This window comes from Microbacterium sp. VKM Ac-2870, assembly GCF_015350795.1.
Lineage (GTDB): Bacteria > Actinomycetota > Actinomycetes > Actinomycetales > Microbacteriaceae > Microbacterium.
Map to the genome: position 1 here is coordinate 285,271 of NZ_JADKSH010000003.1, position 55,967 is coordinate 341,237.

The 55,967-nt window shown below is 69.3% G+C and carries 51 protein-coding genes (2 of these 51 only partly in view); 23 read left to right on the forward strand and 28 right to left on the reverse strand.

Annotated elements, in window-relative coordinates; genetic code table 11:
- Positions 1 to 307: the 3' end of an ABC transporter permease gene (locus ITJ43_RS08695; protein WP_194583445.1), read on the forward strand. 995 nt of this gene lie to the left of the window's left edge; only the last 307 of its 1,302 coding nucleotides appear in the window; its start codon lies beyond the left edge, outside the window; it ends in the stop codon at positions 305 to 307.
- 14 nt (positions 308 to 321) lie between these two features.
- Here ITJ43_RS08695 and ITJ43_RS08700 read toward each other — a convergent pair whose 3' ends face one another.
- From ITJ43_RS08700 to ITJ43_RS08710, 3 genes are read right to left on the reverse strand one after another with little or no spacing between them, the layout of a single operon-like run.
- Positions 322 to 1,167: a transglutaminase family protein gene (locus ITJ43_RS08700; protein ID WP_194583446.1), complete on the reverse strand. Its 846-nt coding sequence runs from the start codon at positions 1,165 to 1,167 to the stop codon at positions 322 to 324.
- Positions 1,164 to 2,096 (reverse strand): alpha-E domain-containing protein, encoded by a 933-nt coding sequence (locus tag ITJ43_RS08705; protein WP_194583447.1) that lies wholly within the window; start codon positions 2,094 to 2,096, stop codon positions 1,164 to 1,166. Before ITJ43_RS08705 ends, ITJ43_RS08700 begins: the two co-directional genes overlap by 4 nt.
- Positions 2,090 to 3,787, reverse strand: coding sequence for a circularly permuted type 2 ATP-grasp protein (locus ITJ43_RS08710; RefSeq protein ID WP_194583448.1), 1,698 nt, complete (start codon positions 3,785 to 3,787; stop codon positions 2,090 to 2,092). Before ITJ43_RS08710 ends, ITJ43_RS08705 begins: the two co-directional genes overlap by 7 nt.
- A 243-nt stretch (positions 3,788 to 4,030) precedes the next feature.
- Between ITJ43_RS08710 and ITJ43_RS08715 the strand changes: the two genes are divergently transcribed.
- The gene (locus ITJ43_RS08715; RefSeq protein ID WP_194583449.1) at positions 4,031 to 5,578 is read left to right on the forward strand and encodes a molybdopterin-dependent oxidoreductase; all 1,548 of its coding nucleotides are present in this window, start codon (positions 4,031 to 4,033) and stop codon (positions 5,576 to 5,578) included.
- Between the two features lie 15 nt (positions 5,579 to 5,593).
- On the opposite strand, the gene rocD is transcribed toward ITJ43_RS08715, so the two are convergent.
- Both rocD and ddaH read right to left on the reverse strand, forming a co-directional pair.
- Entirely contained in the window at positions 5,594 to 6,814 is a 1,221-nt protein-coding gene (rocD, locus tag ITJ43_RS08720) for an ornithine--oxo-acid transaminase (protein ID WP_194583450.1), read from the reverse strand.
- Positions 6,811 to 7,653, reverse strand: a complete 843-nt coding sequence (gene ddaH, locus ITJ43_RS08725) for a dimethylargininase (protein WP_194583451.1) — start codon at positions 7,651 to 7,653, stop codon at positions 6,811 to 6,813. The genes rocD and ddaH overlap by 4 nt, the downstream gene beginning before the upstream one ends.
- A 169-nt stretch (positions 7,654 to 7,822) precedes the next feature.
- Between ddaH and ITJ43_RS08730 the strand changes: the two genes are divergently transcribed.
- On the forward strand, positions 7,823 to 8,554 hold the full coding sequence (locus ITJ43_RS08730) for a hypothetical protein (protein WP_194583452.1): 732 nt from the start codon (positions 7,823 to 7,825) through the stop codon (positions 8,552 to 8,554).
- A 219-nt stretch (positions 8,555 to 8,773) separates the two neighbouring features.
- Here the strand turns inward: ITJ43_RS08730 and bioB are convergent, their stop codons facing one another.
- Both bioB and ITJ43_RS08740 read right to left on the reverse strand, forming a co-directional pair.
- Positions 8,774 to 9,832 carry a biotin synthase BioB gene (gene bioB, locus ITJ43_RS08735; RefSeq protein WP_194583453.1) on the reverse strand — a complete coding sequence of 353 codons (1,059 nt, stop codon included), beginning with the start codon at positions 9,830 to 9,832 and terminating at the stop codon, positions 8,774 to 8,776.
- The gene (locus ITJ43_RS08740) at positions 9,829 to 10,434 is read right to left on the reverse strand and encodes a biotin transporter BioY (protein ID WP_194583454.1); all 606 of its coding nucleotides are present in this window, start codon (positions 10,432 to 10,434) and stop codon (positions 9,829 to 9,831) included. Before ITJ43_RS08740 ends, bioB begins: the two co-directional genes overlap by 4 nt.
- Positions 10,435 to 10,526: 92 nt before the next feature.
- On the opposite strand from ITJ43_RS08740, the gene ITJ43_RS08745 reads away from it, so the two are divergent.
- Positions 10,527 to 11,162 carry a TetR/AcrR family transcriptional regulator C-terminal domain-containing protein gene (locus ITJ43_RS08745; RefSeq protein ID WP_194583455.1) on the forward strand — a complete coding sequence of 212 codons (636 nt, stop codon included), beginning with the start codon at positions 10,527 to 10,529 and terminating at the stop codon, positions 11,160 to 11,162.
- 57 nt (positions 11,163 to 11,219) lie between these two features.
- Here the strand turns inward: ITJ43_RS08745 and ITJ43_RS08750 are convergent, their stop codons facing one another.
- On the reverse strand, positions 11,220 to 14,936 hold the full coding sequence (locus tag ITJ43_RS08750) for a proline dehydrogenase family protein (RefSeq protein WP_194583456.1): 3,717 nt from the start codon (positions 14,934 to 14,936) through the stop codon (positions 11,220 to 11,222).
- Positions 14,937 to 15,049: 113 nt separating this feature from the next.
- Here ITJ43_RS08750 and ITJ43_RS08755 point away from each other — a divergent pair, with 113 nt between their 5' ends.
- Positions 15,050 to 15,931, forward strand: coding sequence for a LysR family transcriptional regulator (locus ITJ43_RS08755; protein ID WP_194583457.1), 882 nt, complete (start codon positions 15,050 to 15,052; stop codon positions 15,929 to 15,931).
- A gap of 33 nt (positions 15,932 to 15,964) precedes the next feature.
- Here the strand turns inward: ITJ43_RS08755 and ITJ43_RS08760 are convergent, their stop codons facing one another.
- On the reverse strand, positions 15,965 to 16,525 hold the full coding sequence (locus ITJ43_RS08760; protein WP_194583458.1) for a thioesterase family protein: 561 nt from the start codon (positions 16,523 to 16,525) through the stop codon (positions 15,965 to 15,967).
- Between the two features lie 143 nt (positions 16,526 to 16,668).
- On the opposite strand from ITJ43_RS08760, the gene ITJ43_RS08765 reads away from it, so the two are divergent.
- Complete coding sequence (locus ITJ43_RS08765; protein ID WP_194583459.1) at positions 16,669 to 17,187, forward strand: GNAT family N-acetyltransferase; 519 nt, start codon at positions 16,669 to 16,671, stop codon at positions 17,185 to 17,187.
- Between the two features lie 21 nt (positions 17,188 to 17,208).
- Here ITJ43_RS08765 and ITJ43_RS08770 read toward each other — a convergent pair whose 3' ends face one another.
- The 3 genes from ITJ43_RS08770 to ITJ43_RS08780 are packed head-to-tail and all read right to left on the reverse strand — an operon-like array spanning position 17,209 to position 20,508.
- Positions 17,209 to 18,717: a cytochrome b/b6 domain-containing protein gene (locus ITJ43_RS08770; protein WP_194583460.1), complete on the reverse strand. Its 1,509-nt coding sequence runs from the start codon at positions 18,715 to 18,717 to the stop codon at positions 17,209 to 17,211.
- Positions 18,717 to 19,721: an electron transfer flavoprotein subunit alpha/FixB family protein gene (locus ITJ43_RS08775; RefSeq protein ID WP_194583461.1), complete on the reverse strand. Its 1,005-nt coding sequence runs from the start codon at positions 19,719 to 19,721 to the stop codon at positions 18,717 to 18,719. The genes ITJ43_RS08770 and ITJ43_RS08775 overlap by 1 nt, the downstream gene beginning before the upstream one ends.
- Before the next feature lie 10 nt (positions 19,722 to 19,731).
- Entirely contained in the window at positions 19,732 to 20,508 is a 777-nt protein-coding gene (locus ITJ43_RS08780) for an electron transfer flavoprotein subunit beta/FixA family protein (protein WP_194583462.1), read from the reverse strand.
- Between the two features lie 128 nt (positions 20,509 to 20,636).
- Here ITJ43_RS08780 and ITJ43_RS08785 point away from each other — a divergent pair, with 128 nt between their 5' ends.
- On the forward strand, positions 20,637 to 21,155 hold the full coding sequence (locus ITJ43_RS08785) for a MarR family transcriptional regulator (RefSeq protein WP_323741175.1): 519 nt from the start codon (positions 20,637 to 20,639) through the stop codon (positions 21,153 to 21,155).
- Here ITJ43_RS08785 and ITJ43_RS08790 read toward each other — a convergent pair.
- Positions 21,142 to 21,918, reverse strand: coding sequence for an enoyl-CoA hydratase-related protein (locus ITJ43_RS08790; protein ID WP_194583463.1), 777 nt, complete (start codon positions 21,916 to 21,918; stop codon positions 21,142 to 21,144). The two genes, ITJ43_RS08785 and ITJ43_RS08790, sit on opposite strands and share 14 nt — an antisense overlap.
- A gap of 4 nt (positions 21,919 to 21,922) precedes the next feature.
- Entirely contained in the window at positions 21,923 to 23,077 is a 1,155-nt protein-coding gene (locus ITJ43_RS08795) for an acyl-CoA dehydrogenase family protein (RefSeq protein WP_194583464.1), read from the reverse strand.
- A 176-nt stretch (positions 23,078 to 23,253) separates the two neighbouring features.
- Here ITJ43_RS08795 and ITJ43_RS08800 point away from each other — a divergent pair, with 176 nt between their 5' ends.
- The 5 genes from ITJ43_RS08800 to ITJ43_RS08820 all read left to right on the forward strand — a co-directional run bounded on the left by ITJ43_RS08800 (position 23,254) and on the right by ITJ43_RS08820 (position 30,811).
- Positions 23,254 to 24,468 (forward strand): ROK family transcriptional regulator, encoded by a 1,215-nt coding sequence (locus tag ITJ43_RS08800; protein ID WP_194583465.1) that lies wholly within the window; start codon positions 23,254 to 23,256, stop codon positions 24,466 to 24,468.
- Between the two features lie 128 nt (positions 24,469 to 24,596).
- Positions 24,597 to 25,961, forward strand: coding sequence for an extracellular solute-binding protein (locus ITJ43_RS08805; protein WP_194583466.1), 1,365 nt, complete (start codon positions 24,597 to 24,599; stop codon positions 25,959 to 25,961).
- A gap of 5 nt (positions 25,962 to 25,966) precedes the next feature.
- Positions 25,967 to 26,902, forward strand: coding sequence for a carbohydrate ABC transporter permease (locus ITJ43_RS08810; RefSeq protein ID WP_194583467.1), 936 nt, complete (start codon positions 25,967 to 25,969; stop codon positions 26,900 to 26,902).
- Complete coding sequence (locus ITJ43_RS08815; RefSeq protein ID WP_194583468.1) at positions 26,899 to 27,744, forward strand: carbohydrate ABC transporter permease; 846 nt, start codon at positions 26,899 to 26,901, stop codon at positions 27,742 to 27,744. Before ITJ43_RS08810 ends, ITJ43_RS08815 begins: the two co-directional genes overlap by 4 nt.
- 43 nt (positions 27,745 to 27,787) lie before the next feature.
- The gene (locus ITJ43_RS08820; protein WP_194583469.1) at positions 27,788 to 30,811 is read left to right on the forward strand and encodes an alpha-mannosidase; all 3,024 of its coding nucleotides are present in this window, start codon (positions 27,788 to 27,790) and stop codon (positions 30,809 to 30,811) included.
- 8 nt (positions 30,812 to 30,819) lie between these two features.
- Here ITJ43_RS08820 and ITJ43_RS08825 read toward each other — a convergent pair whose 3' ends face one another.
- Genes ITJ43_RS08825 through ITJ43_RS08845 form a run of 5 tightly spaced genes read right to left on the reverse strand, consistent with a single transcriptional unit; the run spans position 30,820 to position 36,287 of the window.
- Positions 30,820 to 31,989: a thiolase family protein gene (locus ITJ43_RS08825; protein WP_194583470.1), complete on the reverse strand. Its 1,170-nt coding sequence runs from the start codon at positions 31,987 to 31,989 to the stop codon at positions 30,820 to 30,822.
- Between the two features lie 8 nt (positions 31,990 to 31,997).
- On the reverse strand, positions 31,998 to 33,185 hold the full coding sequence (locus tag ITJ43_RS08830) for a bifunctional 2-methylcitrate synthase/citrate synthase (protein WP_194583471.1): 1,188 nt from the start codon (positions 33,183 to 33,185) through the stop codon (positions 31,998 to 32,000).
- Positions 33,186 to 33,232: 47 nt separating this feature from the next.
- Positions 33,233 to 34,135 (reverse strand): methylisocitrate lyase, encoded by a 903-nt coding sequence (gene prpB / locus ITJ43_RS08835; protein WP_194583472.1) that lies wholly within the window; start codon positions 34,133 to 34,135, stop codon positions 33,233 to 33,235.
- Positions 34,135 to 35,661, reverse strand: coding sequence for an MmgE/PrpD family protein (locus ITJ43_RS08840; RefSeq protein ID WP_194583473.1), 1,527 nt, complete (start codon positions 35,659 to 35,661; stop codon positions 34,135 to 34,137). Before ITJ43_RS08840 ends, prpB begins: the two co-directional genes overlap by 1 nt.
- Entirely contained in the window at positions 35,658 to 36,287 is a 630-nt protein-coding gene (locus ITJ43_RS08845; protein ID WP_194583474.1) for a GntR family transcriptional regulator, read from the reverse strand. The genes ITJ43_RS08840 and ITJ43_RS08845 overlap by 4 nt, the downstream gene beginning before the upstream one ends.
- A gap of 184 nt (positions 36,288 to 36,471) precedes the next feature.
- Between ITJ43_RS08845 and ITJ43_RS08850 the strand changes: the two genes are divergently transcribed.
- The 4 genes from ITJ43_RS08850 (at position 36,472) to ITJ43_RS08865 (ending at position 41,268) form a co-directional block, all read left to right on the forward strand.
- Positions 36,472 to 37,851: an aspartate aminotransferase family protein gene (locus tag ITJ43_RS08850; RefSeq protein ID WP_194583475.1), complete on the forward strand. Its 1,380-nt coding sequence runs from the start codon at positions 36,472 to 36,474 to the stop codon at positions 37,849 to 37,851.
- A complete protein-coding gene (locus tag ITJ43_RS08855) occupies positions 37,848 to 39,224 on the forward strand; it encodes a pyridoxal phosphate-dependent decarboxylase family protein (protein ID WP_194583476.1) in 1,377 nt (458 codons plus the stop codon). Before ITJ43_RS08850 ends, ITJ43_RS08855 begins: the two co-directional genes overlap by 4 nt.
- 182 nt (positions 39,225 to 39,406) lie before the next feature.
- The gene (locus ITJ43_RS08860; protein ID WP_194583477.1) at positions 39,407 to 39,889 is read left to right on the forward strand and encodes an Lrp/AsnC family transcriptional regulator; all 483 of its coding nucleotides are present in this window, start codon (positions 39,407 to 39,409) and stop codon (positions 39,887 to 39,889) included.
- Positions 39,886 to 41,268 carry an aspartate aminotransferase family protein gene (locus ITJ43_RS08865; protein ID WP_194583478.1) on the forward strand — a complete coding sequence of 461 codons (1,383 nt, stop codon included), beginning with the start codon at positions 39,886 to 39,888 and terminating at the stop codon, positions 41,266 to 41,268. The genes ITJ43_RS08860 and ITJ43_RS08865 overlap by 4 nt, the downstream gene beginning before the upstream one ends.
- Positions 41,269 to 41,355: 87 nt before the next feature.
- On the opposite strand, the gene ald is transcribed toward ITJ43_RS08865, so the two are convergent.
- Positions 41,356 to 42,429, reverse strand: a complete 1,074-nt coding sequence (ald, locus tag ITJ43_RS08870) for an alanine dehydrogenase (RefSeq protein WP_194583479.1) — start codon at positions 42,427 to 42,429, stop codon at positions 41,356 to 41,358.
- A gap of 140 nt (positions 42,430 to 42,569) precedes the next feature.
- On the opposite strand from ald, the gene ITJ43_RS08875 reads away from it, so the two are divergent.
- The 6 genes from ITJ43_RS08875 (at position 42,570) to ppsA (ending at position 50,598) form a co-directional block, all read left to right on the forward strand.
- Complete coding sequence (locus tag ITJ43_RS08875) at positions 42,570 to 43,043, forward strand: Lrp/AsnC family transcriptional regulator (protein ID WP_228495623.1); 474 nt, start codon at positions 42,570 to 42,572, stop codon at positions 43,041 to 43,043.
- A gap of 161 nt (positions 43,044 to 43,204) precedes the next feature.
- Positions 43,205 to 44,563: an APC family permease gene (locus tag ITJ43_RS08880; protein WP_194583480.1), complete on the forward strand. Its 1,359-nt coding sequence runs from the start codon at positions 43,205 to 43,207 to the stop codon at positions 44,561 to 44,563.
- Between the two features lie 79 nt (positions 44,564 to 44,642).
- Entirely contained in the window at positions 44,643 to 45,560 is a 918-nt protein-coding gene (locus ITJ43_RS08885) for an ABC transporter ATP-binding protein (protein ID WP_194583481.1), read from the forward strand.
- The gene (locus ITJ43_RS08890) at positions 45,557 to 47,173 is read left to right on the forward strand and encodes an ABC transporter permease (protein ID WP_194583482.1); all 1,617 of its coding nucleotides are present in this window, start codon (positions 45,557 to 45,559) and stop codon (positions 47,171 to 47,173) included. Before ITJ43_RS08885 ends, ITJ43_RS08890 begins: the two co-directional genes overlap by 4 nt.
- 148 nt (positions 47,174 to 47,321) lie before the next feature.
- Complete coding sequence (locus ITJ43_RS08895) at positions 47,322 to 48,140, forward strand: pyruvate, water dikinase regulatory protein (protein WP_194583483.1); 819 nt, start codon at positions 47,322 to 47,324, stop codon at positions 48,138 to 48,140.
- A gap of 31 nt (positions 48,141 to 48,171) precedes the next feature.
- Positions 48,172 to 50,598, forward strand: a complete 2,427-nt coding sequence (gene ppsA / locus ITJ43_RS08900) for a phosphoenolpyruvate synthase (protein ID WP_194583484.1) — start codon at positions 48,172 to 48,174, stop codon at positions 50,596 to 50,598.
- On the opposite strand, the gene ITJ43_RS08905 is transcribed toward ppsA, so the two are convergent.
- From ITJ43_RS08905 to ITJ43_RS08920, 4 genes are all read right to left on the reverse strand, one after another.
- The gene (locus tag ITJ43_RS08905; protein WP_194583485.1) at positions 50,538 to 51,296 is read right to left on the reverse strand and encodes an MBL fold metallo-hydrolase; all 759 of its coding nucleotides are present in this window, start codon (positions 51,294 to 51,296) and stop codon (positions 50,538 to 50,540) included. The two genes, ppsA and ITJ43_RS08905, sit on opposite strands and share 61 nt — an antisense overlap.
- 158 nt (positions 51,297 to 51,454) lie before the next feature.
- Entirely contained in the window at positions 51,455 to 51,865 is a 411-nt protein-coding gene (locus tag ITJ43_RS08910) for a GNAT family N-acetyltransferase (RefSeq protein ID WP_194583486.1), read from the reverse strand.
- Positions 51,862 to 52,398, reverse strand: coding sequence for a GNAT family N-acetyltransferase (locus ITJ43_RS08915; RefSeq protein WP_194583487.1), 537 nt, complete (start codon positions 52,396 to 52,398; stop codon positions 51,862 to 51,864). The genes ITJ43_RS08910 and ITJ43_RS08915 overlap by 4 nt, the downstream gene beginning before the upstream one ends.
- Before the next feature lie 61 nt (positions 52,399 to 52,459).
- Complete coding sequence (locus ITJ43_RS08920) at positions 52,460 to 52,717, reverse strand: hypothetical protein (RefSeq protein WP_194583488.1); 258 nt, start codon at positions 52,715 to 52,717, stop codon at positions 52,460 to 52,462.
- 56 nt (positions 52,718 to 52,773) lie between these two features.
- On the opposite strand from ITJ43_RS08920, the gene ITJ43_RS08925 reads away from it, so the two are divergent.
- Positions 52,774 to 53,328 (forward strand): ribonuclease H, encoded by a 555-nt coding sequence (locus ITJ43_RS08925; RefSeq protein WP_323741176.1) that lies wholly within the window; start codon positions 52,774 to 52,776, stop codon positions 53,326 to 53,328.
- Here ITJ43_RS08925 and ITJ43_RS08930 read toward each other — a convergent pair.
- The 4 genes from ITJ43_RS08930 to rlmN all read right to left on the reverse strand — a co-directional run.
- Positions 53,325 to 53,687 (reverse strand): VOC family protein, encoded by a 363-nt coding sequence (locus ITJ43_RS08930; protein ID WP_194583489.1) that lies wholly within the window; start codon positions 53,685 to 53,687, stop codon positions 53,325 to 53,327. The genes ITJ43_RS08925 and ITJ43_RS08930 overlap by 4 nt on opposite strands.
- A gap of 58 nt (positions 53,688 to 53,745) precedes the next feature.
- Positions 53,746 to 54,234 carry an NUDIX domain-containing protein gene (locus ITJ43_RS08935; RefSeq protein WP_194583490.1) on the reverse strand — a complete coding sequence of 163 codons (489 nt, stop codon included), beginning with the start codon at positions 54,232 to 54,234 and terminating at the stop codon, positions 53,746 to 53,748.
- Positions 54,235 to 54,267: 33 nt separating this feature from the next.
- Entirely contained in the window at positions 54,268 to 55,281 is a 1,014-nt protein-coding gene (locus ITJ43_RS08940) for an aldo/keto reductase family protein (RefSeq protein WP_194583491.1), read from the reverse strand.
- 217 nt (positions 55,282 to 55,498) lie between these two features.
- Positions 55,499 to 55,967, reverse strand: partial view of a 23S rRNA (adenine(2503)-C(2))-methyltransferase RlmN gene (gene rlmN, locus ITJ43_RS08945; protein ID WP_194583492.1) — the end only. Its footprint extends 764 nt past the window's final position; the window shows 469 of its 1,233 coding nt (coding positions 765–1,233); its start codon lies off the right edge, out of view — the gene reads right to left on this strand; its stop codon occupies positions 55,499 to 55,501.

The window sequence follows — 55,967 nt, forward strand, 5'->3', positions numbered from 1 at the left end:
CCTCATGAAGGCGATGGGCATGGGCAGCGGGCGTGTGTTCACGCTGTTCAGCCTCGAAGCGGTCTTCATCGGCTTCCTGGGCAGTGCGATCGGCGCTCTTGCGGCTATCGGGGTGGGCACCGTGGTCAGCGCACGCCTGGCCACCAGCCTGTTCGCCGATTTGCCGGGACTCGATCTGATCGCTTTCGATCCCGTATCGATCCTCGTGACGACGCTCGTCGTCATGGGTATCGCGTTCCTCGCGGGGACGCTCCCGGCAGCGCGCGCGGCGGGCGCCGACCCGGTGGAGTCGCTGAGATACGAGTGACACGCAGCGCGGCGTCAGGCCTCGCGGGTGACGGTGACCTTCACGTGCAGGATGCTCGTGAACGGGCCGGCGTACACACCGCGCAGCGGCGGGATGTCGTTGTAGTCGCGGCCGCGGCCGACGAGCACGTGCCGGTCACCGATCTCGACATTGTTGGTCGGATCGAAACCCTGCCACCCACCGGTGAACCACTCCACCCACGCGTGCGATTCGCCTGTCGTCGGCACGCCGACCTCGGCATCGCGGACGGGGTGCAGGTAACCCGACACATAGCGCGCAGGGATGCCGACGTGACGCAGCGCCCCGAGGGTGATGTGGGTGATGTCCTGGCAGACGCCCTTGCGCTCCGTCCAGGCCTCGGCGGCCGTGGAGTGCACCCCGGTGACGCCGTGCATGTATTCCATCGCGTCGCCGAGGGCCGTCGCGATCGCGAGCGCCGCGCGCGCCGGTTCGGAGTGCGCAGCCGCGATCGAACGCGCGAGCTCGGCGACCTCCGGATGCGGCGCAGTGCGCGCCGACTGCCCGAGCATCTCGACCGTGGCGATCGCCCGCGTGCTCTCGATGGCCAGACGCTCCCAGCTCATCTCGGGAAACTCGAGCGGGCGCGGGCGCACCTCCACGAGCGATCGCGCCGTGATCTCGAGCTGACTGTGGCCGGCCAGCACGTCGAACGCCGCCACCCGGGTGCCGAAGTAGTCGAGGTAGTAGTTGACGCTCGTCGACGGGTCGATGTCGAGCTGCGAACTCAGCACGAACTGACTGTCGGTCGATATCGGCAGCATCCGTGCTTCGTTGTATGAGGCTCCGACGTCGCCCTGGTAGGCGAAGCCGGTGGTGTGCTCGATCCGCAGCCGCATCATGAGGTCTCTCCGATCCAGCTGGGCTCGGCGTGTGTCGGGAAGAACCGGCCGCGGATCGCCTCGGAGGCCTCGCGGGTGACCTTCTGCACGCGCTCCATGTGGTCGGGAAGTTCGCTGAGGATCTCGCCGATGGGACGGTACTCGAGGTCGTTGCGGATGCGGCCGAGGGCGCGCAGCACGGTGTTCGAATGGCCGACACGGTCGGCGACGGGATCGATCTCGCGCATGCAGGCCTCGGCCTGGGCGATCGAGTAGATGATCGAGCGGGGGAAGAGACGGTCCAGCAGCAGGAACTCGGCGGCGTTGGACGCGCTCGGCATCCCCCGGTAGGTGCGCAGGTATGCCTCGTAGGCGCCGCACGAGCGCAGGATGGTCGTCCACGACGGGCCGGAGGCCTCGGTCAAAGCCCGTGTCGCGAGCAGGCGCGCGGTCATGTCGGTGCGTTCGATCGCCCGGCCGAGGGTGAGGAACTGCCAGGCCTCGTCGCGGCTGGTCGAGGAGTCGGTGATGCCCACGGCGAGCGCGGACCGCTCGCGCACCCACTGGAAGAACTCGTGCACCTTCTCGTTGTGCAGGCGCCGCGGCATCCGCGAATTGGTGGTGTTCAGCGTCTCCCAGAGTTCGGTCGAGACGATCTCGCGTGCCCGGCGGGCGTTCTCGCGCGACGCCTGCACGGCGTACGCGATGCTCGACGGGTTGGCCCGGTCGACAGCGAGGCTCGTCAGCACGTCGGAACGGGTCACCTCGACCGATTCCGGTGGCGGCACCGAGCCCATCACGCCCATGAGCGAGCGGCAGGCGGTGTCCTCGTCGATCCAGGGGTCTTCCAGCAGCAGCTGCAGGTGCACGTCGAGGATGCGCGCGGTACCGTCGCTGCGTTCGATGTAGCGCCCGATCCAGAACAGCGATTCCGCGATGCGACTCAGCATCCGGGCACCTCCTCGTCACGAGGGGCGGATGCCTGCTGCTGTTGCTGTTCCTGCTGTTCTTGGATGCTCAGCGGGCGATCCTGCGGGGAGTGCGACTGCTCGCCCTGAGTGTCGTAGATGATCGGGATCGCCTCTGTCACCGACGCCTGATCGGCGACGAGCCCCGCAAGTCCGCCGGAGGTGCGGACGGCGTAGTCGCCGCGACGCGGAGCCTCGCCGCCGACGATCCAGGTGTCCTTCGACCCGCCGCCCTGCGACGAGTTGACGACCAGTTGCCCCTCGGGCAGGGCGACGCGGGTGAGACCGCCCGGCAGCACCCACACCTCGTCGCCGTTGTTGACGGCGAAGGGGCGGAGGTCGGCGTGACGAGGACGCATGCCGTCTTCGACGAGAGTCGGGATAGTCGAGAGCATGACGACGGGCTGAGCGATCCAACCGCGCGGATCGCGGATGAGCTTCTTGCGGAGCTTCTCCAGCTCGGCCGGAGACGCATCGGGGCCGACGACGAGACCCTTGCCACCCGACCCGTCGACCGGCTTCACGACGAGCTCGTCCAGCCGGTCGAGCACCTCTTCGAGAGCGTCGGGCTCTTCGAGCCGCCACGTGTCGACGTTCTTGAGGATCGGCTCCTCCGCCAGGTAGTAGCGGATGAGGTCGGGGACGTACGTGTACAGCAGCTTGTCGTCGGCGACGCCGTTGCCCACCGCGTTCGCAATCGTGACGTTGCCCAGGCGCGCGGCGAGCATGAGACCGGGAGCGCCCAGCATCGAGTCGGCCCGGAACTGCAGCGGATCGAGGAACTCGTCGTCGACGCGGCGGTAGATGACGTCGACCCGGCGCGGTCCGCGGGTCGTGCGCATGAACACCTTGCCGCCCACGCACTGCAGGTCGCGGCCCTCGACCAGTTCAACGCCCATGAGGCGCGCAAGCAGCGTGTGCTCGAAGTAGGCGGAGTTGTAGACACCGGGTGTGAGTACGACAACGTTCGGGTCATCGATCCCCGACGGGGCCGACGCACGCAGCGCCTGCAGCAGTTTGTTGGGGTAGTCGCCCACCGGCCGCACCCGCATCGAGACGAACAGCTCGGGGAGCGTTTGAGCCATCACCCGACGGTTGGAGATGACGTAGCTCACGCCCGACGGCACGCGCACGTTGTCTTCGAGCACCCGCATCTCGCCGTGCTCGTCGCGGATGAGGTCGATGCCGGCAACCTGGATGCGCACGCCGTTGGCGGAGTGGATGCCTGCGGCCTGCCGGTAGAAGTACTGGCTCGAGGCGATCAGCCCGGCCGGCAGCACGCCGTCGCGGACGCAGTGCTGGTGGCCGTACGTGTCGTCGAGGAACGCCTCGAGCGCGCGGACGCGCTGCTGCACGCCCTTCTCGATGTTCGACCACTCGTCGTACTCGATCACGCGGGGCACGGCATCCAGCGGGAAGGGACGTTCCTCGCCCGCGAAGTCGAACGTGACGCCCTGCGCCAGGTACGAACTTGCGAGTGACTCGGTGCGCCCGCGCAGCTCTTCCTGCGTGAGTTTGGCGAGCGCCTGATACAGCTCGCGGTACGCGGCACGCGACGTCGCCGGCCCGCCGGGAGAGGCGGGCGCGGCGAACATCTCGTCGAAGGCCGCGACGCCCGAGACGGTCTTGCGCGGAGCCAGCGTCGAGCCGTATCCGTCGAACAGGTCACCCATGCCATGAGCCTAGTCCGGGCCGTGTTTCCTGAATGTGACGGCTGAAGCGTCGAGGAGGACGGAGAGTGCCGAGGCGCCCACGGGCTCGCAGTCACCCCCACACAGGCACGCTCCCCGGGACAGGCCGATACGCAGGAAATCAGCCTGCGCTCGGCAGATCGCCTGTGCCCGGCCGCGCAGACGTCGACAGTGGATGCCGCGGCATCCCGCCCCCGTCGTCGCCCGACGACTTAGGATCAGCGCATGCACACGGGTTCACGAGGTCGGGCAGCATTCGCCGGCGCCGCAGCGGCGGTCTTCGGGGCGGGCGTCGCGGAGCTCGCGGGGGCGCTCGTCGGGGCGAGCCCGATCGCCGCCGTCGGCTCCGCGCTCATCGACCTCGCGCCGCCGTGGGGCAAGGACCTCGCGATCGCCCTGTTCGGCACCGGCGACAAGGCCGCTCTGATCGTGGCGGTCGCCATCGTGCTGCTCCTGCTCGGCGCGGGGGCGGGACTGATCGCGCGCCGCTCGATGGGCGGTGCGCAGACGCTTGTCGTGGTGCTCGGCCTGATCGGCGTCGGCGCCGCCGTGACCCGCGCGGATGCCCCGGCGCTCGCCATCGTGCCCCCCGCGGTGGGCGCGGGCGCCACCCTTCTCGCCCTCAGCCTGCTGGCGCCGCGCGCCGCCGCCGCGTCGACGGCGACCCGAACGGCATCCGCCGCGCCCGACGCGGCGCCGTCGGCCGGGGCGTCCCGCCGCACGTTCCTCACGTGGACGGCCGGGGCCGCGGCAGCCGGAGCTCTGGCCGCGGTCGGCGGGTGGGCACTGCAGGCCGGAGCCCGCGCCGCGACGGCCGTCCGGGCTGCCATCACGCTGCCGCGGCCGGTGAAGACCGCCACCGTTCCGGCGGGGGCCGACCTCGGCATCCCGGGTCTCACACCGGCGATCACTCCGAACGCCGACTTCTACCGCATCGACACCGCCCTGGCGGTGCCGCAGATCGACCCGGCGACATGGAAGCTGCGCATCCACGGCAAGGTCGACAACGAGGTCGAGATCAGCTGGGACGAGCTGCTCGCGCTCCCCCTCGAAGAGAGCGTCACCACCCTCACCTGCGTATCGAACGAGGTGGGCGGCGATCTCATCGGCACGGCGCTGTGGCTCGGCTATCCGATCCGGCATCTCCTCGCTCGCGCCGGCGTGCAGGCGGATGCCGACATGGTGCTCTCCACGTCGATCGACGGCTTCACCGCGGGCACCCCGCTGGAGACGCTGACCGATGACCGCAATGCGATCCTCGCCGTCGGCATGAACGGCGAGCCGCTGCCGATCGCTCACGGGTTTCCGGTGCGCATGGTCGTGCCGGGCCTGTACGGCTACGTGTCGGCGACGAAGTGGGTCACCGATCTGGAGGTGACGCGGTTCTCCGACGCGCAGGGGTACTGGACTCCTCGCGGCTGGTCGGAGCGCGGACCTATCAAGCTCGCGAGTCGCATCGACGTTCCCCGCCGCGGAGCCGCAGTATCCGCCGGCGACACCGTCATCGCCGGCGTCGCGTGGCAACAGCATGTCGGTGTGCGGGGTGTGCAGGTGCGCATCGACGACGGCGACTGGCAGGAGGCGACCCTCGCTACCGCGATCTCGGCCGACACCTGGGTGCAGTGGACGCTGCCGTGGGCGGCGACAGCCGGCCCCCACACCATCACTGCGCGGGCGATCGGCACCGACGGCCAGCCGCAGACGCAGGCCTCCGCCCCGCCGGCGCCGGACGGCGCGACCGGATGGCCGCGCGTCTCCGTCACCGTCGCCTGAGGCAGACGCGTTCGCTCAGCCGGCGAGCACCAGCCGTAGCTGCTCGACGGCCCAGTCGAGCTCGGTCGCCCGCACGACCAGCGGCGGGGCGATCCGGATCGTCTGGCCGTGGGTGTCCTTGACGAGCACGCCGCGACCCAGGAGCTTCTCGGCGAGTTCTCGACCGGTGCCGTACGCCGGGTCGATGTCGACGCCGGCCCACAGCCCCGCGACGCGCACGGCGCTCACTCCCTGACCGATCAGCGACTCGAGGGCGCCCTGGAGGTGCTCGCCGAGGGCGAGCGCACGCGTCTGGAACTCGCCAGAGGCGAGCATCTCGACCACGCGAAGTCCGATGGCATCGGCCAGCGGGTTTCCGCCGAAGGTCGATCCATGCTCGCCGGGGCGGATGACCCCGAGCACGTCACGGTCGGCGACCACGGCGGACAGCGGCACGATGCCGCCGCCGAGAGCTTTGCCGAGCAGATACACATCGGGCACGACGCTTTCGCGATCGCACGCGAAGGTCGTCCCCACCCGGGCCAGCCCCGACTGGATCTCGTCGGCGATGAACAGCACCTTCTCGCGGTCGCAGATCTCGCGGACGTCGCGGAGGTAGCCCTCCGGCGGAATGACCACGCCTGCCTCGCCCTGGATCGGCTCGACGAGCACCGCGGCGGTGTTCTCGTCGATCGCGGCGGCGATGGCCGCGGCATCCCCGTATGGAACCCGAACGAAGCCGGGGGTGAACGGTCCGAAGTCGCCGCGGGCCTGGTCGTCGTCGCTGAAGCTGACGATCGTGGTCGTGCGGCCGTGGAAATTTCCGTCGGCGACGATGATCGTCGCGGCATCCGCAGCGACGCCCTTGACGCGATAGGCCCACGCGCGCGCAACCTTGATGCCCGTTTCGACGGCCTCGGCGCCCGTGTTCATCGGAAGCACGAGGTCTTTTCCGCAGAGGTCGGCGAGTGCTGCAGCGAACGGCCCGAGCCGATCGTTGTGGAACGCCCGGCTGGTCAGCGTGATGCGCCCGAGTTGCTCGGTCGCGGCGGCGATGAGCGCGGGATGGCGGTGCCCGAAGTTGAGCGCCGAATAGGCCGACAACAGGTCGAGGTACCGCTTGCCCTCGACGTCGGTCACCCACGCTCCCTCGCCGCGAGCGATCACGACCGGCAACGGGTGGTAGTTCTGGGCGACGGAGGACTCTTCCGCGGCGATGAGCCCCGCGGTGATGTCGTCGGAGGAGATCGTGGTCATTTCTTTCCTCGCAGTTCGAGTGTGCAGCACTTGATTCCGCCGCCGCCCAGCAGCAGCTCCGACAGGTCGACCGCAACGGGGGTGTAACCCCGCTCGCGCAGCTGAGCGTCGAAACCGGTCGCGCGCGGGGAGATGAGGACGTGCCGACCGTCGGATGCCGCGTTGAGGCCGAACACGGCCCCATCGGCGTCGGAGACGAGGATCGCGTCGGGGTAGCGCTGTTCGAGCACACGCCGGGAGGGTTCGTCGAATGCGGACGGCAGGTAGGCGATGTTCGCCGCCTCCACGCCCGTGGGTCCCTGCACCGGATCGAGCACGCAGATCGCCGTGTCGAGGTGGTAGAACCGCGGATCGACAAGCTGCAGCGACACGACCTCGCGTCCGAAGACTCCCGCCACCTCGCGGTGGCTGTCACCGGCTGACCGGAAGCCGGTGCCGGCGAGGATCGTGTCGCCGGCAAGCAGGAAGTCGCCTTCGCCCTCCTGCACGTCGACGGGCGATATCACCTCGAGTCCGTTCGCGGCGAACCAGTCCATGAAGGGCTGCTCCTCGCCGCGGCGCTCGTCGACGCGGAACCGCACGCCGAGCGCACGGCCGTCGATGATGAAGCCACCGTTGGCCGTGTACACCATGTCGGGAAGGCCCGGGAGCGGGTCGATCAGCTCGACCTCGTGACCGAGGGCGAGATATGTGTCGTAGAGCGTCTGCCACTGGGCGACGGCCTTCGCCGTGTCGGTGGGGTGAGTCGGCTCCATCCACGGGTTGATCCGGTAGCTCACCGTGAAGAACTCAGGCCGGCACATGAGGTATCGACGGTGCTGGGCGATCCGGTCGGGCATTCTCGCTCCTCGTTCCCTCGACGGTCATTCGAGGGGCCGCGGCGGACGCTGTCCACAGGCCCGGATCCCGTGTCGATGACGCGGGAGGGGCACGCCGATATCCCATTCTGCCAGAACCGTTTCTGCCGAACCGGTTGCCAAGATCATGCAGGTGAGTAGATTTCTTCTCATGGCGCGCCGGACGGGGGACGAGACGCGCGCGCTGCTGTTGCGGGTGGGCATGCAGATGCTGCTCGAGCGCGGCGTCTCGGCCGGCGTGCAGCACATCCGCCTGCAAGAAGTGCTGCGCCGTGCGGGTCTGACAACCGGCGCCGCCTACCGACTGTGGGCCGACCAGAACGACTATCAGCGCGATCTCGCCGTGTCGATGGTGCGACTGCGCCTGAGCACACCGACCGAGTATGCACAGGCGGCCATCGATCAGCTCATCGCCGACGGGGCGTCGCGCGACGAGATCCTCCGCGCCGCCGCCGCCTCACACGTGGAGAGCATTTCGGTGCATACGAGCGACCGCGAGCGTGTCCGCGACACCCAGCAGTTCTTGGTGACGCTCGCGCTGCGCGCAACGGCGGAAACCTGGCCGGAGCTCAGAGAGGCCAGTCACGCGCGCCACCAGGAGTCGATCGACGCCTTCTCCGCCTTCACGCTGTCGTTGATGGATGCCTACGGGATGCGGATGAAGGCGCCGCTGGCGATCGAGGACTTCACCGCGGCCATGGCGGCGCTTTCCGATGGCTTCGCTCTGCGCGCGATCGAAGGAATCGCGCATCCCACGATCGACGCCGGTGCATCCGACGAGATCGGAGAAGGCCGATGGACGCTGTTCGCGCTGGGTTTGCGGGCCCTCGTCAACGAGTTCATGACTCCTACGGAGGACCGCGGGAGCCCTGGGGTCGAGTAGTTTCCTCGGCCCCAGAGCGACACTCCCCCCGGTGTGTCACAAGACGGTTCAGCCTGCGCCTGTGCTTCTGAAAGACAGAGACGGCCGCCGTCTGGCGCTCCCCAGATGCGCCATGAATATGCTCGCTCGCCGAACCGAGCATCACCAGAAAGATAAGTTGTTTCTCCCCGAGGGGGATTCTCGGCACGGAAGATCACCAGGATCTCGCGAGGGGCATGCTCATGCGTTCGCCTGGATCTCGGTCCCCGCGCCCCGCCGTCGGGGGCGCGGCACGGCGTCGGCGGCGCGAGACTCGAGGACCGGGGCGCTCTCGGCGACGAAGCCGTTCTCCCGGATGAGCGCATGATCCGCGGCGGCGGCCTGCCCCTCCGCGGTGAGGTAGTCGCCGAGGAACATCGAGTTGGCGATGTGGAGAGCAAGCCCCTGGAGTGTGCCGAGGTGCAGTTCTCGTCCTCCCGCGAGGCGTATCTCCGCTTCGGGACACACCAGTCGCGCCAGCGCGACGATCTTCAGGCACCTCAGCGGTGAGAGCTCCCACCTGCCCGCCATCGGCGTGCCGTCGAACGGGACGAGGAAGTTGATGGGAATCGAGTCGGCCCCCAGTTCCCGCAGGGCGAAGAGCGCTTCGACCAGCTGCTCGTCCGTCTCGCCCAGGCCGGCGATGAGACCGCTGCACGGCGAAACCCCGGCAGCCTTCGCCTGCGAGATCGTATCGATGCGGTCGGCATAGGTGTGGGTCTGCACGATCTGGTCGTGAAACGACTCGGCAGTGTTGATGTTGTGGTTGTAGGCATCCACTCCGGCTTCGGCGAGTCGCTGGGCCTGACCGTCGCGCAGGAGCCCGAGACAGGCGCAGACCTCGACATCGAAGCGACGGCCCTTGATGGCGCCGGCGATCTCCGCAACGCGCGCGATGTCCCGGTCAGACGGTCCGCGCCCGCTCGCAACGAGACAGACGCGCGTGGCACCTCCCTGAACGCCCTGTTCCGCTTGCGCGACGGCCTCTTCCGGTGACAGCCAGGAGTACTTCAGGATCGGCGCCGTCGATCCCAACGCCTGAGAGCAGTAGTTGCAGTTCTCCGGGCAGATGCCGGATCTCAGGTTCACGAGGTAATTCAGCTTCACACGGTTGCCGAAATGGGCGCGTCTGATGCGGGCGACGGCCGCGACGAGGTCCAAGACGTCCTCATCCGGTGTGGCGAGCACACCGAGGGCTTCGCTGGTGCCGATGCGACGACCCGCGAGAACCGCCTCGACGAGGCGCGCGTAGGCGCTCATTGCCGCGGCTTCGACGTCGGGGCTACCAGGAGCGCGACCGCTTTCCACGCCGTTGGAAGCAGAGCGCTGAGCACCACGATCTTGAGGGCGTCGCCGACGAGGAAAGGGACCACGCCCAGCAGAACCGCGCGCCCGAGGTCGACTCCCAGCGACACCGCCAGCCACGGCACCCCGAAGGCGTAGATCACGATCGTGCCGATCCCGCCGAGAAGAAGCGTGGTACCCACCTTGCGATCCGCTTCCCGACGAGCAAGCTGGCCGACGACGAGGGCCGCAACGACGAAGCCGACGATGTAGCCGAACGTCGGGAAGGAGACGCCCGATTGCCCTGCGGAGAACACCGGAGCGCCGAGCGCGCCGATGACGAGGTAGAGCAGCGCGCTGGATGCTCCGCGCCATGAGCCCAATACGGCGCCGTTCACCATCACGGCGAAGGTGGAAAGAGTGATCGGCACGGGTGTGAACCCCAGCGGGATGGTGATGCGGGCGGCGAGGACGATGAACGCCGCCCCCGAGAGAATCAGCGCCGCATCGAGGACGCGCGAGTGTCGGATCACATCGACGAGATAGGTGCCCCGAGAGACCGGAAGAGCGGTGGACATGACTTCCTCCTGAACAGTGTTCAATGAACGTTGTTCAGGAGGCTAGCAACGTATTTCCCGACGCTCGATCGTGACGTTCTACAATCACGGACATGCCGATTCGTGGATTGTCGCCAGACGACGTCGCCGCGACGGCGTTGCGCTTGGTCGATGAGGGAGGCTTGCCGGACTTCACCATGCGCCGTCTCGCCGCGGCGCTCGGCGTTCAACCGAGCGCGATCTACTGGCACTACCCGAACAAGCAGACGCTGCTGGCAGAACTCGCGGACCGGATCATCGGCTCGCGTCGGCAGTCGATCCCCCATGACGCGTGGTCAGCACGGCTCCGAGAAGAAGCCATCGCCCTCCGCGAGGCACTGTTGGCATACCGGGACGGCGCCGAGATCGTCTCGAGCACGATGGCTTTGGGACTGGGCTCCGATATCGCAACGTCACGGCTCGTAGACGCCCTCGCGACGGGCCCGTTCGACTCCGCAGCCACGCGCCACGCGGCAGCGACGGTGCTGCATTTCATCCTCGGGCATGTCTCACTGGAGCAGCAGCGCATGCTCTACGACAGCCTGGGGGCCCGGGAAGGCGCCCCGGTGCTGCTTTCCGACGCCAGCGGGTCGGAGGGATTCCGTTTCGGGATCGACACGATCATCGACGGCCTCGAGGTGCGCGCGTCGGAAGAGAGTTCCTCGGCCTCCGGGGTCGAGAAGACTCAGCCCATCACCTCAGAGCCTTGATCGTCCGTCGCGATGCCGCCCATCGCCGCACCTCGACGTCGCCCTCGCCGCCCGGCATCAGATGACGGCCTCGCTCCACGGGTCGGGGTTGCCGAAACGGTGGGCGGTGATCGTGACCGCCTGCTCCCGCAGGAACGGCAGCAGTTCGATGCGCCCGGCGGTGGTCACCTCGCCCGCGTAGACGGCCACGTCGGGATCGCCGGCCGTCGCCTCGACGAGGGCGGCGTGCGCTTCGGCCACGGACGCCGCGGGGCCCACCAGCCGCACCCGCGGCGCGGCGCCGTCGGCGCGGGCCGCGTCGAGCCGTGCGGTCCACTCGGCGTCGGTCTCCACGTACACCGGGATGTCGAGGTCACCGAACGCCCGTCGGACGGCGGCAGGCAGGCCTACCGGTGCGCTGAGCGTGAACGATCCACCGGCGCGGACGCCCGCGACGACGACGCGCAGAAGGGCGTGCCACGCGGCATCCTTCGTCGCCCGCACCGCCACCTCGACCGGGCGGTAGCGGAAGAGGTTCCGCTCGACCGCCACACGCGACACGTCTTTGACGCGTCCGAACTCCCGGTCCCATGCGACGGCATCCGAGAGCGCACCGCGACGCAGCCACTCGAACGCCTCGTAGTCGAGGGAGGGCTGCGCCGACTCGATGAGCGCGGTGATGCGTCCGTCGAGACCGCGCAGGTGCAGTGTCGACGACGGCGCCGCACCCGCCGAGGGCCGCCACGAGCCGAGACCGATCAGGTAGTTCGGACCGCCCGCCTTCGCGCCCGCTCCGACCGAGGAGCGCTTCCATCCGCCGAACGGCTGGCGCTGCACGATCGCGCCCGTGATGCCGCGGTTGACGTAGAGGTTTCCGGCCTCCACCTGATCGAGCCACAGCTCGAGATCGGCGGGATCCTGCGTGTACAAGCCGGCCGTCAATCCGTACGCGACGGCATTCTGCAGCTCGATCGCCTCCGACAGCGAGCTCGCGTGCATGATGCCCAGCATCGGGCCGAAGAACTCTTCCAGATGCGTGCGCGACTGCGGTCGCACCCCCACGCGGATGCCGGGACGCCACAGCCGGCCGGCATATTGGGGTCCGCCCTCGTCGAGCAGCTCGGGTGCGACGAGCCACCGCTCGCCCTCTTCCAGGGTCGTCAGCGCCCAGTCGAGCTTGCCGTGGGGCACGTCGATGACGGGCCCGACCTCGCTCAACGGATCGGACGGAGGCCCGACGCGCAACGAGCGCACCGCGTCGATCAGCTGACGGGCGAACCGCTCCGAGCGCCCGACCGGCCCCACCAGAATCGCGAGCGACGCGGCCGAGCACTTCTGGCCCGCGTGGCCGAAGGCGCTCTTGACCAGATCGGATGCCGCCAGGTCGAGATCGGCCGACGGCATGACGATCATCGCGTTCTTGCCGCTGGTCTCCGCCAGCAGCGGCAGGCTGTTGCGCCACGACCGGAAGAGCTGGGCGGTCTCCCAGGCACCGGTGAGGATCACGCGGTCGACGTCGGGGTGCGAAAGCAGGTGCTGCCCCAACTCGCCCTCATCGATGTCGACGAGCGTGACGAGCTCTCGACCGACGCCGGCGGCATCCAACGCATCCCAGATGGCCTCGGCGACAACTGCGGCGCAGCGGCGGGCCTGCGGGGCGGGCTTGAAGACGACGGCCGATCCGGCGGCGATCGCGGCCAGCACCCCGCCGGCGGGGATGGCGACCGGGAAGTTCCACGGGGGCGCGACGACCGTCAGCGCCGCGGGGACGAACACCGCCCCGCTGATGCGATCGAGCTCTCGCGCGGTGGAGGCGTAGTAGTTGGCGAAATCGATGGCTTCGCTGACTTCGACATCCGCTTCAGCGAACACCTTGCCCGTCTCGCTCGCCGCGACCTCGATGAGTTCACCGCGACGGGCCTCGAGTCGGCGCGCGACCGCCTGCAGCACCGCGGCACGCTCGTCGGCGGGCACGGCGCCCCACCGTGCACCCGCCTCGCGGGCACGGCCGATCGTCGATTCGAGCGCGTCAGCGGCGTCGATGCGGGCCGCCGCGATGGTTGCATCGCCCGCCGTCGAGGCCTCCACACGGGAGAGGATGTCGCGCGACCAGGCCCGGTTGGCGGGTAGGGCCGGGTCGGTGTCGGCGGCGTTCGCGAATCCGGACGCACCCTCCGCTCCCGCGCTCTCGCGCAGGTCGAAGACAGCGGTGTCGACGAACGAGCTGCCGTCGTCGCGGCCACTGGCGATGCCGAGCACGACCTGTGTCAGGTCGCCGTCCGTCCCGTCGGGCACCGGCCGGGTCAGGGCCGGTGCGTCCGTCGCGTCCGTGTCGGTCTCGGCGGCGCGATCCTGGCGGCGACGGGGCCCCACCGGCAGGGCCGGATCGACCGAGCGATCGAGCGACGCGAGGAATCGGTCTCGCTCCCGGGCGAACATCGCCGGCTCGTCGGCGAGATCGAACGCGGCCGAGAGGAAGTTGTCGCTCGACGCGTTCTCCTCCAACCGGCGCACCAGATAGCTGATCGCGACGTCGAACTCGTCGGGACGGACGACCGGCACGTACAGCAACACGTGACCGACCTCGCGCGAGACCGCGGCAACCTGCCCCTGCGCCATTCCGAGCAGCATCTCGAACTCGACGTCGTCGCCGGGCGCGTCCACCGCGTTCAGGCCGCGTTCGCCGGCCAGCAGCCAGGCGTAGGCGATGTCGAAGAGGTTGTGGCCGGCGACGCCGATGCGGACAGCCCGGGTGTTCTCCGGGTGCAGCACCTCGTCGAGACAGCGGAGGTAGTTCGCGTCGGAGTCGAGCTTGCTGGCGTGGGTCGCGAGCGGCCAACCGTGCATCACGGCATCCACGCGCTCCATCGCGAGGTTCGCCCCCTTCACGAGGCGCACCTTGATCCGGGCGCCCCCGGCATCCACCCGCTGCTGCGCCCATGCCGTCAGCTCCCGTAGCGCCGGCAACGCGTCGGGCAGGTAGGCCTGCAGCACGATGCCCGCTTCGAGCTGTTGCAACCGCGGGTCGTCGAGCAGGCGCGTGAAGACCGCGATGGTCAGGTCGAGGTCGCGGTACTCCTCCATGTCGAGGTTGATGAAGGTCTGCGCCGCGCCCGGACCGGGCGAGGTGGATGCCGTCAGGTACAGCGGCAGCAGACGCTCGATGACCGTGTCGACGACCTCGTCGAACGCCCACATCGAGATGTGGCTGGCGATCGCGGAGACTTTCACGGAGACGTAGTCGACGTCATCGCGACGGATGAGTTCGTGGATGCCGTCGAGACGCCGGAGCGCCTCGCTTTCGCCGAGCACCGCCTCGCCGAGCAGGTTGAGGTTGAGCCGTGCTCCCGACGCGCGGATCTTCTCGAGGGCGGGTCCGAGCTTGTCGGGGCGCGCGTCGACGATGAGGTGGCCGACCATGTCGCGCAGCACCCGTCGCGCCACCGGGACGATGGGCGAGGGCAGCAGTGGCGCCACTGCACCGCCGGCGCGCACCGCGGCGCGCAGGTACCAGGGCAGGAACTCGGGCACGAGCGGCGCCACTCGCTGCAGGTTGGCTGCGGCAGCTCCCAGCGATTCGGGTCGCATCACGCCGTCGACGAAGCCGATGGTGAAGGGCAGTCCCTGGGGATCTTTGAGCACGCCGGCCAGTCGCTGGGCGGCCGGGTCGACGTCGGCAGCGGCCGACTCGTCGACCCACCGGCGCGCGAGGGCGACAGCGCGCTCCGCGAGGTCGGAGGCGGAGGGGGGCGTTGTCTCGTCGTCCATCACGCTTCCAGAGTGCACTGAGTCCATGGGTTCAGCGTGCGGCACGCATATGATTCGGCAAAAGCGATGATCTTCGACGGATATCGTTCGATGGAGCCGTTCTTTTTCCCGGCCCGTCCGCGACTCAGGAGGTAGGCCCCGTGTTCGAGCTGCGCCGGCTGCGCCTTCTCCACGAGCTCGCTCAGCGGGGCACGATCACCGCGGTGGCCGCGGCGCTCTCCTACAGCCCCTCGACGATCTCGCAGCAGCTGGCCCAACTCGAGCGCGACGCCGGGGTGGCGCTGCTCGTCCCGGATGGCCGCCGGGTGCGGCTGACGGCTCACGGCGAAACGCTTGCCGCCTACGGCGCCCGCGCCCTCGACGCCGATGAAGAGATCCGCAGCGAACTGGAAGAGCTGCAGGCAGGTGTCGCGCCCGTGCGGGTCGCGGTGCTGCAGACGGCGGCACGCACGATCGTGCCGACGGCCCTGAGTCTGCTGGCCGACCGCGCGCCGCGGCTACGCGTCGAACTCGCCGAGATGCCGCCCGAAGAGGGACTCTTCGAACTAGGCGCGCGCGGGTTCGACCTGGCGATCGCCGAGCAGTATCCCGGCCTCACCCGCCCCCACCGCTCCGAACTCGACCGTGACGTCCTCGGCACCGACCCGATCCGACTCGCCACCGCCGACGACGCCGGCTCTCTCTCGTCATTGCGCGAGCGGGCATGGGTCATGGAACCGCGCGGTACGGCCGCCCGCGAGTGGGCCCTGCAGCAGTGCCGTGCGGCGGGATTCGAGCCGGACGTACGGTTCGAGCTCACCGATCTGAGTGGCCACATCGAGCTCATCGCGGCCGGTCACGCGGTCGGCCTCCTGCCCGATCTGCTGTGGGCAGGCACCGCGCCGCGCGTGCGGCTTCACCCTCTGCCGGGCGACCCGGTGCGCGAGATCTTCACGGCCGCGCGCCGTTCCAGTCGCAACCGTCCCGGCATCCGCGTCGTACGCGAGGCACTCGCCGAGGCGTTCGGTGCGCGATCGGTGTGACGGCCGCGGGCTCTCCGTGCGCGCTCGACGCGATCAGTCCCAGAGGCTCGGCGCCGGCGCCTTCGTGGACGGCAGCGCACTGTCGCGCGCCCAATCGGCGACCCACCGCGGCAGGGGCGGCAGATCGTCCGGGCGGTGCAGCGCTTCGAAGAGCTCGTCCGTGTTGACGACGCCGCCACTGCGACGCAGGAAGCGTGCGCGCACGATCATCTCGGCATAGACCTCTCCGTCGACGACCGCGCGATGGATCTGATAGACCGCTTTGTCGTCGTGGGCGTAGAGGCGCGACTCGACGGTGAAGCGCTGCCACAGCTGCAACGACTTGCGGAAGCTGACCGTCTCGCTGGCGACGACCGCGTACCAACCCTGCGCGTTCATGGCATCCCAGATGCCCGTGCGGATCAGCAGGTCGAACCGGCCGAGATCGAACAGCGACGCGTACCGGCCGTTGTTCATGTGTCCGAGCAGATCGATATCGGTGGGCAGAGTGTGCAGCGTCACCCGCCCGACGGTACGCGGCGGCAACGCGCCGCGGCGGCGCAGCATCGCCTTGGCGCGCCAGATGGTCAAGAGGGTCCGCCACCATACGTTCACGAAGCGCGATGCTAGCGGGTTCGACAGCGATCAGCGGAAATCGATTGTGGCCACTCCACAGTTCGCTCGGTCTGCCCAGAGCGGCGATGTGAGGGCTCCGGCGCCGATTTCGTGTTTCTGTGAGCCCGCCGTAGAGTCTGGCCATGGAAGCCCCCACCGACATTTCAGCGCAGACCGACATCGTCGTCCGTCCCGTGCGGGACGTGGATGCCGAGGCTCTCGGACGGGTCCACGCGACCTGCTGGCACGAGACCTACGACCACCTCATCAGCAAGGCCGCCCTCGAGAACGTGTCGCCCCGGCGACTCGCCGAGCTGTGGACGCACTGGGCGCAGCAGGGCCCGGAGTTCAAGATGTTCGCCGCCCTCGCGGACGGCGATATCGTCGGCTTCGTGGGATCGGGACCGGCGCGCGACCGCGACGCCCCGCGCGAGCGCGAGCTGTACTTCATCTACCTGCTCGACCGGTTCCATGGAACGGGAATCGGCCAGCAGCTCTTCGACGCGGCCATCGAACCCGGCGAAGCGGCGTACCTGTGGGTCGCGGAGGACAACCCTCGCGCCCACCGCTTCTACGCGCGCAACGGCTTCGCCCTCGACGGCGCGAGCCACACCGAGCCGTTCCTCGGCGAGACGCTCACCGAGGTCCGCTTCGTGCGCTGAGCCCGCTTCACCGGCTCCGCGTCAGCGGCCGCTGACCGTGCCGAACAGGCGCGCGATCGGAGCCAGCACCAGCGGACGCGCGGCCACCCACGCTCCGGCGATGACGGCGAGCGAAACCACGAACAGCCAGAACCCGGTCCAGTTGTCGGCGTATGCCGTCGGGTCGACAGACCCCAGGGCCGCGTACATGTGGTTGAGGTTTCGCAACGCCCCGGTCGCGAGCACGAGCACCACATGGATCACGATGAACACCACGAAGTACAGCATCACCGGGAAGTGCACCTTGCGCGCCCACTCGATGGGATAGGCCGCGCTGAGCTTCGTGTTCTTCTTCGGCCACATCCCGCTCATGCGGTAGCCGGTGATCGCGGCGAGGGGAGCCGCGATGAAGACGGTGGAGAAGTAGGCGAGCTGCTGGAGCGCGTTGTAGTTGACCCAGCCGTTCTCGGTCGGCCAGTCGAGCGAGACATACTGCAGCGCGGCGCTGAGCGCGTTGGGGAACACCTCCCAGCTCGTGGGCACGATGCGCATCCACTGGCCGGTGACGAACAGCAGCACGACGAAGACGGCTCCGTTGATCAGCCACAGCAGGTCGAGCGCCTGGTGGAACCAGATCGTCAGACTCGTCTTGCCCTTGGGGTTGTTCCTGGGAGCCCAGAACGCCGTCGGTCGCTTCTCGCGGCGGATCGTGAGACCCGAGCGGATGATCAGCACCATCAGGAAGACGTTGAAGAAGTGCTGCCAGCCCAGCCACGCGGGGATGCCGACGGGAGCACCCTCGGGCAGGTGGTACTCGCCGGGGTAGGTCGCGAGGAAGTCGCGGAGCCCGTCGAGGCTGAGCAGGAAACGAACGGCGAGCACGGCCATGCCGGCGGCGAACAGCAGCCCAAGGCCGCCCACGATGACCGCGCCGACCCACTGCACCTTCGTGAACGGACCGATCCGCTGCGGCTCGGGCTTCTGAGCGGGTCGGCTCGATGCCGCACGACCCGGCCACGCGCTCTGCGGCACGGTCAGCGGCGGGCGGGGCCCTTCTGACAGGACCGGCCCGGCGACGGGCGCCACCACCGGCCCGGCGACGGACGCCACCACCGGCTCGGCGACGGGCGCGGGTGTGGATGCCGCGGTACCCGCGGGCGGCCAGGGCTCCGCACCCGGCGCACGCGGCAAGCCGCGGCGCACGGCGGCGCCGCCAACGGCCGGCGCCCGGGTGGTCGCAGCAGCGGCGGCCTCCGCATTCGTGGCGACCGGCTCAGCGGCCGGCGCGGGCGTCGCGGTAGCCGCCGGCTCCTCGGGAACAGACGCAGCAGCGGCCGCGGCGACGGCGGAAGAAGTCCCCGCGGGCGGCCACGGCTCACCGCCAGGCGTACGAGGCAACCCACGGCGCACCGACGTCGCGGGAGCCTGTGTCGCGGAAGCGGGCGGTGCGGCAACCGCCGCGTCGGCCGGAGCCTGACCCGCCGGGGGCCACGGCTCGCCGCCGGCAACGCGCGGCAGGCCGCGGCGTATCGATGATCCGCCGGTCGCCATCAGGCCTTCCTGGCTTCGAGGGCCGCGATCAGCTGCGGGACGACCGTGAACACGTCGCCCACAATGCCGAAGTCGGCGATGTCGAAGATGGGCGCGTCGCCGTCTTTATTGATCGCGACGATGGTTTTGGCGGTCTGCATGCCGGCTTTGTGCTGGATCGCGCCCGAGATGCCGAGAGCGACATACAACTGCGGCGACACCGAGACTCCGGTCTGGCCGACCTGGTGGGAGTACGGGACGTAGCCGGCATCCACCGCCGCCCGCGACGCGCCGACCGCCGCGCCCAGCGTGTCGGCGAGCTGCTCCACCAGCGCGAATTTCTCCAACGAGCCGAGGCCGCGACCACCCGAGACGACCTTGGCGGCACCCCGCAGTTCGGGACGCGACGACGCGGCGACCTCCGCCTCGAAGCCGGTGATCCGCGCGGCGGGCGCGCCCGAGGCCGCCACGTCGAGCGCGACGGTCTGCGGCGCGGTCACGGCGTCGGCCCGCGCATCGACGGCACCCTGTCGCACCGTGACGACGAGCGCGCCGAAAGTGGGGGCGCTCGTCACGTTGTAGGCGCCGCCGTAGACCGAGTGCTGCGCGAGCACACCGTCGTCATCGCGGGAGACGCCGACGGCATCGACAGCGAGCGCCGAGCGCGTGCGCGCGGCGAACCGGCCCGCGATATCGCGTCCTTCGATCGAGTTCGACACGAGCACCGCGTCGGGCTGCACGAGCGCGGAGGCCGCAACCAGCGCGTCGACGATCGGTACCGTGAGCGCAGTGTCGGCACCGCCGGGCGCGGCGGTCAGCACCGTATGCGCACCGAGAGCTCCGGCGGCCTCCACGAGCGCGCCGTGGCGCGACTGCTCAGCGACGACCAGCGCAACCGGCGAACCGACCCCCGCCGCCGCGCCGAGCAGGCCGGCGGCCGAGCTCGCCAGCTCCCCCGACGGGGTGACGCCCAGCACGACCAGGATCGACTCCCCAGCGATCGAGTTTCCCGCGAGATCCACCATCATGCTCCCCTTAGGCCAGTCGGTTCTCGATGAGGAACGCGGCGAGCTTGTCGGCGGCATCCCCTTCGTCGACGATCTTCACGCCTGCGCCACGCGCGGGCCTTTCCGAGACGGCAGTCATGATCGACTGCGCGGCGATAGAGGGGTCGACGTCGACCCCGAGATCTGCCAGCGACACCGTCTCGAACGGTTTCTTCTTCGCCGCCATGATGCCCTTGAAGTTGGGGAAGCGCGCATCCGGCAGCGCCTCCGTGATCGAGATCACCGCGGGCAGCTCGGCGCTCACCTGGGCCGTTCCGAAGTCTGTCGCGCGCGTTCCGGTGACCTCGGTCTCGCCGATGGTGACGGCGGCGAGCGCCGTCGCCTGAGGCACCTGCAGGTGTTCGGCGAGCATGGCCGGCAGCACGCCCCCCGTGCCGTCGGTGGAGAGGTTGCCGGTGATCACGAGATCGAAGCCCGCGCGCCGCACCGCTGCGGCGAGTACCGCCGCAGTGGTGCCGAGGTCGGCACCGGCCAGTGCGGGGTCGACCACCTGAAGAGCCGCTCCGGCACCCATCGCGAGCCCCTTGCGGATGGTGGCGGCGGCGTCCTCTGATGCCATCGAGACGACCGTCACCTCGGTGCCGGGGTGTGCATCGGCATACGCGAGTGCCACTTCGAGCGCCCGCTCACCGATCTCGTCGAGCACTCGGTCGGAGGCCGCACGATCAGCGAGACCGGTCTCGAGCGTGAGCTTTCGGTCACCGTAGGTGTCAGGGACTTCTTTGACCAGCACCACGATCTTCATCGGATCTCCTTCGCGACGCACCCATTCTATGAGGTGCGACTCAGTCTCGCCATTCATGATACTCAGGCTCACGCGGGGGAAAGGCGAGAGCGCTACCGTGAGAGCACCCGCACCCCGAGGAGGGTACCGTGACTCGCACGCCGTCGACCGGCCGCGACCCCATCGCTGAGGCGCGTCGGCAGTGGGAGGTCCACGGGTGGGAGGATGCCGCCGCGGGCATGACCGCGGTGACCAGCATCATGCGCGCGCATCAGCTGCTGCTCGCACGCGTCGACGACACACTCAAGCCGTTCGCCCTCACCTTCGCGCGATACGAGTTGCTGACCCTCCTCAGCTTCAGTCGCCAGGGCCGGATGCCGCTCTCATCGGCGGCGAGCCGCCTGCAGGTGCACCCCACCAGCGTCACGAACACCGTCGACCGCCTCGAGGCGGCAGGGCTGGTCGCGCGCGAGCCACACCCTGGCGACCGCCGCGCGACCCTCGTGACGCTCACGCCGGAAGGACGCGACGTGGCGGCGCAGGCCACCGACGCCCTGAACCGTGCGGTGTTCACCCAGCCCGGGCTCGACGTCGGCGACACCGAGCACCTCATCGCGATCGTCGGCCGCCTGCGGGCGGCCGCCGGCGACGCGGTCAGCGGTTCGTGAACCTCGCCTCACGCTTCTCTCGGAAGGCAGCCATGCCCTCTTTCTGATCGTCGAGACCGAACAGCGACGTGAAGACCTGCTTCTCGAAACGCAACCCCTCGGCACCCGTGGTCTCCAGAGAAGCCCGCAGCGACTCCTTCGCGGCGTAGAGCACCGGCAACGACTTCTCGGCGATCAGCGCCGCCATCGCCTCCGCCTCGGCCAGCAGGTCGGCCGCGGGCACGATACGCGAGACCAGGCCCGCGCGTTCGGCCTCTGCGGCATCCATCATCCGTCCGGTGAGAACGAGCTCGGCGGCCTTGTAGTAGCCGATGGCCCGCGGCAGCCGCTGCGTGCCGCCGAGACCGGGGATCACGCCCAGCGTGATCTCCGGCTGGCCGAAGCGAGCGGTGTCGGCCGCCAGGATGATGTCGCACGCCATCGCCAGCTCGCAGCCACCGCCGAGAGCGTAACCGGCCACCGCGGCGATGACGGGGGTGCGCACCCGCGAGAAAGCCTCCAGCCCGACGAAGGGGCTGCGCAGCGACATGTCGACGGGGGTCTTGTCCTCCATCTCCTTGATGTCTGCTCCCGCGGCGAACGCGCGCTCCGACCCGGTGACGACGATGCAGCCGATCGCCTCATCGGCGTCGAACGCCGCGGCAGCGGCGGCCAGCTCGCCCAGCAGCGTCGAGTTGAGGGCGTTGAGCGCCTCGGGCCGGTTGAGCGTGATCCAGCCGACGTGGCCGCGGGTGGAGACGAGGATCGTGGAGTACTCGGTCATGCCCTCATGCTCCCAGAACGTCGCGACCAATGATCACCCGCATGATCTCGTTCGTGCCCTCGAGGATCTGGTGCACGCGCAGGTCACGGACCACCTTCTCGATGCCGTACTCCTGAAGGTAGCCGTACCCGCCGTGCAACTGCAGCGCCTGGTTGGCGACCTCGAATCCGGCGTCCGTCGCGAAGCGCTTGGCCATGGCGCACTGCACGGCGACGTCGTCCGCGTGCTCGTCGATCGCCCGGGCTGCGTCGCGTACGAGGGCGCGGGCCGCCTGCAGCTGCGTGGCCATGTCGGCGAGCGCGAACACGACGGTCTGCCGTTCGGCGAGGGCTTCGCCGAAGGTGAAGCGCTCGTGCACGTAGCGCACCGCCCGGTCGAGCGCCCACTGGGCTCCGCCGAGCGAGCACGCCGCGATGTTGACGCGTCCGCCGTTGAGCCCGCTCATGGCGATGCGGAATCCGTCACCTTCGGAGCCGAGCATCGCGGATGCCGAGACCCGCACCTCGTCGAGGATCACCTGGCGGGTGGGCTGCGCATTCCAGCCCATCTTGCGTTCGTGAGGGCCGAAGCTGAGGCCGGCGGCATCCGCGGGAACGAGAAAGGCGCTGATGCCCTTCGCGCCGGGCTGCCCGGTGCGCGCCATCACGACATAGACCGCGGCCTCTCCCGCTCCGGAGATGAACTGCTTGACGCCGGTGATGACGTACTCATCGCCGTCGGCGATCGCGCTCGTGGCGATGGCCGCGGCATCCGAGCCGGCACCGGGTTCGGTGAGGCAGTACGCGCCGAGGTCCTGCAGAGTGCTGAGACCCGGCAGCCACCGGTGCCGCTGAGCCTCGGTGCCGTAGGTGTCGATCATCCACGCGACCATGTTGTGGATGCTGATGTAGGCCGCGATCGTCGGGTCACCCGTCGCCAATTGCTCGAACACGAGCGCGGCATCCTGTCGGGCAAGTGCCGTGCCGCCGACGTCTTCGCGCACGTACAGGGCGCCGAGCCCCAGCTCGCCCGCCGCGGCCAGCACGTCGCGCGGGAACCGCTTGTCGCGGTCCCATTCCAGGGCGTGCGGCTCCAGACGTGTCCGCGCGAAGTCGCGCACCGCGTCGAGGATGGCTCCACGCTCGTCGGCCGAGAGGGAGGGGGTAATGGTCATGCTCATCGCGTCACGTCCTTGTGAAACAGATCGACAGCCGAGGTCGTGCCGGGTGAGGCACACCGCTGAGTTTACATGGACGTCCTAGTAATTGGTCCTGTCGAGACGGCTCGGTGATCCGCACTCGAAGCGCGCGGGCGTACTAGCGTGAAGGCGCGGTCACCAGAGGAGGAGAGGCGTCGATGCTCAGCACACGCGGCTCCAACCTGCTCGGCGTCGGCAACTACAACCAGGCCCTCATCCTCGACTTGATCCGCCGGGCACCCGAAGGGATGAGTCGCGTCGAGCTGGCCGAGAAGACCGGATTGTCGCCGCAGACGCTCACCAACGTGACTCGCAGGCTCACCGCCGAGGGCTTCATCGCCGAAGCCGGCAAGGTCAGCTCGGGCCCGGGCAAGCCCCGCACGATGCTCGCGCTGGACCCGTCGGCGCGGTACGCGCTCGGGGTGCACCTCGACCCCGCCGTGACCACCGTCGTCCTGCTGGACCTCGCCGGCCGGATCATCCACCATCGCGAGATCAGTCCCACGGGAGCCTCGAGCACGCAGCAGCTCGCGGAGATCGGCGCGGTGGCGAGCGAACTGACCGCCTCGCTGGATGACCCGACCCGCCTGCTGGGCGTCGGCATCGCCGCACCCGGACCTCTCGACATCTCCTCGGGGCAGTTACTCAACCCGCCGCTGCTGCCGGAGTGGTCGGGCACGCGCCTGCGCGATGAGCTCGCCGCCCTGACCGGGCTACCGGCGCTGCTGGAGAAGGACGTCATCGCCGCGATGGTCGGCGAGTTGTGGGTGACGCCCAGCGGCGAACTGGGCGATGCGCTGTTCTTCTACTACGGCGCCGGCGCGGGCGTCGGCCTCTCGCTCGCGAACACACCGCTGCGCGGAGCCACCTCGAACGCGGGCGACATCGCCCACCTCATCGTCGACCCCGACGGGCCGCCCTGCGAATGCGGGGCGCGAGGATGCCTGGGCGTCTCGCTCGAGCCCGCGACGCTGCTGGCCGATGCCGGATGGGATGCCGGGCCCGCCCAGGCACCGAGAGATCCGCGCGCGGCACTGGATGAACTGTGCCTGAGGGCACGGGAGGGCGAGCCTCTCCCCGTCGAGACTCTCACCCGCGCCGCGCGCCGTATCGCCCGCGCGCTCGTGCAGTTGGACAACCTGCTCGATCTGACCGATGCCGTTCTGGGCGGCCCGATCTGGGCGCGCCTGAGCCCGTTTCTGCGCCCCGCACTCGGCGAGGCGCTGGCCCAGACGGGCGGCGTGACGACCACCCAGCCCTTGACGCTGCGGGAGTCGCGTCTGGGCACGGATGTCGCCGCCGTCGGCGCGGCCTGCCTCGTCCTCGACGGCGCCTTCACCGCGCGTCCGTCGCACCTGCTCATCACCGACTGACGTTGATTCGGCACGTCGGCTCTCATGGCTGGGCGAGATGAAATCGTTACTTGACGTGATTAATCAAGTTGATAGATTAATCACGCTCAGCGCCCGAGCTGATGCCATCCCCTAGCAAAGGAGCAGGAATGCGATACAGAGTTCTGAGCACTGCCGCCGCCATCACGGTGGCCGGGCTCGCACTGACCGGCTGCAGCGGCGGCGCCCCCGCCGCCCCCGCCACCGAGTCCGGAGAGCGGACCATCACGGTCGTCTATCAGAAGACGGCTGCCTTCCATCAGCTGGACGACCTCTTCCAGAAGGTCAAGCCGGAGTTCGAGGCCGCCAACCCGGGCGCGACCGTGAAGCTCCAGCCCATCGAATCCGAGGACCAGTACTTCACGAAGCTCGCCCTCATGAACGGCTCCCCCGAGACCGCCCCGGACGTGATCTACGAAGACACCTTCCAGATCAAGTCGGACTCGGCCGCCGGGTATCTGCTCCCCATCGACGACTACGTCGCCAACTGGGCCGACTGGAGCCAGTTCTACGACGCGGCCAAGCAGGCTGGCCTCGGCGACGACGGCAAGACCTACGGCGTCTCGATGGGCACCGACACCCGTGGCATCTACTACAACAAGGACATCTTCGCCAAGGCGGGCTTGCCGTCGGACTGGCAGCCGAAGTCCTGGGACGACATCATCACGGCCGCCGAGAAGATCAAGGCCGCGGTGCCCGACGTGACTCCGCTGAACATCTACGGCGGAAAGGCGGCCGGCGAGCAGACCTCGATGCAGGGTCTCGAGATGCTCGTCTACGGCACGTCCTCCACGCTCTACGACAACGACGCGCAGAAGTGGATCACCGGGTCCAAGGGCCTGACCGACTCCCTGTCGTTCTACAAGGAGCTCTACGACAAGGGCCTCGCCACTCCCCTCGACCTCGCACTCGATCCCACCATCGGCAGCCGCGTCTCGACCGAACTGATCCCCCAGGGCAAGGTCGCCATGGCCATCGACGGCTCATGGCTGCCCGGCGGGTGGATGACCGGCGACCACGCGTGGCCGGCCTGGCAGCAGACGATCGGTCTCGCCAAGATGCCGACGCAGGATGGCGCCGACCCGGGCGCGACCTCGATGTCGGGCGGATGGACGCTCGCGGTGGGCTCGCAGACGAAGCACCCCAAGACCGCCTTCGACTTCATCGCAATGGCGCTCAACAAGGAGAACACGCTCAAGTACGACACCGAGAACAGCCAGATCGCCGTCCGCGACGACGTGGCGACCTCGCAGGACTACCTGGGCTACAACCCGACCTTCAAGTTCTTCGCCGACCTCGTGAAGGTGACCCACTTCCGTCCCGCGACGCCCGACTACTCGCAGATCTCCAGCGCGCTGCAGCAGGCGACCGAATCGGTCATCACCGGTGACGCCTCGCCGGAGCAGGCCACGAAGACCTACGACGACGCGCTCACCAAGATCGTCGGCTCCACGAAGGTGAAGCAGGGCGACTGACCCTCATGTCGACGATCGCATCGTCGCCCCTCCGCCCGGCCCCTGAGGGGGCCGGGCGGAGACGGGGCGGCACACTCCGCTCTCTGTCCCGCTCGACACCGCTGATTCCGGCGATCATCCTGCTGGTGGTCTTCCTGGTCGGCCCGATGGTGTTCGCCCTGTGGGGCTCGCTGACCAACGCCGCCCTCACCGGCTACCGCGCCGCGAAGCCGCAGTTCATCGGCTTCGACAACTACATCTCGCTGTTCTCCGACCCCGACTTCTGGAGTTCGGTCGGCCTCACGCTCACGTTCGTCTTCTTCTCCGCGATCATCGGCCAGAACGTCCTCGGGATGGCACTGGCGGTGCTCACCCGCGCCGGCTCCAAGATCCTGTCGACGACCGTCAGCACCCTCGTGGTCATCTCGTGGGTGCTCCCCGAGATCGTCGCGGCATTCGCCCTCTACGCCTTCTTCTCCTCCGACGGCACCCTGAACGCCACGCTGAACTCGCTCGGCCTCGGCAGCGTCAGCTGGCTGATCGACTATCCGATGCTCGCCGTCATCCTGGCCAACATCTGGCGCGGCACGGCCTTCTCCATGCTCGTCTACAACGCGGCGCTCGCCGAAGTGCCGCCGGAGATCAACGAGGCGGCGCAGATCGACGGGACCAACTCTGTCCAGCGGTTCTTCCTCATCACCCTGCCGATGATCCGCCGGTCGATCGCGACGAACCTCATGCTCACCACGCTGCAGACCGTCGGTACGTTCGGTCTCATCTGGGTCATGACCGGCGGCGGCCCGGGCACCCGCAGCTCGACGCTTCCGGTACTCGCCTATCAGGAGGCGTTCAAGTTCGCCCAGGTCGGCTACGGCACCGCGATCGCCGCCGTGACGATCGTGCTCGGCGCCGTCTTCGCGATCCTCTACATCAAGATTCTGAAGCCCGAGGTGGAGTCATGAGCACCCTGTCCGTGGACTCGCCCATCCGCAGCCGCGGGCGCTGGCTGGCGAACATCATCCTCGTGGTGCTCGCCATCGTGTTCGTCGTGCCGATCGCCTGGATCGTCCTGTCGTCGATCAACCCGGCCGCCACCGTGTCGATGTCGGTACCCGACGGCGTGACCTTCGACAACTTCGCCCAGGTGCTGACGTTCAACCAGTCGTTCCTGCCGCTGTGGAACTCGGCGATCATCTCGTTCGGCACCGCGGCGCTCACGGTCGTCGTCGGCATCCTCGCCGCCTACCCCCTGTCGCGCTTCAACATGCGTTTCCAGCGCGGCTTCCTCTACAGCGTGCTGTTCGGTTCGTGCCTGCCGATCACCGCACTGATGGTTCCGGTGTACGCGATGTTCGTGCAGCTGCGTCTGCTCGACTCGCTGCTGGGCGTCGTGCTCTTCATGGCGGCGACGTCGCTGCCGATGGCGATCTGGATGCTGAAGAACTTCATGGATTCCGTGCCGGTCTCGCTGGAAGAGGCTGCATGGGTCGACGGCGCTTCGCCGATGCGGGCGTTGGCCCGCATCGTGCTGCCCCTCATGCGCCCCGGCATCGGAGTGGTGTTCATCTTCGTGTTCACCCAGGCGTGGGGGAACTTCTTCGTCCCCTTCGTGCTGCTGTTCAGCGCCGAGAAGATGCCGGCATCCGTCGCGATCTTCCAGTTCTTCGGCAACCACGGCGCCGTCGCCTACGGCCAACTGGCCGCGTTCGCGATGGTCTATTCGGTGCCGATCCTCGTGCTCTACCTGCTGATGCAGCGGCTGACCGGCAGCTCGTTCGCGCTCGCCGGCGGCGTCAAGGGCTGACCGCCCACACTCGCCTCTTCTGACGTCCGGAAAGGACCCCCTCATGCACGACCGCAGCGCTCTTGCCGAGCTGCGCATCGACCGCTTCGTCCGCGAGCGGCTCACCGCCCACATCCACCGCGCCACCGTGCCCCTCGAGATCGAGCTCTGGGAGGCGCCGGGCGAACCCGTGACGTTCGCCGAAGCATCCGCCGCCCCCTTCGCACCGTTCGCGACAGGCCGCGCCTGGGGTCGGCCCTGGGGAACCAGCTGGCTGCGGGTGCGCGGCGAAGTGCCGTCGTCGTGGCGAGTGAACGGCTCACTCCCCGAGGGCACCCGCGCCGAGCTCGTCGTCGACCTGGGATTCACCAGTGGTCAGGTCGGGTTCCAGAGCGAGGCGATGGTGTGGAGCACAGACGGACGGCCGCTGCGCGGTATCGCGCCGTTCAACAACGCCGTCGTCGAGGCCATCGACGCCGACGGTCGCATCGACGTCTTCATCGAGGCGGCATCCAATCCCGATGTAGGCAGCCTCTTCACCTTCGAGCCCACTCCCCTGGGAGATCCGACCACAGCCGGCACCGAACACATCTACCGGCTCCGACAGGTCGATGTGGCGCTGCGCGATCTGGAGGTCGCCGCCCTCCGGGCCGACACGGTCGCCCTGCGCGGGCTTTCGGAGCAGCTGGATGCCGGCAGCTCCCGCCGTGCCGAGATCCTCGCGGGCCTGGAGAAGATGATCGACGCGGTCGATCCCGACGACGTCAGTGGCACCGCCGCCGCAGGCCGGGCCGTGCTCGCCCCGCTGCTCGCACGCCCCGCGCACGCCAGCGCCCACACGCTGCACGCCGTGGCGCACGCCCACATCGACTCCGCCTGGCTGTGGCCGGTGCGCGAGACAGCCCGCAAAGTGGCACGCACGTTCTCGAACGTGCTGTCGCTCATGGACGAAGACCCCGACTATGTGTTCGCGAGCTCGTCGGCGCAGCAGTTCGCCTGGGTGAAGCAGTATTACCCCGACCTGTACGCCCGCATCGTGGAGCGCGTGCGCGAGGGCCGCTTCATCCCGGTGGGAAGCATGTGGGTCGAATCCGATACCAACATGCCCGGCGGCGAAGCGCTCGCGCGACAGTTCGTGGCGGGCAAGGGCTTCTTCCAGCGCGAGTTCGGCATCGACACCCCCGAGGTGTGGCTGCCCGATTCGTTCGGCTACACCGGCGCGCTGCCGCAGATCGCCAAGGCCGCCGGGGCGCGGTGGTTCCTCACGCAGAAGATCTCGTGGAACGAGACGAACCGCATGCCGCACCACACGTTCCAGTGGGAGGGCATCGACGGCACGCGCCTGTTCACCCATTTCCCGCCGGTCGACAAGTACAACTCAGAGGTCTCCGCCGCCGACCTCGCGCACGCCGAGCGCAACTACGCCGACAAGGGGCGCGGCACGGTCTCGCTCCTGCCCTACGGCTTCGGTGACGGCGGCGGCGGACCGACGCGCGAGATGACGGCGGCGATCGCCCGTGCCGCGTCTCTGGAGGGCTCGCCGCGGACGGTGCACTCGACGCCGCAGGAGTTCTTCCGCACCGCGGAGCAGGAGTACCCGCAGCCGGAGGTGTGGGCCGGCGAGCTGTACCTCGAATTCCACCGCGGCACCTACACGAGCCAGCTGCCCACCAAGCAGGGCAATCGTCGCAGCGAACACCTGCTGCGCGAAGCCGAGCTGTGGGCGGCGACGGCATCCGTGCGCACGGGCGCCCCCTATCCGCAGGAGCGCCTGGCGCGCGTGTGGGAGACCGTGCTGCTGCAGCAGTTCCACGACATCCTCCCGGGCTCGTCGATCGCCTGGGTGCACCGCGACGCCGAGCGCAACTACGCCGCCGTCGCCCGCGAGCTGGAAGCGATCATCGCCGAGAGCCTCGCCGCACTCGGCGGTGTGGGCTCGCACCGGCTGGCCGTCAACGCCGCGCCGCACGCCCGCGCCGGAGCTCCCGCACTCGGCGCCGCACCCGCGGCCGTCCCGGCATCCGTCCCCCCGGTGATCGGCGGCGACGGATGGGTGCTCGACAACGGCATCGTCCGCGCCCGGATCGATGCCCGTGGTCTCGTGACCTCGTTGATCGACCTTGCCACCGGGCGCGATGCGGTCGCTCCCGGCGCCGTGCTCGGCCTGCCCCAGCTGCACCGCGACACCCCCACCCAGTGGGATGCCTGGGACATCGACGCACACTATCGCCACCATGTGCGCGACCTCGACGCGGTCGATTCCGTCACGATCGACGGAGCCGCGCTGGTCGTGACGCGCAGCTTCGGGTCGTCGCTGCTGGTCGAGCGCATCCATCTCGAGGAGGGGTCGCGGGTGCTCTCCTTCGACCTCGACATCGACTGGCACGAGCAGCAGAAGCTGCTGAAGTTCGCCTTCCCGCTCGATCTGCACACGCACAGCGCGGCCTCCGAGATCCAGTTCGGTCACATCGAGCGCCCCATCCACACGAACACGTCGTGGGATGCCGCGCGGTTCGAAACCGTGGCGCACCGCTGGGTGCGCGTCGCCGAGCCCGACTTCGGCGTGGCGATCGTCAATGATTCGACGTACGGGCACGACATCACCCGGCGGGCGCGCGAAGGCGGCGGCACCGAGACGGTGGCGCGCCTGTCGCTCGTGCGCGGAGCGCTGTTTCCCGACCCGACCCAGGATCAGGGACGTCACCGGGTGCACGTGGGAGTCGCGGTCGGCGCCGACGTCGAAACGGCTGTGCGCGAGGGCTATCGCGCGAACCTGCCGGTGCGCACGATCGAGGCCGCCGTCGAGACGATCGAGCCCCTCGTGACGGTGGATCACCCCGGCGTGGTCGTCGAGGCGGTGAAGCTCGCCGAGGACGGCAGCGGAGACGTCGTCGTGCGTCTGTACGAGGCGCTCGGCCGGCGGGCGGCGACGCGCGTAGGCGTCGAGTTCACCGCGGCCGGGATCACGCAGACCGATCTGCTGGAGCGGGAGGTTGCGCCGACCGCGCTCGTGTCGGCGGACGCGGCGCACGCAGACCTCGCTCTGCGGCCGTTCGAGATCGTCACCCTGCGGGTGCGGCGGGTGTAGGGCGTTGCCTAGAGCCGTTCGATGATCGTGGCGTTGGCCATGCCTCCGCCTTCGCACATCGTCTGCAGGCCGTAGCGACCGCCGGTGGCTTCGAGGTTCGCGAGCAGCGTGCCGAGCAGCCGCGTGCCGCTCGATCCGAGAGCGTGCCCCAGCGCGATCGCACCGCCCCAGGGGTTGAGCTTCGCGGCATCCGCGCCGACTTCGGCGGCCCACGCGAGCGGCACCGACGCGAACGCCTCGTTCACTTCGTAGGCATCGAGGTCGTCGATGCTCAGCCCGCTGCGTTCGAGCACGCGGCGGGTGGCCGGGATCGGACCGGTGAGCATCATCAGCGGATCGTCGCCGACGACGGCGAACGCATGGAAGCGCGCGCGGGGCGTGAGACCGAGTTCGACCGCCTTCTCCTCGCTCATGATCAGCGCCGCCGAGGCGCCATCGGTCAGGGGCGACGAGTTGCCCGGTGTGATCCGCCAGTCGATCTCGGGAAAGCGCTGCGCCGCAGCATCGGTCCGAAAGGCCGGCGCAAGACTCGCCAGCCCGGCGACCGTCGTACCCGGGCGCACCGTCTCATCGACCTCGACGCCGTCGATGGGCAGAAGCTGCGAGGCGAACCGTCCCCGAGCGTGCGCCTCGGCGGCTCTTTCGTGCGACTCAGCAGCGAAAGCGTCGAGCTCCTCGCGCGAGAACCCCCAGCGCGCCGCGATCAGCTCCGCCGACACTCCCTGGTTCACGAGTCCGTCGGGGTAACGCGCCTGCAGGCCGGGCGAGAACGGCGAGCCGGCGACCGACGCGGCGGCGCCGAGGGGCACGCGACTCATCGACTCGACGCCGCCCGCGATGACGACGTCGTACTGGCCGGCCATCACACCCTGCGCCGCGAAGTGTGCCGCCTGCTGGCTCGACCCGCACTGGCGGTCGATCGTGGTCGCGGGCACGCGCTCGTCGAAGCCCGCTGCGAGCACGCTCTGTCGCGCGATGTTCATCGTCTGCTCGCCGACCTGACTCACGCAGCCGAGCAGCACATCGTCGATCTGGGTCGACTCGAGGCCGTTGCGCTCGAGCGTCGCCCGCAGCACGTGCGCGGCGAGATCGACGGGATGGATGCCGCTGAGCGCACCGCCCGGCTTGCCCCGGCCGGACGCAGTGCGGACGACGTCGACGATGACGGCGGTGCGCATGGCGGCGCTCAACCCTCGGACTCGGCCGCGCGCAGCGCGATGGACGATGTGCCGACCTCGTCGACGAACCCGTCGATGTGGCGCTCGTCGACGCCGCTATAGGCAGACAAGGGTCGGATGAGGGCGTTGGATGCCGCCTGCTCCATGATGTGCGCCGTCCACCCGACCACCCGCGCCGCGACGAACAGCGGAGTGAAGGTGAGAGTGTCGAAACCCATCAGGTTGTAGGCGGGGCCGGAGGGGTAGTCGAGGTTGGGGTAGATGCCCTTGCGCTCGACGAACTCCCGCTCGAGCGTGGCGTACAGAGCCTCGACATCGGGCCGGTCGTAGTGGGCGATGAGGGTGTCGAGCGCCGCCTTCATCGTCGGCACCCTCGAGTCGCCGTGCTTGTAGACACGGTGGCCGAAGCCCATGATCTTGCGCTTGTCGGCGAGCGCCTGATCGAGCCAGGGGCCGACGTTGTCGGCATCCCCGATCTCGTCGAAGATGTGCAGCACGGCCTCGTTCGCGCCGCCGTGCAGCGGGCCCTTGAGGGCGCCGATCGCGCCGACGACAGCCGAGTAGAGATCGCTGAGGGTCGACGTGATGACGCGCGCCGTGAACGTCGACGCGTTGAAGGAGTGCTCCGCGTAGAGGATCATCGAGCGGTTGAACGCGTCGACCACGACCTCGTCGAACTCGTCGCCGAACGTCATCCAGAGGAAGTTCGCCGCATAGTCGAGGTCGTCGCGCGGAGGGAGCAGCTCCTGCCCGCGGCGGCGACGCTGCCCGTAGGCGACGATCGCCGGAAGGGCGGCGAACAGTCGGATGCTGCGGGCGAGGTTGTCGGCGGGCGACCCGCTGGCATCGAGCACCGAACCCGTGCCGGCGAGATCGCGGGCGCCGAGCACGCTCACCGCAGAGCGCACCTCGTCCATGGGGTGCGCGTCCAGCGGGGTGAGGTCGATGACCGCCTTCACGTCATCGGAGAGCGCGCGGTGCTGCCGCTCGGTGGCGCGCAGTGAAGCGAGCTGTTCGTCCGTGGGAAGTTCGCCGTTCCAGAGGAGGAACGCCACCGCCTCCGCTGACTGGGTGGCCGCCAACTCCTGCACCGGGTATCCGCGGTACAGCAGGGAGTTGGTGTCCGGGTTGACCTTGCTGACGGCGGTGACGTCGGCGACGACACCGGCGAGGCCCTTGTGGATCTGGTCTGACATGACGGCTCCTTTGCTGCCGGACGGGCGTTTCGACGCGAAGGGCGCGCTCAACGGCCGGGAATGGTGAAGGTGAAGACGTTCGAATCGAAGTGGTTGTAGCCCTCGTAGTCGATCAGGTCGTACAGGTCGGCGCGGTGCTGCATTTCACCGAGGCGTGAGGTGAGGTGCCCCTCGTCGTTCAGGGTATCCAGTGCGCTCGACGCCGCGCCCATCGCGATCCGCAGGAGCGACACCGGCCAGATCACGATCTGCACCCCGGCGCTGCGCAGCTGGTCGACGGTGAACAGGTCGCTCTTGCCGAACTCGGTCATGTTCGCCAGCACGGGCACATCCACCGCGGCGCAGACCGCCTCGAACTCCGACAGGTCGCGCATGGCTTCGGGGAAGATCGCGTCGGCCCCGGCATCCACGAGAGCCTTGGCCCGATCGATCGCGGCGGCCAGGCCTTCGACGGCGCGGATGTCGGTGCGCGCCATGATGAGGAAGTTCGGGTCGCGGCGCGCGTCGACGGCGGCGCGGATGCGCTTGAGGGCCGTGTTCTCGTCGACGACCTGCTTGCCGTCGAGGTGTCCGCACCGCTTGGGGTTCACCTGGTCTTCGATGTGGGTACCGGCCAGCCCCGCGTCTTCCAGCGTCTGGATCGTGCGGGCGACATTCATCGGCTCGCCGAAGCCGGTGTCGGCGTCGATGATGGCGGGAAGCTCCGTCATCCGGGCGATCTGCTGACCGCGACCGGCGACCTCGGTGAGCGTCGTCAGCCCGATGTCGGGAAGGCCCAGGTCGGCGCTCAGCACGGCGCCCGAGATGTAAACGCCGTCGAAGCCCTTCTGCTCGATGAGCCGGGCCGACAGCGGGTTGAACGCCCCGGGGAAGCGGACGAGTTCGCCTGCGCGCAGCCGCTCGCGCAGCAGGTGCCGCTTCTCGGACGCGGGTGTCTGGCTGTACAGCATCAGAACAGCCCCCTCGGGTTGGGAACGGATGCCAGCACGCCGGCGCGGGCGACGATGTTGAGCTCGCGCACCTCGTCGGCGGTCAGCTCGGGCAAGCGCTCGGCGAGGGCGAGGAACCGGTCGATCTCGGCGGGCTCGAGCACCGGCTCGGCGAGAAGGCGGAACTTCCTTACATAGTCGGCACGGGCGAAGGGTCGGGCGCCCAACGGGTGCGCATCGGCGACAGCGATCTCGTCGACGATCGTCGACCCGTCGGCGAGTCGGATCTCGACGCGACCGCCGAAGGCTTTTTCGTCGGGATCCTCGGAGTGGTAGCGGCGGGTCCACTCGGCATCCTCTGCCGTCGTGATCTTGCGCCAGAGCGCGACCGTGTCTTCTCGCGCCGCACGCGCGGGCAGGTACGAGTCGACGTGATGCCAACCGCCGTCTTGCAGGGCGACCGCGAAGATGTACGGGATCGAGTGGTCGAGGGTCTCGCGTGAGGCCTTCGGGTCGTACTTCTGCGGGTCGTTCGCGCCCGACCCGATGACGTAGTGCGTGTGGTGGCTCGTGTGCAGCACCACGCTCTCGACGTTCGCGGGATCGGTCAGTTCGGGGTGCGCACTGTGGAGCTTGCGGGCCAGGTCGATCCAAGCCTGTGCCTGATACTCGGCCGAATGCTCCTTCGTGTACGAGTCGAGGATGGCGCGCTTCGGTTCGCCGCGTGCCGGCAGGGGCACGTCGTACGCGGCATCCTTGCCGTCGAGCATCCACGCGATGACGCCGTCTTCGCCTTCGTAGATGGGCGACGGCGAGGTCTGTCCCCGCATCGCCCGGTCGACGGCCTCGACGGCCATCTTTCCGGCGAAGGCAGGAGCGTGCGCCTTCCACGTGGAGATCTCACCCTTGCGCGACTGCCGTGTCGCCGTGGTGGTGTGCAGGGCCTGCGCGACCGCCTGCGCGATCGTGTCGGCGTCGAGGCCGAGCAGCGTGCCGATGCCGGCCGCGGCCGACGGGCCGAGGTGGGCGACGTGGTCGATCTTGTGCGTGTGCAGGCTGATGGCCCGCACGAGGTCCATCTGGATCTCGTAGCCGGTCGCGATGCCGCGGACGAGGGCGGCACCATCGGCGCCCGTGTGCTGGGCGACCGCGAGGATCGGCGGGATGTTGTCGCCCGGGTGCGAGTACTCGGCGGCGAGGAAAGTGTCGTGGTAGTCGAGTTCACGCACGGCCACCCCGTTGGCCCAGGCCGCCCACTCGGGGCTCGTGAGCGTGTCGTTGGGTTCGCCGAACACCGTGGCGCCGCGGCCTCCGCGTGAGACCGGGTGGTCGAGCGCCTGCGCGCGGGCGGCCGTCACGGGGTCTCGGGTGAGGGATGCCGCGGCCACCGATGCGTTGTCGATGACGCGGTTGATGATCATCTCCACCACGGCGGGCTCGACGGCCACCGGGTCGGCGGCGACCTCGGCGATCGTGTGGGCGAGCTGGTCTTCTCGGGCGAGGTTCTCGTCGCTGCGGTGCACGCGGACGTGGTGGGTGACGGTCATGGGTTTCCTTCCAGAGAGGCGAGGATCGCGGTGAGCGCGTTGTGCAGGTGGACGTGGGTGGCGTGAGCGGCCAGCTCGGCGTCGCCGGCGGCGACCGCCGAAGCGATGAGGCGGTGCTCGGCGACCGAGACGGCGAGCCGCTCGGGATTGTCGCGGGCGAGACGGCGCACCCGCACGAGATGCGTGCGGACGTTCTTCAGTGCCGACGTGAGGTAGCCGTTGGCGACGGCACCATCCATCGCCTCGTCGAAGCGGGCGATCAGGGCGTAGTAGGCGTCGGGATCGGCCGCGGCATCCGTGCCGGCGAACTCGTCGGCGAGGGCAGCGAAAGCCTCGCCGTCGCCCGAGCGCACAGCCAGGCGCGCGGCGGTCTCCTCCAGTGCGCGCCGCACCTCGAACAGCTCGCGGATATCGCCGGCGTCGAGGTCGCTCACGACCGTGACGCGCGGCGACGGCTGTACGACGAGCCCGTCGGCGATGAGGCGGCCGAGGGCTTCGCGCAGCGGCGTACGACTGACCCCGAGACGCACAGACTGCTCGACCTCGCCGAGTACCGCGCCGGGGGCCAGCGCGCCGGACTGGATCTCATCGAGAAGGGCGCGGTAGGCACGATCACTCGCACGCATGTCGACTCCTCTCGCCTTCCGAGTGTATACACAGAAAGGAGCTGAGAGCCATGAATCGTCGATGTGTGGTTGTAATGCATACAGAGAAGGAATCCCGAGACTCGGCTGGCGCCGAGTAGGCGCAGACGACAGCGAGGTGGGTAGGGTCGGATTCCGCAGCAACAATCGACGATCGGGAGACGCCATGACCACCATCCCCGCAGCCGACGCCGCCGCCGACGCGGCCGTGCGCGGCGACGACCGTGCGCACGTCTTCCACTCCTGGAGCGCGCAAGCCCTCATCGACCCGGTGCCCGTCGCCGGGGGCGACGGCGCGACCTTCTGGGACTACGCCGGCAACGCGTATCTCGACTTCTCATCGCAGCTGGTCAACCTCAACCTCGGGCACCAGCATCCCGACCTCGTGGCGGCGATCCAGCGGCAGGCCGCGCGGCTGGCGACGATCCAGCCGTCGATGGCCAACGACACCCGGGGCGAGCTCGCGCGCCTGATCAGTGAGATCGCGCCCGACGGCTTCTCGAAGGTGTTCTTCACGAACGGCGGGGCGGATGCCAATGAGAACGCCGTCCGCATGGCGCGTCTGGTCACCGGCAAGCGCAAGGTGCTCGCGATGTATCGCAGCTACCACGGCAACACCTCGACGGCGATCACGCTGACCGGCGACCCCCGCCGCTGGGCGAACGAGCCGGCCGACGCCTCGGTGGTCCACTTCTTCGGGCCGTACGCGTACCGTTCGCCGTTCCACTCCGATTCGCCAGAGCAGGAGACCGAGCGTGCGCTCGCCCACCTCGAGCAGACGATCATCCTCGAAGGCGCCTCGACGATCGGCGCGATCATCATCGAGTCGGTCGTGGGCACCAACGGCGTCCTGATCCCGCCGCCCGGCTACCTGCCGGGCGTGCGCGAGCTGTGCGACCGCTACGGCATCCTGTACATCGCCGACGAGGTCATGGTCGGCTTCGGACGGCTGGGGACGTGGTGGGCGTTCGAGAATTTCGACGTCGTCCCCGACCTCATCACGTTCGCGAAGGGCGTGAACTCGGGCTACGTGCCGTTGGGCGGCGTGGTCATCTCCGATGAGATCGCGGCGCACTTCGACACCGTCGCTTTCCCGGGCGGGTTGACGTACTCGGGTCACCCGCTCGCCTGCGCGCCCGGAATCGCGACCTTCGAGGTATTCCGCCGCGACGGCATCCTGGAGCGCGTGCGCGACCTCGGCGAGCGCGTCGTCCGCCCACGCCTGGAAGAGATGGCCACGCGGCATCCGTCGGTCGGAGAGGTGCGCGGGCGGGGCCTGTTCTGGGCGATCGAACTGGTGCGCGACCGCCAGACGCGCGAGCCGCTCGTCCCGTTCAACGCCGCCGGGGCGGATGCCGCGCCCATGACGGCTTTCGCCGCCGCGTGCAAGAAGGCGGGGCTCTGGCCGTTCACGCACGTCAACCGGGTGCACGTGGCGCCGCCGCTGATCATTCCGGAAGACGATCTCGTGCGCGGACTCGACATCATCGATCGCGCACTGGAGGTCACGGACGCCGCCGTTTCCCACCCCGAGGAGCAGTCATGACCGACGCCGCCCGCATGCACGACGTCACCGCCGAGACCCGCAGGATCGTCGATCTCGTGCTCGACTACTCGCGCGAGCGGCTCCTGGCAGAGGACACTCCGCTCGACAAGCCCCTGCCCGCCGCCGAGCTCAGCCGACTCGCCGGACGCACGATCTCGGAAGACGGGCTCGGGGCGGAGCGCGCGCTCGGGGTCTTCACGCACGTCCTCGCCCCGGCCTGCATCACCACCGATGATCCGCGCTACCTGTCGTTCATCCCGACCGCGCCCACGAAGGCCGCCGCCGCGTTCGACCTCGTCGTGTCGGCGAGCGCCCTGTACGGCGGCTCGTGGCTGGAGGGTGCCGGCGCCGTCCATGCCGAAAACGAGGTGCTGCGCTGGCTCGCCGACGAGTTCGGGCTGCCCGCCACCGCGGGCGGCGTGTTCGTGCAGGGCGGGACCCTCGGAAACCTCTCGGCCCTCGTCGCCGCCCGCGAGGCGGCGCGCGCCCGCCGCACCGAGGCCGGAGGACCCGCCCCCGCACGATGGGCTGTCGTGTGCGGTTCACAGGCGCATTCGTCGATCGCCTCCGCCGCGCGCGTGATGGACGTCGACGTCGTGACGGTTCCCACGGATGCCGACGGCGTGCTCCGTGGCACCGAGGTCGCCGCTGTGCTCGCCGACGTGCACGAGCGTGTGTTCGCGGTCGTGGCAACCGCGGGATCCACCAACTTCGGCATCGTCGACGACATCGCCGGCGTCGCGGCTGCGGCGCACGCCCACGACATCTGGCTGCACGTCGACGGCGCCTACGGCCTTGCGGGCATGCTGTCGCCACTCGCCCGCCACCTGTACGACGGCGTCGAAGAGGCCGACTCGGTGATCGTCGACCCGCACAAGTGGCTGTTCGCGCCGTTCGACGCGTGCGCGCTCATCTACCGTGACCCCGAACAGGGCCGCCGCGCGCACACCCAACACGCCGAGTACCTCGACACCCTCACCGACCGCTCCGACTACAGCCCCTCCGACTACGCGGCGCACCTCACGCGGCGTGCGCGCGGACTGCCGCTCTGGTTTTCGCTCGCGACGCACGGCGCCGCCGCCTACCGCGAGGCGGTCAGCGCCTCCATCGTGCTGGCGCGCCGCATCGCCGACGAGATCGCGAATCGGCCCGGCTTCTCGCTCGTGCGCCAGCCCCAACTCGGAGTGGTGGTCTTCGAGCGCGCCGGCTGGACGAAGGCCGAGTACGAGGAGTGGTCGCAGCGGCTGCTCGATGTGCAACACGCGTTCGTGACGCCCTCCAGCCATGAGGGACGGGCGAACGCCCGGTTCGCGATCCTCAATCCCCGCACCACGTTCGAGGACCTCGTCGGCATCCTCGACACCATGGAGTGAAGACGGCGGTTCTCCGACTCAACAGATTCGGACAACGGCAACGGATTCGGATGCTGGCGCTCGCGGCATCCGAATCCGTTCACCACACCCGAATCTGCGCCCGCAGCGCGCCGCCGACCAGACGGTTGGACTTCTGAATCACTCTTGATCGTTTGCCGCGACGATTGATATCGTCGCGAATCATGACTCAGACGACGGAAAGCGCGCCTTCACGCCGCCACCCTTTGGATGCGGCAGCCAAGGCGATCATCGAGCAGCTGCAGGAAGACGGCCGCCGCCCCTACGCCGAGATCGCCAAGGCAGTGGGGCTCAGCGAAGCCGCAACGCGCCAGCGCGTGCAGAAGCTCGTCGACCAGGGCGTGATGCAGATCGTCGCCGTCACCGACCCGCTGCAGCTCGGTTTCGCCCGCCAGGCGATGATCGGCATCCGCGTCGCCGGAGACACTCGCGGCATCGCCGCGCAGCTGTCGACCCTGTCGGGGGTCAGCTACGTCGTGTCGACGGCAGGCTCGTTCGATCTGCTCGTGGAGGTCGTCTGCGAGAACGACGACGACCTCATGGACCTGCTCAACGAGCAGATCCGCGCCTTTCCCGAGGTGGTCTCGACCGAGACCTTCGTCTACCTCAAACTCCACCGTCAGCTCTACAACTGGGGGACACGATGAACATCGACGACGCCGCTCTGCAAGCGAAGGCCCGCGACCACCTCTGGATGCACTTCGCACGCCAGTCGGTGATGACCGAGGGCTCCGGAGTGCCCATCATCGTCAAGGGCGAGGGCCACCACATCTGGGACTCGCGCGGCAAGCGCTACATCGACGGGCTCGCGGGCCTGTTCGTCGTCAACGCCGGCCACGGCCGCTCCCGTATCGCCCAGGCCGCCGCGAAGCAGGCGGAGGAGCTCGCGTTCTTCCCGCTCTGGTCGTACGCCCACCCGTCGGGCATCGAAGCCGCCGACCGCATCGCGAACCTCGCGCCCGGCGACCTCAATCACGTCTTCTTCTCCACCGGCGGCGGCGAGGCGGTCGAGACGGCCTTCAAGCTCGCCAAGCACTACTGGAAGCTGCAGGGCAAGCCCGCCAAGCACAAGGTCATCTCGCGCGCTATCGCCTACCACGGCACGACCCAGGGTGCCCTCGCGATCACCGGCCTTCCCGTGATGAAGCACATGTTCGAGCCCGTCACCCCCGGCGGCTTCCGGGTGCCGAACACCAACTACTACCGCGCCGCGGAGTCGGGCTTCGGTGGAGGGACGCCCGAGGAGTTCGGCCTGTGGGCGGCAGACCGCATCGAGCAGATGATTCAGTTCGAAGGTCCCGAGACGGTCGCCGCCGTGTTCCTCGAGCCCGTGCAGAACGCGGGCGGCTGCTTCCCCGCACCAGCGGGCTACTTCCAGCGCGTGCGCGAGATCTGCGACCGCTACGACGTGCTGCTCGTGTCGGACGAGGTCATCTGCGCGTTCGGCCGGCTCGGCCACTACTTCGGCGCGCAGGCATACGACTACCAGCCCGACATGATCACGTTCGCCAAGGCCGTCACGAGCGGGTACGCGCCCCTCGGCGGCACGATCGTCAGCGACCGCGTCTACGAGCCCTTCGCCCACGGCGACCTGTCGTTCCCGCACGGCTACACCTTCGGCGGCCACCCCGTCTCGGCCGCCGTGGCGCTGGAGAACCTCGACGTCTTCGAGGAGGAGAAGCTGCTCGAGAACGTGCGCGAGAACTCCCCCGTCTTCCGCGCGACGCTCGAGAAGCTGCTCGATCTACCCATCGTGGGCGATGTGCGCGGTGACGGCTACTTCTTCGGCATCGAGCTGGTCAAGGACAAGGCCACGAAGGAGACCTTCGACGACGCCGAGTCCGAGCGGTTGCTGCGCGGTTTCCTCTCCAAAGCGCTGTTCGATGCGGGGCTCTACTGCCGCGCCGACGACCGCGGCGACCCCGTCATCCAGCTCGCCCCGCCGCTGACGATCGGACCCGCCGAGTTCGACGAGATCGAGCAGATCCTGCGCTCCGTGCTGACGGAGGCCTGGAACCGCCTCTGACCGGGATCACGAGCTGCGCAGAATGCGACGAACTCCGCATCCGATCGCGTGATCGGATGCGGAGTTCGTGCGTATCTGCGGCGTTCGTCACGCCAGGATGCGGGTGTCCACCACCTCGCCGCCGCGGATCGACAGCCCTGCGCGCAGCGAGGCGTCGGCGGCGAGGGCGGCGTCGGTGCCCAGGTCGGCGAGCGCGAGCGTGTAGCGCAGCGTCGCGTTGGTGAGCGCCAGCGTCGAGGTGAGGGGCACGGCTCCCGGCATGTTGGCGACGGCGTAGTAGATCGCGTCGTGCACGCGGTAGGTCGGGTCGGTGTGCGTGGTCGCGTGCGTGCCTTCGAAACAGCCGCCCTGGTCGACGGCGATGTCGACGAGCACCGAGCCGGGGCGCATCCGTTCGACCATGTCGAGGGTGACGAGTTTGGGTGCTGCAGCTCCCGGCACGAGCACCGAACCGATCACCAGGTCGGCGTCGGCGACGAGCTCGCCGATCGTCGAACGCGTCGAGACCCGGGTGTCGACGCGACCGTCGAAGCGCTCGTCGAGGCGGCGCAGCTGCGGGATCGACAGGTCGACGATGGTCACGTGCGCGCCCAGGCCCACGGCCATCTGCGCCGCGTGCGTTCCGGCCACGCCGCCGCCGATCACGACGACGCGCCCGCGCGGAGTGCCGGGGACCCCACCCAGCAGGATGCCGCGCCCACCGGCAGGCCCGAGCAACTGCTGTGCGCCGGCCTGCACCGACAGGCGACCGGCGATCTCGCTCATCGGAGCCAGCAGCGGCAGCGAGCGGTCGGGTAGCTGCACGGTCTCATAGGCGATGGCGGTGGTCCCGGCATCCAGGAGTGCCTGTGTGAGCTCCGGCGCCGCGGCCAGGTGGAGGTAGGTGAAGAGGGTGAGGTCTTCACGGAGCAATCCGTACTCGGGCGCGATGGGCTCCTTCACCTTCACCAGCAGGTCGGCCGACCCCCACACCTCGGCGGCGTCGGCGACGATGTCGGCGCCGGCCGCGGCGTAGGCGTCATCACTGAAGCCCGATCCTTCACCGGCACCGCCCTGAATGCGCACCCGGTGCCCGCGGGCCACGAGCTCGTCCACGCCCGTAGGCGTCATGCCGACGCGACGCTCGCTGTCTTTGATCTCTGCGGGAACACCGATGATCATGGGCGGGACTCCTTCGAATTCGTCCGCGGGATGGTGATGGAGCGGTGCGGCGCGATCACGATGTCAGCCCCGCCGTCGTGCAACAAGAGCCGCCGAAGAATCGGCGATATCGGCGACCTCCATCGAACTAGGATCGGCCCATGCCCAGCATGAGCGCGAACGATTCGATGGATGCCGCAGACCTCCGACTGATCGACGAGTTACGCGCCGATGCGCGCCAACCCCTCAGCCGGCTGGCGACGACGCTGGGACTTGCGGCATCCACCGTGCACGCGCGCATCTCGCGGCTCGTCTCCCGCGGGGTGATCCGCCGCTTCACGGTCGACGTGGACCCCGCCGCGCTGGGCTATCGCACCGAGGCGCTGGTGTCGGTACGCATCCGCCCGGGCGCCCGGGCGCAGCTGACAAGGTTCGCCGAAGAGCTGCGCACCCACCCCGACGTCGCCCAGTACTTCTATGTCGCCGGGGCCGAAGACTTCGTGATCCACTTCCGCGGGCGAGACAGTGCGGACCTCCGCGCCTTCGTCACCGACCACTTGTCGACACACTCCATCGTCGCAGCAACCAACACGAGCCTCATCTTCGAGCGCACCGACGGGCTGCGCGGGGTCTGAGCCCGCGTCATCGGACGAGATCGAAACGCTATACAGACGAAACAGGCCGCCCCTAGTATTCGAGCACCCGAAACACCTCATCATCAGGAGGAATCACGAACGAGTCACTCGCCGCCACGTCGGCATCCTCTCGCTCCGCCACCCTTGCCCGCTCGCTGGGGGTGTGGTCGATCGTCGGCCTCGGCCTCGGCTACATGACGCCCACGGTCGTGTTCGACACCTTCGGCAACGTCGCCGTCGAGACCAACAACGTCGTCCCCGCCGCCTACGCCCTCGCCCTCATCGTCATGGGCTTCACGGCGATCAGCTACGGCAAGATGGTCGGGGTCATCCCGAGCGCCGGCTCCGCGTACACGTACGTGCGCGAGTCGATGCATCCGAGCCTCGGCTTCCTCGTGGGCTGGACCTCGCTCATCGACTACCTGCTGTTGCCGATGGTCAATGCACTCATCCTCCGCAGCTACATGGAAGCGCTGTTTCCCGACATCCCGGGCTGGGTCTGGGTGGTGGCCTTCACCGCAGCGGTCACCGGCATCATCTACCTGACGATGCGCGGCACATCCAACGTGAACATGATCCTGCTCATCTTCTCGATCGTCGTGATGGCGGTGTTCGTGGTGATGGTGATGGTGCAGCTGGCGCAGGGCGCCGGGTCAGGCACGGTCGCCTCGGTGCAGCCGTTCTTCCACCCCGAGGTGGAGTTCGGCGCGGTGCTGGCCGGCGCGACCATCGTCTGCTTCTCGTTCATCGGTTTCGACGCCGTCACGATGTACGCGGAAGAGGCCAAGAATCCGAAGACGATGCCCCGAGCGATCCTGCTGACGGTGCTCGTCGGCGGCGCGATCTTCCTCGTCGCGGCATACTTCACGCAGCTGAGGTTCCCGTCGAGCGATGCGTTCCCGCCGGAGGCGATCGCCGACTCGACGCTGCCGGAGATCGGCTCACAGGTCGGCGGCATCGTGCTGCAGTCGGTGCTGACCGCGGCGGGGTTCGCGGCGACGCTGGCGTCGTGGCTCGCCTCGCACGCCTCGGTCGCCCGGATGCTGCTCGTGATGGGGCGCAACGGCGTGCTGCCCAAGAGGTTCTTCGGCTACATCAGCCCGCGCACCCACACCCCGGCCTTCACGGTGGTACTCGTGGGCATCGTGAGCCTCGCGGCGATCGCCTTCACCCTCGATCAGATCGTCGACTACATCAACTACGGGGCACTGATCGCCTTCACGTTCGTGAACATCTCGGTGATCGCCTGGTTCGCCGTGCGCCAGGGACGCCGTCGCACACCGCGCGACATCATCAACTACATCGTGATGCCCGCGATCGGCATGGCGCTCACGGGGCTGTTGTGGGTCAACCTCGACGACCACGCGCTGACCGTCGGCCTCATCTGGACCGGTCTGGGCGTGCTGTATCTCGTCGTCCTCACCCGCGGCTTCCGCCGCCCGGTCGTGTCGTTCGACGAGAACCAGCCCGTCACCGGCTTCAACAAGATCATCGAGCCGGGACCGCGCTCGCAGATCTGAGCGCCGTCCCCGACGCACCGGGGGAGAGGGTGGGTGTCGCATCTACCGCGGCTCCCGCCCTCGGCGTAGCATCCGGCGCATGACCGCCGTCATCCGCACCGACGCCCTCACGAAGCAGTACGGCCGCGTGCACGCCCTCGACGGGCTCGACCTCACGGTCGACGAGGGCCAGGTGCACGGCTTCCTCGGCCCCAACGGCGCCGGCAAGTCCACCACCATCCGCATCCTGCTGGGGCTGGCGCGGCCGACGTCCGGCACGGCGACCGTGCTCGGGGGCGACCCGTGGACGGAGGCCTCCCGCCTGCACCGCCGCATCGCCTCCGTCCCCGGCGATGTCAGCCTGTGGCCGAACCTGTCCGGGGGCGAGGCGATCGACCTGCTCTGCCGTCTGCGCACGGGCGGCGGCGGGGCGGATGCTGCGGTACGACGCCGGCTGTGCGCGGACTTCGATCTCGACACCCGCACGAAGGGCCGCGCGTACTCGAAGGGCAACCGTCAGAAGGTGGCGCTCGTCGCGGCCTTCGCTGTCCCCGCCGACCTGTACGTCTTCGACGAGCCCACGAGCGGCCTCGACCCCCTCATGGAGGTCGTCTTCCGTCACGAGGTCGCCCGGGTGCGGGATGCCGGGGCCACCGTGCTGCTGTCCAGCCACATCCTGTCGGAGGTCGAGCTGCTGTGCGACCGCGTGTCGATCGTGCGCGGCGGGCGCATCGTGGATGCGGGGACGCTCGCCGAGATGCGCCACCTCACCCGGACAGAGGTGTCGTTCGTCGCCACGGATCGTGCGACGCTCGCGGCGGCGCGCACGGTGCCCGGCGCCGAGGACGTCACGCAGGCCGCGGGGCGCATCTCGCTGACCCTCGCGAGCGACGCCGTCGCGGCGGCGCTGCCGCGGCTGGGCGCGCTCGGCGCCGAAGGGCTTCGGGTGGCTCCCCCGTCGCTCGAGGAGCTGTTCCTTCGCCACTACAGCCCACAACCGGCGGGAGGGCCGCGGTGACGACGCTGGCTCCGCTCCTGCGCCAACGGCTGCGCCGCGACGCCGTGCAGCTGAGCGTGTGGATCGGGGGCACCGCCACCCTCGCCGCGGCCGGCTATCCCGGCGTGCGCGGCTCGTACGGCGACGAGCAGGAGCGCGTGGCGCTGTTGGCGACGGTGATGGCGAATCCGGTGATCCTGCTCTTTCGCGGGCTGCCGTCGGGGGCGGGCGAAGCGCAGATGGTCGCGTTCCTCCTGCTGCCGTGGCTCCTGCTCCTGGGAGCACTGATGAGCTCGTTCCTCGCGGTGCGCCACTCCCGCGGCGACGAGGAGGAGGGTCGTTTGGAGCTGGTGGCGGCGACGCCGGCGGGCCGGTCCGTCCCACTGGCGGCGACGGCGGTGCACGGGGCGGTCGCCGCGGCGGTGCTGGGGGTCGCGGTGAGCGCCGTGTTCGTCGCCAGCGGCGCTCCCGCCCTCGGATCGGCGCTGGTCGGGGCTGCCTGCCTGGTCGTGGCGCTCGTCTTCCTGGGCGTGGGTCTGGCGGCTGCGGAGCTCCTGCCCACCGCGCGCGGCGCGAACAGCCTGTCGGTCTGGGTGCTGCTCGGGTGCTTCGTCGTCGCGGGCGTCGGCAACGCACTCGGCACGCCGAGCGACGATCTCACGCGGATGACGAGCTCGGGCCTCGCCTGGGCGTCGCCGTTCGGTTGGGCCGAGAACGTCCGCCCCTTCGACGCCGACGATCCGCGACCCCTGATCGTCGGCGCGCTGGTCGCGGCGGTCCTGATCGGCGCAGCGGCGGCGCTGCACGCCCATCGCGACCTCGGGGCCGCCTTCCTCCCCGAGCGGCGCGGTCGCGCACACGCCCGCCCCGCCCTCGGCTCCCATCTGGCGCTCGTCGCCCGCCAGAGCCTGCCCTCCGTCATCGGCTGGACGGCGGCGGGGGTGCTCGTCGGCGTCCTCTCGACCTCGCTGGGCTCCGTGGCCGGCCGGATCGGCGACGACAACCCGGCGGTGACCGCCATCCTGCAGGCCCTCGGCGGCGCCGGCGCGGATCTCGCGCGGGGCCTCGTCGTGGTCTTCTTCGTGATGCTGGGCGTCTTCGCGGCGTGCGCGGCGACCCAGACCGTCGTCCGCGCCCGCCAGGACGAGACCCGCGGCACCGCCGAGCTGCTGCTGTCGTCGGGGGTCGCACGCCTGCGATGGCTGGGCGATCACGTCGTCGTCGCGCTGGTCGCGGCGACGCTCACCCTCGGCGGCGGCGTCCTGGGTGCCGCCGCCGGCGCCCAGGCGGCGACCGACGGCGCGGGGCTGGTGCGGGATGCGGCGATCGCGGGGGCGGGCCAGCTCGTACCCGCCTGGCTCTTCGCGGGGCTGGCCGCCGCCCTCGTCGTGGTTCTGCCGCGACTCGCGCTCCCGACCGCGTGGGCCCTCGTCGCGATCGGCGCCGAGGTGGCGCTCTTCGGCCCGCTCTTCGGGATGAGCGCGGCGCTCGTGGACGTCGCCCCGTTCGCGTCCGCGCCGGTACCGACGTCCGACGGCGTCGATCTCCGCGGCATCCTGCCCCTCGCTCTCGCCGCCGCCCTCGCCGTGGTCGCCGCCCTGCTGGCGATGCGGCGCCGCGACCTGCGCACCTGACGGCCGCGCCCGATCGCGACTTCCTGCCGGATTCGCAAGATCGGGAGTTCTTTACGAGTCCAGCACGGAGAGGGAAGGTTCATCTTTCGTAGCCTCGAAACAACCGGTCGATCGGCCGGTCTCCCCCAAGGCGACGAGGAGCACCTGCGTGACCCCCACGACGCCCCGCGCCGCCTACTTCGTCTCCGACTCCACGGGCATCACCGCCGAGACGCTCGGCCGCGCGCTGCTCGTGAACTTCCCCGGCGTCACGTTCCGCCGCCACACCGTGCCGTTCGTCGACTCCGCCGAGGGCGCCGCCGCCGTCGCCCGCGAGATCGACCGCGCCGCGGAGGCGGGTGAGGAGCCGATCGTGTTCCACACCGTGCGCTCCCCCGCGGTGGCCCGTGTGCTGGGCGGAGCCCGGGCGACCCACATCGACCTGCTGAGCGGTCACCTCACCGAGCTCGAAGCGGCGCTCGGGACGACGGCATCGGAGCAGCTCGGCTCGTTCCACACCGTCGGCGATACCGAGCAGTACTTCGCCCGCATGCGCGCCGTCGAGTACGCGATCGAGCACGACGACGGCCAAAGCATGCGCGCCCTCGACCAGGCGGACGTGCTGATCGTCGCTCCCTCCCGCTGCGGCAAGACGCCGACGACGATGTACCTCGCCCTGCAGTACGGACTGCTCGTCGCGAACTACCCGCTGACCGACGACGACTTCCCCACGGACGGGCTGCCGCGGGCCGTCGCCCCCTATGCCGCGCGCTGCTTCGGCCTCACCACGACACCGCTGCGCCTCAGCCAGGTGCGCCACGAACGGCGCCCCGACTCGACCTACGCGAGCCTCGCGCAGTGCACGCTCGAGCTGCGCCGCGCCGAGGACCTCTACCGCCGCACCCACATCCCGTTCGTGAACTCATCGACCAAGAGCGTCGAGGAGATGTCGGCGGTGATCATGCAGTCCCTCAAGCTCCGCACCTGACACCTCTTCACCTGACCGGAAGGCACCCGATATGAGCAGCATCCTCTGGTTCGATCAGCTCGGCATGGCAGACATCCCCGCCGTGGGCGGCAAGAACGCATCGCTCGGCGAGATGGTGTCGCATCTCGCGGCGCTCGGCGTGAGCGTGCCTGGCGGCTTCGCCACGACCGCCGACGCGTATCGGGAGTTCCTAGCGGAAGGCGGGCTGCGCGAGCGGATCGCGGCGGCCATCGCGGACGTGGACGTCGAGGACGTCGCCGCGCTGACCCACGCGGGCACGCAGATCCGCGCGTGGATAGAAGAGCAGCCGTTCCCCGCCGCACTCGAGGCCTCGATCCGCACCGCCTACGAGCAGCTCGCGGGTGAGAATCCCGAGGCCTCCTTCGCGGTGCGCTCGTCGGCGACGGCGGAGGACCTGCCCGACGCGTCGTTCGCCGGCCAGCAGGAGACGTTCTTGAACGTCGCCGGCGTCGACAACGTGCTGGCGGCGATCCGCTCGGTGTTCGCCTCGCTGTACAACGACCGGGCGATCGCCTACCGCGCCCACCACGGCTTCGACCACGACGAGGTCGCGCTCTCCGCCGGCATCCAGAAGATGGTGCGCTCCGACGTGGGAGCGGCGGGGGTCATGTTCACCGTCGACACCGAGTCGGGGTTCGAGGATGCCGTCTTCATCACGAGTTCGTACGGGCTCGGCGAGGCGGTCGTGCAGGGAGCGGTGAACCCCGACGAGTTCTACGTGTCGAAGGTGGCGCTGCGCGCCGGGCGTCCGGCGGTGCTGAAGCGGTCGGTCGGCGAGAAGGCGATCGCGATGCGGTACACGGATGCCCGCGAAGCGGGGGCGTCGACGCGGTTCGAGGACGTCGCGGCATCCGAACGGCGCCTCTTCTCGATCGACGACGCCGACCTCGTCGAACTCGCCCGCCAGGCGCTCGTGATCGAGGAACACTACGGCCGGCCGATGGACATCGAGTGGGGCAAGGACGGGATCGACGGACGGCTCTACATCTTGCAAGCGCGCCCGGAGACGGTCGTCTCGCGGGTGGAAGTCGGCGTCATCCGCCGTTTCGTCCTCGGCGCGCGCGGCGAGGTCGCGACGGCGGGCCGCGCGATCGGCCAGCGCATCGGTGCGGGACCCGCGCGGGTGCTGCGCAGTCTCGACCAGATGGCCGACTTCCGGCCGGGCGAGGTGCTGGTCGCCGACATGACCGACCCGGACTGGGAGCCGATCATGAAGCGCGCGAGCGCGATCGTCACGAACCGCGGCGGTCGCACCTGTCACGCCGCGATCATCGCACGCGAACTCGGCATCCCGGCCGTCGTCGGCACGGGGGATGCCACGTCGACCCTGGCCGACGGCGATGAGGTGACCGTCTCGTGCGCAGAGGGTGACACGGGATTCGTCTACCGCGGCATCCAGCCGTTCGAAGAGGAGGTCACGCGACTGGATTCCATGCCCGAGGCGCCCGTGAAGATCATGATGAACGTGGGGACGCCCGACCAGGCCTTCTCGTTCTCGCGGCTGCCGCACCGGGGCGTGGGACTCGCGCGTCTGGAGTTCATCATCAACCGGCAGATCGGCATCCACCCGCGCGCGCTGCTCGAGTTCGACGAGCTCGACGGCGAGCTGCGAGAGCGCGTCGCGGAGGCGACGGCGGCGTACGAGTCGCCGCGCGACTACTTCGTGCGGCGCGTCGCCGAGGGCGTGTCGATGATCGCGGCGGCGTTCTGGCCGGAACCGGTGATCGTGCGCCTCAGCGACTTCAAGTCGAACGAGTACGCGAACCTCGTCGGCGGGGAGTTGTACGAGCCGCACGAAGAGAATCCGATGCTCGGCTACCGGGGCGCGTCGCGGTACATCTCGCCCGACTTCCGCCCCTGCTTCGATATGGAGTGCGAGGCGCTGCGGTTCGTGCGCGACGAGATGGGGTTCACGAACGTGCAGGTCATGGTGCCGTTCGTGCGTACCGTCGGCGAGGGGCACGCGGTCGTCGAGCTGCTCGCCGAGAACGGCCTGCGGCGGGGCGAGAACGACCTCAAGGTCATCATGATGTGCGAGCTGCCTTCCAACGCGCTGCTCGCCGACCGGTTCCTGGAGTTCTTCGACGGGTTCTCGATCGGCTCGAACGACATGACACAACTGACCTTGGGCCTCGATCGCGACTCGGGGCTCGTCGCGTCGACGTTCGACGAGCGCGATCCCGCGGTGCTGCGCCTGTTGTCGATGGCGATCGCCGCCTGCCGCACGGCCGGCAAGTACGTCGGTATCTGCGGGCAGGGCCCGTCGGACCATCCCGATCTGGCGGAGTGGCTCGTGGCGGAGGGCATCGAGTCGGTGTCGCTCAACCCCGACACGGTCGTCGAGACGTGGCTGCGGTTGTCGAAGACGGCGGCGGGTCAGAGCGCCAGTGGCACGCCCGCTGCCGGCACGAGCAGTCTGTCGGCGAGCCCGGCGTAGGCGAACTCGCGCTCGAGGCGCTCGCGCGTCTCGGAGAAATGGTGCCACCCCTCGGCGTGCACCGGAACGATGACCGCCTCACCGAGCGCCCGCGCCGCCTCGACCGCGGTGCGGGCGTTGAGGGTGAGGTCGCTGTCGCCGAAGCGGCCGACGTTGGCGGCGCCGGTGAACAGTACGGCGATGTCGACGGGTCCGACGCAGTCGACGATATCGGCGACGAGCGCGGGCGACGCGTTGTCTCCGGAGACGTAGACGACGGGCTGGTCGGGGGCGCGCAGGACGAAACCGGTGACCGGTCCGGAGAGCTCCTCGGCGCCCTCGGGCCCGTGGAGGGCGGGGACGGCGGTGATCTCGACGTCGCCGACCGTGGAGGTCTGCCAGGCTTCGAGGCCGTGGACTCCGGGGATGCGGGCCGACGCGGTGGGCGTGGAGAGCACGGCGCCGGCGCGCGGCAGAAAGGCGCGGCCCGCGGCATCCAGGTTGTCGGGATGCTGATCGTGCGACAGAAGTACGACGTCGATCCCGCCGACCTCGTCGGCTGTGAGCGCCGGGCCGGTGAGTTTGTGCAACGTGACGGCGCCGGAGGGATAGTCGCCCGGGGCGTCGAACGTCGGGTCGGTGAGCAGGCGGATGCCGGCGTACTCGAGAATCGCGGTCGGGCCTCCGACAAGGGTGAGCACAGGGCGCGAAGTGGTCATGGTGCCATTCTCGTCGCGGTGGCGCTGCGCCAGGCCCGACGAACTCCGCAGGATGTGACGTACTCCGCACCCGATCACCCAGATGGATGCGGAGGTCATCGATTTCTGCGGAGTTCGTGCGCCGCGATCCTGCGGGAACCACCCGCTCAACGCACGGTTCAGCCGCCGAGAACCATCATCCGCTCGGGATTCGGCAGCGGCACGAAACCGACCTTCTCGTAGACGCCGTGGGCATCCGCGGTCGCCAGCATGGTCCGCTTCAGTCCCCACGGGCGGACTGTGTCCGCGATCGTCCCGGCGAGCAGCGTGCCGACCCCCGTGCCACGCGCAATGGGCGCGACGAACACGTCGCAGACCCAGGCGAACGTGGCCCGGTCGGTGACGACGCGCGCATAGCCGACGAGCACGCCGTCGGCATCCAGCGCCCCGAAGTTCAGCGACGCCCGGGCGGCGCGTTCGACGAGCTCGCGGCTGCGCCCGAGCGCCCAATAGGCCTCTTCCGAGAGCCAGCGGTGGACGACGTCCAGATCGATTTCGTCCAGGTCTGTCGTCACTCGCACGGCGGTCATGTCGTCGTCTCTTCGGCGGCGGGCGGAACCCGATACTTGAAACCCACGTGCGACCCGACGAAACCGAGTCGCTCATAGAATCTGTGCGCATCGACGCGTGCGGCATCCGACGTGAGCTGCACGAGATGCGCGCCGAGGTCGACGGCGGCGCGCTCGGTGACCCACCGCATCATCGCTCCTCCTACTCCGGCACCTCGCTGCGCGCTGGCTACGCGCACGGCTTCGACGAGAAGGCGGGTGCTGCCCCGGCGCGCCATGCCGGGGATGAGCGTGAGCTGAAGCGTTCCCACGACGGCCCCGTGCGCGTCGACAGCGACGACGAGATCGTTGGCGGCATCGGCGATCACCCGTTCGAGCGCAGCGGCATACACGGGCCCGTCGCTGTCATCGGCGATGTCACCACGGCTTGCGCTGATCGGGTCGTCGGCGAGCAGTTCCATGAGCCGTCTCGCGTCGTCCGCGTGCGCCCGTCGAATAATGATCTCGTCAGCGGAGGTCGCGACGGACACCGGCACCTTGAGACGCTCGAGCATGCACTCATTATCGGTGCGACCGCAGTAAGCCTAGGAGACTCCACACCGCGCAACGGCTCGCCTACTCCACGGCGACCCAACCGAACTGCCCGCGGAAGTCGTCGAAGCACGCCCGGCAGACCCATGTCCGATTGTCGTCCGCGGTGACCCACGCCTCCGAGAAATCGGCGTGGCCGGCCTCATCGTCGGATATCTCTGCCCAGCAGAAGTCGCAATGGTCATGATCCCAACCGGGTCGATACGGCACCCACCGCGCGAGGCGCAGGGGCCGCCCGACGAGAGAGGACTCCTGCCCCGTCAGCCGCCAGTCTTCGACCATGCGATCACAGTACGCCCACGGCATCCGCCGCCCGCCCCATCGAGTACCGTCGAACGGTGACGTCGTCCCCCGAGACCCCCGAACCCACCGAGACCTACACCGTGGCCACCGACGGCGCCTGCAAAGGCAACCCGGGGCCGACCGGCTGGGCATGGGTGGGCGAAGACGGGCACTGGGCAGCGGGGGCGATCCCGGTGGGCACGAACAACATCGGCGAGCTCATGGGGATGCTGAAGGCCATCGAAGACCATGCCGACATCCCGCACCTGATCGTGCAGGCCGACTCGAAGTACGCGATCGACACCTACGCGTCGTGGATGGATGCCCACCGACGGCGCGGTTGGAAGACCTCGACCGGCGCGCCGACGAAGAACCGCGACCTGCTGGAGCAGTTGATCGCCGCCCGCGACGCGCGCCGCACAGCGGGCCTGCCGGATGTCGTGCTCGAGCACGTCCGCGGCCACCGCGGTCACGTGCTCAACGAGTGGGCAGATGAACGTGCTGTGCGCGGCGCCGAGCACGCGGCGAAGGGCACGGCGAGCGCCTGGTCGTCGCTCGGGGGCCTGCACCCCCAGCTCGACGTCTCCGCGGCGCCGAAGAAGAAGCGCTAGTCCGCGGTCGTTCCCTCGAACAGCCCGATGTGGTTGCCGTCGGGATCGACGATGACCGCCCACCAGCTCTTCGCGGTGATCGGCTGCTTACCCATCGCGACCGTCGCCCCGGATGCCTCTGCCTTGGCGATCGTTTCGTCGATCGAGTCGACCTCGACGTACGAACGCGGCTGAGTGAAGCCCTCCTCGCGTGGCGCGAGGCCGCCACCGCTGAGTCCGTTGGGGGCCATCCAGAGGGGGTACCCCTCGAAGCCCTCCCGTTCGGCGATCTCCCATCCGAACAGGTCGGAATAGAAGGCGGCAGCCTGTGCGAGATCCGCGACCGGGATGTCGATGTGGGTGATGTCTCCGTGCGCCATACTGGCCCCTTCCGCCGCGCACAGTCTCCGCCGCCGGGCCAGAGCGCACAAGGGGGCCCTACCCGCGCAGCAGCGCTTCCAGGTCATCGAGCATGGGGCGCTGACCGGCCACCAGCCGTGGTCGCGCCTGATCGAGCGGCATCCATGCGACGCGATCAACCTCCGGAAAACGCTGGCGCTTGCCCGACCGCGGCGGCCACTCCAGGTCGAACTCCCCGAAGACCAGCCCCGCGAGCTCGGCGTCGGATGCGGCGAATCCGGTGCCGTCCCCGCAGAACACCGTGACTTTCTTGCCCGAGGAGTATGCGAACGTCCCGAGCTCGATGTAGTCGACGGCTGGCGGCTCGACGCCGAGCTCCTCGCGGAACTCGCGCGCCGCGGCATCCTGCGCCGACTCGTGCTGCGGGTCGTACTCGCCCTTCGGGATCGACCAGGCGCCCTCGTCTTTGTGCGCCCAGAACGGACCGCCCATATGTGCGACGAGCGCCGACACCGTGCCGTCCGGTTCTCTCCGGTACAGCAGAATGCCGGCGCTCGTCGTGACCATGGCGTCAGGCGCCGCGTCTCACCGTGCGACGGTTCAGAGCGGCCGGGTCGCGGGCGAGACCGTGTAGGTCTCTTCGACGTCGGTGACCGCGACGGGCGCGAGGGCCTCATCGATCGCCGACATCACCTCGGCGTCGAGCACGACGCCGGACGCCTTGACGGAGTCCTCGAGCTGCTCGGGACGCGAGGCTCCCACCAGAGCGGCCGACACGTTCGGGTTCTGCAGGACCCACGCGATCGCGAGCTGCGGCATGGTGAGGCCCGCCTGTTCGGCGATCGGCTTGAGCTTCTGCACCGCGGCGAGCGTGTCGTCCTGCAGGAAGCGTTTGATGAAGTTCGCCCCGCTCTTCTCGTCGGTCGCGCGCGAGCCGTCGGGCACGGGCTGGCCGGGCAGGTACTTGCCGCTCAGCACACCCTGCGCCATCGGCGACCAGACGATCTGCGAGATGCCGAGCTCTTCGGAGGTCGGCACGACCTTGCCCTCGATGACGCGCCAGAGCGCCGAGTACTGCGGCTGGTTGCTGACGAGCTGGAAGTTCAGCTCCTTCGCGAGCGCCGCGCCCTCGCGCAGCTGCTCGGCCGTCCACTCGCTCACGCCGATGTACAGCGCCTTGCCCTGACGGACGATGTCGGCGAAGGCCTGCATCGTCTCTTCGAGCGGGGTCTCGTAGTCGTAGCGGTGCGCCTGGTAGAGGTCGACGTAGTCGACGTTGAGGCGACGGAGCGATCCGTGGATGCCGTCGAAGAGGTGCTTGCGCGACAGACCCTGATCGTTCGGGCCCTTCTTGCCGACGGGCCAGTAGACCTTCGTGAAGACTTCGTAGTCGGTGCGCTCGAGGCCCTTCAGAGCGTCGGCGAGCACGACCTCCGCGGCCGTGTTGGCGTAGGCGTCGGCCGTGTCGAACGAGGTGATGCCGAGATCGAGCGCCTTGTGCACCGTGGCGATCGCGGCGTCATTGCCGACCTGCGACGCGTGGGTCACCCAGTTGCCGTAGGTGATCTCCGAGACCTTGAATCCGCTGTTGCCGAGATAGCGATAATTGACCATTGCTCCACGCTACCGCCGGCGCGCACCGGCGCGGGCGGGCTTGCCAGGATGCCGCGGCCTCGGCATCCGCCGCCGGCGCCGCCGGCATTGCCCCGCCCCCGAACCGAACTGCAAGGGATGCCGAGCGACACGCCGCCGCAGGCCGCTCCACACCGGCGTGTCGGCAGCCGGCCGTGCAGTTCGGGCCGGGCGCGCAGGTGCCGCGCGCCGGGCCGGGTCAGTCGACGGGCACGGATGCCGCGACGGCGCGGTCTTCTTCGGTGGCCACGAGCTGTCCGCACGCGCCGTCGATCTCCTTGCCGCGGGTGTCGCGGAGGGTCGTCGGGATGCCCGCCTCGTTGAGGCGCCGCACGAACTCGCGCTGCACGTCCCTCTCGGATGCCGTCCACACCGAACCCGGCGTCGGGTTCAGGGGAATGGGGTTCACGTGCACCCACCCCCGGCCGCGCTCATTGAGCTTGGTGGCCAGCAGATCGGCACGCCACGCGTGATCGTTCATGTCCTTGATCAGGGCATATTCGATCGAGACGCGACGGCCGGTCTTCTCGAAGTAGTTGCGCGCGGCATCCAGCGCTTCGTCGACCTTCCAGCGGGAGTTGATCGGGATCATCTCGTCGCGCAGGAGGTCGTCGGGCGCGTGCAACGACAGCGCGAAGGTGACGGGGATGTCCTCGGCGGCGAGCTTG

What these genes read in the sequence shown, in the direction of transcription:
- ITJ43_RS08840 (WP_194583473.1), bottom strand. Translation starts at nt 35,661, where the DNA reads ATGACCGTCACCCACCACGTCCGCGTGCACCGCAGCGACGAGAACCTC.
- ITJ43_RS08745 (WP_194583455.1), top strand. Translation starts at nt 10,527, where the DNA reads ATGCCGATTCGTGGATTGTCGCCAGACGACGTCGCCGCGACGGCGTTG.
- ITJ43_RS08710 (WP_194583448.1), bottom strand. Translation starts at nt 3,787, where the DNA reads ATGGGTGACCTGTTCGACGGATACGGCTCGACGCTGGCTCCGCGCAAG.
- ITJ43_RS08810 (WP_194583467.1), top strand. Translation starts at nt 25,967, where the DNA reads ATGTCGACGATCGCATCGTCGCCCCTCCGCCCGGCCCCTGAGGGGGCC.
- ITJ43_RS08860 (WP_194583477.1), top strand. Translation starts at nt 39,407, where the DNA reads ATGACTCAGACGACGGAAAGCGCGCCTTCACGCCGCCACCCTTTGGAT.
- ITJ43_RS08820 (WP_194583469.1), top strand. Translation starts at nt 27,788, where the DNA reads ATGCACGACCGCAGCGCTCTTGCCGAGCTGCGCATCGACCGCTTCGTC.
- ITJ43_RS08855 (WP_194583476.1), top strand. Translation starts at nt 37,848, where the DNA reads ATGACCGACGCCGCCCGCATGCACGACGTCACCGCCGAGACCCGCAGG.
- ITJ43_RS08930 (WP_194583489.1), bottom strand. Translation starts at nt 53,687, where the DNA reads ATGGCGCACGGAGACATCACCCACATCGACATCCCGGTCGCGGATCTC.
- ITJ43_RS08865 (WP_194583478.1), top strand. Translation starts at nt 39,886, where the DNA reads ATGAACATCGACGACGCCGCTCTGCAAGCGAAGGCCCGCGACCACCTC.
- ITJ43_RS08825 (WP_194583470.1), bottom strand. Translation starts at nt 31,989, where the DNA reads ATGCGCACCGCCGTCATCGTCGACGTCGTCCGCACTGCGTCCGGCCGG.
- rocD (WP_194583450.1), bottom strand. Translation starts at nt 6,814, where the DNA reads ATGACCACGATCTCCTCCGACGACATCACCGCGGGGCTCATCGCCGCG.
- ITJ43_RS08775 (WP_194583461.1), bottom strand. Translation starts at nt 19,721, where the DNA reads ATGGTGGATCTCGCGGGAAACTCGATCGCTGGGGAGTCGATCCTGGTC.
- ITJ43_RS08800 (WP_194583465.1), top strand. Translation starts at nt 23,254, where the DNA reads ATGCTCAGCACACGCGGCTCCAACCTGCTCGGCGTCGGCAACTACAAC.
- prpB (WP_194583472.1), bottom strand. Translation starts at nt 34,135, where the DNA reads ATGCTGTACAGCCAGACACCCGCGTCCGAGAAGCGGCACCTGCTGCGC.
- ITJ43_RS08935 (WP_194583490.1), bottom strand. Translation starts at nt 54,234, where the DNA reads ATGGTCACGACGAGCGCCGGCATTCTGCTGTACCGGAGAGAACCGGAC.
- ITJ43_RS08750 (WP_194583456.1), bottom strand. Translation starts at nt 14,936, where the DNA reads ATGGACTCAGTGCACTCTGGAAGCGTGATGGACGACGAGACAACGCCC.
- ITJ43_RS08790 (WP_194583463.1), bottom strand. Translation starts at nt 21,918, where the DNA reads ATGACCGAGTACTCCACGATCCTCGTCTCCACCCGCGGCCACGTCGGC.
- ITJ43_RS08920 (WP_194583488.1), bottom strand. Translation starts at nt 52,717, where the DNA reads ATGGTCGAAGACTGGCGGCTGACGGGGCAGGAGTCCTCTCTCGTCGGG.
- ald (WP_194583479.1), bottom strand. Translation starts at nt 42,429, where the DNA reads ATGATCATCGGTGTTCCCGCAGAGATCAAAGACAGCGAGCGTCGCGTC.
- ITJ43_RS08830 (WP_194583471.1), bottom strand. Translation starts at nt 33,185, where the DNA reads ATGTCAGACCAGATCCACAAGGGCCTCGCCGGTGTCGTCGCCGACGTC.
- ITJ43_RS08805 (WP_194583466.1), top strand. Translation starts at nt 24,597, where the DNA reads ATGCGATACAGAGTTCTGAGCACTGCCGCCGCCATCACGGTGGCCGGG.
- ITJ43_RS08740 (WP_194583454.1), bottom strand. Translation starts at nt 10,434, where the DNA reads ATGTCCACCGCTCTTCCGGTCTCTCGGGGCACCTATCTCGTCGATGTG.
- ITJ43_RS08795 (WP_194583464.1), bottom strand. Translation starts at nt 23,077, where the DNA reads ATGAGCATGACCATTACCCCCTCCCTCTCGGCCGACGAGCGTGGAGCC.
- ITJ43_RS08875 (WP_228495623.1), top strand. Translation starts at nt 42,570, where the DNA reads ATGCCCAGCATGAGCGCGAACGATTCGATGGATGCCGCAGACCTCCGA.
- ITJ43_RS08780 (WP_194583462.1), bottom strand. Translation starts at nt 20,508, where the DNA reads ATGAAGATCGTGGTGCTGGTCAAAGAAGTCCCTGACACCTACGGTGAC.
- ITJ43_RS08845 (WP_194583474.1), bottom strand. Translation starts at nt 36,287, where the DNA reads ATGCGTGCGAGTGATCGTGCCTACCGCGCCCTTCTCGATGAGATCCAG.
- ITJ43_RS08730 (WP_194583452.1), top strand. Translation starts at nt 7,823, where the DNA reads ATGGCGCGCCGGACGGGGGACGAGACGCGCGCGCTGCTGTTGCGGGTG.
- ITJ43_RS08765 (WP_194583459.1), top strand. Translation starts at nt 16,669, where the DNA reads ATGGAAGCCCCCACCGACATTTCAGCGCAGACCGACATCGTCGTCCGT.
- ppsA (WP_194583484.1), top strand. Translation starts at nt 48,172, where the DNA reads ATGAGCAGCATCCTCTGGTTCGATCAGCTCGGCATGGCAGACATCCCC.
- ITJ43_RS08715 (WP_194583449.1), top strand. Translation starts at nt 4,031, where the DNA reads ATGCACACGGGTTCACGAGGTCGGGCAGCATTCGCCGGCGCCGCAGCG.
- ITJ43_RS08885 (WP_194583481.1), top strand. Translation starts at nt 44,643, where the DNA reads ATGACCGCCGTCATCCGCACCGACGCCCTCACGAAGCAGTACGGCCGC.
- ITJ43_RS08915 (WP_194583487.1), bottom strand. Translation starts at nt 52,398, where the DNA reads ATGCTCGAGCGTCTCAAGGTGCCGGTGTCCGTCGCGACCTCCGCTGAC.
- ITJ43_RS08705 (WP_194583447.1), bottom strand. Translation starts at nt 2,096, where the DNA reads ATGCTGAGTCGCATCGCGGAATCGCTGTTCTGGATCGGGCGCTACATC.
- ITJ43_RS08770 (WP_194583460.1), bottom strand. Translation starts at nt 18,717, where the DNA reads ATGGCGACCGGCGGATCATCGATACGCCGCGGCCTGCCGCGCGTTGCC.
- ITJ43_RS08910 (WP_194583486.1), bottom strand. Translation starts at nt 51,865, where the DNA reads ATGACCGCCGTGCGAGTGACGACAGACCTGGACGAAATCGATCTGGAC.
- bioB (WP_194583453.1), bottom strand. Translation starts at nt 9,832, where the DNA reads ATGAGCGCCTACGCGCGCCTCGTCGAGGCGGTTCTCGCGGGTCGTCGC.
- ITJ43_RS08850 (WP_194583475.1), top strand. Translation starts at nt 36,472, where the DNA reads ATGACCACCATCCCCGCAGCCGACGCCGCCGCCGACGCGGCCGTGCGC.
- ITJ43_RS08940 (WP_194583491.1), bottom strand. Translation starts at nt 55,281, where the DNA reads ATGGTCAATTATCGCTATCTCGGCAACAGCGGATTCAAGGTCTCGGAG.
- ITJ43_RS08700 (WP_194583446.1), bottom strand. Translation starts at nt 1,167, where the DNA reads ATGATGCGGCTGCGGATCGAGCACACCACCGGCTTCGCCTACCAGGGC.
- ITJ43_RS08815 (WP_194583468.1), top strand. Translation starts at nt 26,899, where the DNA reads ATGAGCACCCTGTCCGTGGACTCGCCCATCCGCAGCCGCGGGCGCTGG.
- ddaH (WP_194583451.1), bottom strand. Translation starts at nt 7,653, where the DNA reads ATGCCCGACCGGATCGCCCAGCACCGTCGATACCTCATGTGCCGGCCT.
- ITJ43_RS08905 (WP_194583485.1), bottom strand. Translation starts at nt 51,296, where the DNA reads ATGACCACTTCGCGCCCTGTGCTCACCCTTGTCGGAGGCCCGACCGCG.